This is a genomic window from Polaromonas sp. P1_F9, assembly GCF_056405615.1.
In genome coordinates, this window is the sequence record NZ_JBFUBT010000007.1 from 57,672 (window position 1) to 113,076 (window position 55,405).

The 55,405-nt window shown below is 63.4% G+C and carries 51 protein-coding genes and 1 riboswitch (1 of these 52 running past the window's edge); of the genes, 19 read left to right on the forward strand and 32 right to left on the reverse strand.

All coding sequences use genetic code 11. The features are described from left to right. Together AC1DYR_RS19205 and AC1DYR_RS19210 are read right to left on the reverse strand one after the other, a co-directional pair. Positions 1–280, reverse strand: the 5' end (the start) of a protein-coding gene (locus AC1DYR_RS19205; RefSeq protein ID WP_477706506.1) for an anhydro-N-acetylmuramic acid kinase. It extends 857 nt beyond the left edge of the window; only the first 280 of its 1,137 coding nucleotides appear in the window; it begins with the start codon at positions 278–280; its stop codon lies beyond the left edge, outside the window. A gap of 198 nt (positions 281–478) precedes the next feature. Continuing rightward, positions 479–1,843, reverse strand: coding sequence for a peptidoglycan DD-metalloendopeptidase family protein (locus AC1DYR_RS19210; RefSeq protein WP_477706507.1), 1,365 nt, complete (start codon positions 1,841–1,843; stop codon positions 479–481). 226 nt (positions 1,844–2,069) lie between these two features. Between AC1DYR_RS19210 and tyrS the strand changes: the two genes are divergently transcribed. Beyond that, entirely contained in the window at positions 2,070–3,302 is a 1,233-nt protein-coding gene (gene tyrS / locus AC1DYR_RS19215) for a tyrosine--tRNA ligase (RefSeq protein ID WP_477706508.1), read from the forward strand. A gap of 32 nt (positions 3,303–3,334) precedes the next feature. Here tyrS and AC1DYR_RS19220 read toward each other — a convergent pair whose 3' ends face one another. The 6 genes from AC1DYR_RS19220 to AC1DYR_RS19245 all read right to left on the reverse strand — a co-directional run bounded on the left by AC1DYR_RS19220 (position 3,335) and on the right by AC1DYR_RS19245 (position 8,278). Beyond that, complete coding sequence (locus tag AC1DYR_RS19220; protein WP_477706620.1) at positions 3,335–3,964, reverse strand: ankyrin repeat domain-containing protein; 630 nt, start codon at positions 3,962–3,964, stop codon at positions 3,335–3,337. A gap of 124 nt (positions 3,965–4,088) precedes the next feature. Further along, positions 4,089–4,580, reverse strand: coding sequence for a GlcG/HbpS family heme-binding protein (locus AC1DYR_RS19225; protein ID WP_477706509.1), 492 nt, complete (start codon positions 4,578–4,580; stop codon positions 4,089–4,091). A gap of 192 nt (positions 4,581–4,772) precedes the next feature. After that, complete coding sequence (locus AC1DYR_RS19230) at positions 4,773–5,414, reverse strand: response regulator transcription factor (RefSeq protein ID WP_477706510.1); 642 nt, start codon at positions 5,412–5,414, stop codon at positions 4,773–4,775. Further along, positions 5,411–6,898 carry a sensor histidine kinase gene (locus tag AC1DYR_RS19235; protein ID WP_477706511.1) on the reverse strand — a complete coding sequence of 496 codons (1,488 nt, stop codon included), beginning with the start codon at positions 6,896–6,898 and terminating at the stop codon, positions 5,411–5,413. Before AC1DYR_RS19235 ends, AC1DYR_RS19230 begins: the two co-directional genes overlap by 4 nt. 190 nt (positions 6,899–7,088) lie before the next feature. After that, the gene (locus tag AC1DYR_RS19240) at positions 7,089–7,715 is read right to left on the reverse strand and encodes an OmpA family protein (RefSeq protein ID WP_477706512.1); all 627 of its coding nucleotides are present in this window, start codon (positions 7,713–7,715) and stop codon (positions 7,089–7,091) included. Next, positions 7,712–8,278 (reverse strand): FecR family protein, encoded by a 567-nt coding sequence (locus AC1DYR_RS19245; protein WP_477706513.1) that lies wholly within the window; start codon positions 8,276–8,278, stop codon positions 7,712–7,714. The genes AC1DYR_RS19240 and AC1DYR_RS19245 overlap by 4 nt, the downstream gene beginning before the upstream one ends. A 131-nt stretch (positions 8,279–8,409) precedes the next feature. Here AC1DYR_RS19245 and AC1DYR_RS19250 point away from each other — a divergent pair, with 131 nt between their 5' ends. The 4 genes from AC1DYR_RS19250 to AC1DYR_RS19265 all read left to right on the forward strand — a co-directional run bounded on the left by AC1DYR_RS19250 (position 8,410) and on the right by AC1DYR_RS19265 (position 12,680). Beyond that, entirely contained in the window at positions 8,410–9,324 is a 915-nt protein-coding gene (locus AC1DYR_RS19250; protein ID WP_477706514.1) for a cation diffusion facilitator family transporter, read from the forward strand. Positions 9,325–9,416: 92 nt separating this feature from the next. Further along, entirely contained in the window at positions 9,417–10,175 is a 759-nt protein-coding gene (locus tag AC1DYR_RS19255) for a molybdate ABC transporter substrate-binding protein (protein WP_477706515.1), read from the forward strand. Then, positions 10,175–10,612, forward strand: a complete 438-nt coding sequence (gene dtd / locus AC1DYR_RS19260) for a D-aminoacyl-tRNA deacylase (RefSeq protein ID WP_477706516.1) — start codon at positions 10,175–10,177, stop codon at positions 10,610–10,612. Before AC1DYR_RS19255 ends, dtd begins: the two co-directional genes overlap by 1 nt. Before the next feature lie 16 nt (positions 10,613–10,628). Continuing rightward, positions 10,629–12,680 (forward strand): hypothetical protein, encoded by a 2,052-nt coding sequence (locus tag AC1DYR_RS19265; protein WP_477706517.1) that lies wholly within the window; start codon positions 10,629–10,631, stop codon positions 12,678–12,680. Positions 12,681–12,690: 10 nt separating this feature from the next. Here AC1DYR_RS19265 and ybeY read toward each other — a convergent pair whose 3' ends face one another. Together ybeY and AC1DYR_RS19275 are read right to left on the reverse strand one after the other, a co-directional pair. Then, positions 12,691–13,143, reverse strand: a complete 453-nt coding sequence (gene ybeY, locus AC1DYR_RS19270) for an rRNA maturation RNase YbeY (RefSeq protein ID WP_477706518.1) — start codon at positions 13,141–13,143, stop codon at positions 12,691–12,693. Beyond that, positions 13,133–14,143, reverse strand: coding sequence for a PhoH family protein (locus AC1DYR_RS19275; protein WP_477670040.1), 1,011 nt, complete (start codon positions 14,141–14,143; stop codon positions 13,133–13,135). The genes ybeY and AC1DYR_RS19275 overlap by 11 nt, the downstream gene beginning before the upstream one ends. Positions 14,144–14,237: 94 nt before the next feature. Between AC1DYR_RS19275 and ruvA the strand changes: the two genes are divergently transcribed. The 4 genes from ruvA to AC1DYR_RS19295 all read left to right on the forward strand — a co-directional run bounded on the left by ruvA (position 14,238) and on the right by AC1DYR_RS19295 (position 18,158). Then, a complete protein-coding gene (gene ruvA, locus AC1DYR_RS19280; protein WP_007867616.1) occupies positions 14,238–14,810 on the forward strand; it encodes a Holliday junction branch migration protein RuvA in 573 nt (190 codons plus the stop codon). A gap of 14 nt (positions 14,811–14,824) precedes the next feature. Continuing rightward, a complete protein-coding gene (gene ruvB, locus AC1DYR_RS19285) occupies positions 14,825–15,898 on the forward strand; it encodes a Holliday junction branch migration DNA helicase RuvB (protein WP_477706519.1) in 1,074 nt (357 codons plus the stop codon). Positions 15,899–15,940: 42 nt separating this feature from the next. After that, a complete protein-coding gene (locus AC1DYR_RS19290) occupies positions 15,941–17,662 on the forward strand; it encodes a rhomboid family intramembrane serine protease (RefSeq protein ID WP_477706520.1) in 1,722 nt (573 codons plus the stop codon). Between the two features lie 100 nt (positions 17,663–17,762). Next, a complete protein-coding gene (locus AC1DYR_RS19295) occupies positions 17,763–18,158 on the forward strand; it encodes an energy transducer TonB family protein (RefSeq protein WP_477706521.1) in 396 nt (131 codons plus the stop codon). Between the two features lie 25 nt (positions 18,159–18,183). On the opposite strand, the gene AC1DYR_RS19300 is transcribed toward AC1DYR_RS19295, so the two are convergent. The 6 genes from AC1DYR_RS19300 to AC1DYR_RS19325 are packed head-to-tail and all read right to left on the reverse strand — an operon-like array spanning position 18,184 to position 22,916. Continuing rightward, the gene (locus AC1DYR_RS19300) at positions 18,184–19,371 is read right to left on the reverse strand and encodes a DSD1 family PLP-dependent enzyme (RefSeq protein WP_477706522.1); all 1,188 of its coding nucleotides are present in this window, start codon (positions 19,369–19,371) and stop codon (positions 18,184–18,186) included. Between the two features lie 25 nt (positions 19,372–19,396). Next, positions 19,397–20,071 carry a histidine phosphatase family protein gene (locus AC1DYR_RS19305; RefSeq protein WP_477706523.1) on the reverse strand — a complete coding sequence of 225 codons (675 nt, stop codon included), beginning with the start codon at positions 20,069–20,071 and terminating at the stop codon, positions 19,397–19,399. Positions 20,072–20,073: 2 nt separating this feature from the next. After that, the gene (locus AC1DYR_RS19310) at positions 20,074–20,694 is read right to left on the reverse strand and encodes a DUF4136 domain-containing protein (RefSeq protein WP_477706524.1); all 621 of its coding nucleotides are present in this window, start codon (positions 20,692–20,694) and stop codon (positions 20,074–20,076) included. A 51-nt stretch (positions 20,695–20,745) separates the two neighbouring features. Beyond that, positions 20,746–21,696 (reverse strand): tRNA 2-thiocytidine(32) synthetase TtcA, encoded by a 951-nt coding sequence (gene ttcA / locus AC1DYR_RS19315; protein WP_477706525.1) that lies wholly within the window; start codon positions 21,694–21,696, stop codon positions 20,746–20,748. A 20-nt stretch (positions 21,697–21,716) separates the two neighbouring features. Then, positions 21,717–22,088, reverse strand: coding sequence for a dihydroneopterin aldolase (locus AC1DYR_RS19320; protein ID WP_348046741.1), 372 nt, complete (start codon positions 22,086–22,088; stop codon positions 21,717–21,719). A gap of 54 nt (positions 22,089–22,142) precedes the next feature. After that, positions 22,143–22,916 carry an SDR family oxidoreductase gene (locus AC1DYR_RS19325; protein ID WP_477706526.1) on the reverse strand — a complete coding sequence of 258 codons (774 nt, stop codon included), beginning with the start codon at positions 22,914–22,916 and terminating at the stop codon, positions 22,143–22,145. Positions 22,917–22,980: 64 nt separating this feature from the next. Here AC1DYR_RS19325 and AC1DYR_RS19330 point away from each other — a divergent pair, with 64 nt between their 5' ends. The 3 genes from AC1DYR_RS19330 to AC1DYR_RS19340 all read left to right on the forward strand — a co-directional run bounded on the left by AC1DYR_RS19330 (position 22,981) and on the right by AC1DYR_RS19340 (position 25,519). Further along, positions 22,981–24,087 (forward strand): class I SAM-dependent methyltransferase, encoded by a 1,107-nt coding sequence (locus tag AC1DYR_RS19330; RefSeq protein WP_477706527.1) that lies wholly within the window; start codon positions 22,981–22,983, stop codon positions 24,085–24,087. 258 nt (positions 24,088–24,345) lie between these two features. After that, entirely contained in the window at positions 24,346–24,540 is a 195-nt protein-coding gene (locus AC1DYR_RS19335) for a DUF2905 domain-containing protein (protein WP_477648192.1), read from the forward strand. Positions 24,541–24,556: 16 nt separating this feature from the next. Further along, positions 24,557–25,519: an ROK family protein gene (locus AC1DYR_RS19340; RefSeq protein WP_477706528.1), complete on the forward strand. Its 963-nt coding sequence runs from the start codon at positions 24,557–24,559 to the stop codon at positions 25,517–25,519. Positions 25,520–25,540: 21 nt separating this feature from the next. Here the strand turns inward: AC1DYR_RS19340 and mdtD are convergent, their stop codons facing one another. The 6 genes from mdtD to rplM all read right to left on the reverse strand — a co-directional run bounded on the left by mdtD (position 25,541) and on the right by rplM (position 29,846). Then, the gene (gene mdtD, locus AC1DYR_RS19345; protein WP_477706529.1) at positions 25,541–26,962 is read right to left on the reverse strand and encodes a multidrug transporter subunit MdtD; all 1,422 of its coding nucleotides are present in this window, start codon (positions 26,960–26,962) and stop codon (positions 25,541–25,543) included. Between the two features lie 124 nt (positions 26,963–27,086). Next, on the reverse strand, positions 27,087–27,452 hold the full coding sequence (gene erpA, locus AC1DYR_RS19350) for an iron-sulfur cluster insertion protein ErpA (RefSeq protein ID WP_122955163.1): 366 nt from the start codon (positions 27,450–27,452) through the stop codon (positions 27,087–27,089). 168 nt (positions 27,453–27,620) lie between these two features. Continuing rightward, positions 27,621–28,022, reverse strand: coding sequence for a bactofilin family protein (locus AC1DYR_RS19355; protein WP_457282898.1), 402 nt, complete (start codon positions 28,020–28,022; stop codon positions 27,621–27,623). Positions 28,023–28,077: 55 nt separating this feature from the next. Continuing rightward, on the reverse strand, positions 28,078–28,785 hold the full coding sequence (locus tag AC1DYR_RS19360) for a DUF6776 family protein (protein WP_477706530.1): 708 nt from the start codon (positions 28,783–28,785) through the stop codon (positions 28,078–28,080). A 229-nt stretch (positions 28,786–29,014) separates the two neighbouring features. Next, positions 29,015–29,407, reverse strand: a complete 393-nt coding sequence (gene rpsI / locus AC1DYR_RS19365; RefSeq protein ID WP_007867568.1) for a 30S ribosomal protein S9 — start codon at positions 29,405–29,407, stop codon at positions 29,015–29,017. 10 nt (positions 29,408–29,417) lie between these two features. Continuing rightward, positions 29,418–29,846: a 50S ribosomal protein L13 gene (rplM, locus tag AC1DYR_RS19370; protein WP_007867557.1), complete on the reverse strand. Its 429-nt coding sequence runs from the start codon at positions 29,844–29,846 to the stop codon at positions 29,418–29,420. A 205-nt stretch (positions 29,847–30,051) separates the two neighbouring features. On the opposite strand from rplM, the gene AC1DYR_RS19375 reads away from it, so the two are divergent. From AC1DYR_RS19375 to AC1DYR_RS19385, 3 genes are all read left to right on the forward strand, one after another. Further along, positions 30,052–31,050, forward strand: a complete 999-nt coding sequence (locus AC1DYR_RS19375; protein WP_477706531.1) for a 23S rRNA (adenine(2030)-N(6))-methyltransferase RlmJ — start codon at positions 30,052–30,054, stop codon at positions 31,048–31,050. 391 nt (positions 31,051–31,441) lie between these two features. After that, positions 31,442–33,376, forward strand: a complete 1,935-nt coding sequence (locus AC1DYR_RS19380; RefSeq protein ID WP_477706532.1) for a sensor histidine kinase — start codon at positions 31,442–31,444, stop codon at positions 33,374–33,376. Further along, positions 33,373–35,445 carry a protein kinase domain-containing protein gene (locus AC1DYR_RS19385; RefSeq protein WP_477706533.1) on the forward strand — a complete coding sequence of 691 codons (2,073 nt, stop codon included), beginning with the start codon at positions 33,373–33,375 and terminating at the stop codon, positions 35,443–35,445. Before AC1DYR_RS19380 ends, AC1DYR_RS19385 begins: the two co-directional genes overlap by 4 nt. Positions 35,446–35,663: 218 nt before the next feature. Here the strand turns inward: AC1DYR_RS19385 and AC1DYR_RS19390 are convergent, their stop codons facing one another. From AC1DYR_RS19390 to AC1DYR_RS19400, 3 genes are read right to left on the reverse strand one after another with little or no spacing between them, the layout of a single operon-like run. Continuing rightward, the gene (locus tag AC1DYR_RS19390; protein ID WP_477706534.1) at positions 35,664–36,695 is read right to left on the reverse strand and encodes a cytochrome d ubiquinol oxidase subunit II; all 1,032 of its coding nucleotides are present in this window, start codon (positions 36,693–36,695) and stop codon (positions 35,664–35,666) included. Further along, positions 36,688–38,103, reverse strand: coding sequence for a cytochrome ubiquinol oxidase subunit I (locus AC1DYR_RS19395; RefSeq protein ID WP_477706535.1), 1,416 nt, complete (start codon positions 38,101–38,103; stop codon positions 36,688–36,690). The genes AC1DYR_RS19390 and AC1DYR_RS19395 overlap by 8 nt, the downstream gene beginning before the upstream one ends. 2 nt (positions 38,104–38,105) lie before the next feature. Further along, the gene (locus AC1DYR_RS19400; RefSeq protein ID WP_477706536.1) at positions 38,106–38,762 is read right to left on the reverse strand and encodes a GbsR/MarR family transcriptional regulator; all 657 of its coding nucleotides are present in this window, start codon (positions 38,760–38,762) and stop codon (positions 38,106–38,108) included. A 166-nt stretch (positions 38,763–38,928) separates the two neighbouring features. On the opposite strand from AC1DYR_RS19400, the gene AC1DYR_RS19405 reads away from it, so the two are divergent. Then, entirely contained in the window at positions 38,929–39,378 is a 450-nt protein-coding gene (locus tag AC1DYR_RS19405; RefSeq protein ID WP_477706537.1) for a hypothetical protein, read from the forward strand. A 572-nt stretch (positions 39,379–39,950) separates the two neighbouring features. After that, positions 39,951–40,421, forward strand: coding sequence for a cupin domain-containing protein (locus tag AC1DYR_RS19410; RefSeq protein ID WP_477706538.1), 471 nt, complete (start codon positions 39,951–39,953; stop codon positions 40,419–40,421). Between the two features lie 28 nt (positions 40,422–40,449). Here AC1DYR_RS19410 and AC1DYR_RS19415 read toward each other — a convergent pair whose 3' ends face one another. From AC1DYR_RS19415 to ahcY, 4 genes are all read right to left on the reverse strand, one after another. Beyond that, positions 40,450–41,079, reverse strand: a complete 630-nt coding sequence (locus tag AC1DYR_RS19415) for a septal ring lytic transglycosylase RlpA family protein (RefSeq protein ID WP_477706539.1) — start codon at positions 41,077–41,079, stop codon at positions 40,450–40,452. An 11-nt stretch (positions 41,080–41,090) separates the two neighbouring features. Beyond that, entirely contained in the window at positions 41,091–41,927 is an 837-nt protein-coding gene (gene metF / locus AC1DYR_RS19420; protein ID WP_477706540.1) for a methylenetetrahydrofolate reductase [NAD(P)H], read from the reverse strand. A gap of 8 nt (positions 41,928–41,935) precedes the next feature. After that, positions 41,936–42,970 (reverse strand): TlyA family RNA methyltransferase, encoded by a 1,035-nt coding sequence (locus tag AC1DYR_RS19425; protein ID WP_477706541.1) that lies wholly within the window; start codon positions 42,968–42,970, stop codon positions 41,936–41,938. A 147-nt stretch (positions 42,971–43,117) separates the two neighbouring features. Further along, a complete protein-coding gene (gene ahcY, locus AC1DYR_RS19430) occupies positions 43,118–44,548 on the reverse strand; it encodes an adenosylhomocysteinase (protein ID WP_477706542.1) in 1,431 nt (476 codons plus the stop codon). Between the two features lie 99 nt (positions 44,549–44,647). Beyond that, positions 44,648–44,720: riboswitch (S-adenosyl-L-homocysteine riboswitch) on the reverse strand. Positions 44,721–45,126: 406 nt separating this feature from the next. On the opposite strand from ahcY, the gene AC1DYR_RS19435 reads away from it, so the two are divergent. Next, the gene (locus tag AC1DYR_RS19435) at positions 45,127–45,921 is read left to right on the forward strand and encodes an HAD family hydrolase (protein ID WP_477706543.1); all 795 of its coding nucleotides are present in this window, start codon (positions 45,127–45,129) and stop codon (positions 45,919–45,921) included. A gap of 123 nt (positions 45,922–46,044) precedes the next feature. Here AC1DYR_RS19435 and AC1DYR_RS19440 read toward each other — a convergent pair whose 3' ends face one another. Beyond that, positions 46,045–47,292, reverse strand: a complete 1,248-nt coding sequence (locus tag AC1DYR_RS19440) for an MFS transporter (RefSeq protein ID WP_477706544.1) — start codon at positions 47,290–47,292, stop codon at positions 46,045–46,047. A 107-nt stretch (positions 47,293–47,399) separates the two neighbouring features. Between AC1DYR_RS19440 and AC1DYR_RS19445 the strand changes: the two genes are divergently transcribed. Next, positions 47,400–47,975, forward strand: coding sequence for a TetR/AcrR family transcriptional regulator (locus AC1DYR_RS19445; RefSeq protein WP_477706545.1), 576 nt, complete (start codon positions 47,400–47,402; stop codon positions 47,973–47,975). Between the two features lie 176 nt (positions 47,976–48,151). On the opposite strand, the gene AC1DYR_RS19450 is transcribed toward AC1DYR_RS19445, so the two are convergent. Further along, complete coding sequence (locus tag AC1DYR_RS19450) at positions 48,152–49,123, reverse strand: Bug family tripartite tricarboxylate transporter substrate binding protein (protein ID WP_477706546.1); 972 nt, start codon at positions 49,121–49,123, stop codon at positions 48,152–48,154. Between the two features lie 295 nt (positions 49,124–49,418). Then, a complete protein-coding gene (gene uvrA, locus AC1DYR_RS19455; protein WP_477706547.1) occupies positions 49,419–55,316 on the reverse strand; it encodes an excinuclease ABC subunit UvrA in 5,898 nt (1,965 codons plus the stop codon). Positions 55,317–55,405: the final 89 nt, after the last annotated feature.

A 55,405-nucleotide genomic window follows, 5' to 3' on the forward strand; every position in this document is an offset into this window, starting at 1 on the left:
GAACCTGCGAGGCGACGACACCCTGCGCCGCAGCCTGGGCAAGCAGCGCATCGACGACTTTGCCGTAGGCTGCCGCAATATGGTTGGCGGCTATGGCAGCGCGGTGCAGTTCATTGTGCGTAGGCGAATTCAGCGCCAGCAGCTCCGCGCGAAACACCCCGTCAAAAGATTCAGTCGCCGCGGCAAGAACGCGCAGCTTTCCACCGGAAAGATCGACCAGCACGCCATCAGCGCCGTCGAGCGAAGTGCCTGACATCAGGCCAATGTAGTAATCGGACATTTGCCTATTCTGCCGCAAGGCTCCCATCTAGCGGAGCTGCAGACACGGCAACCTTCAAGAGGCAGGAGCTACACGCAGTGGGCAAAGTATTCCGGTTTTTGCCAGCCGGGGCCGCGGGACTGGCTTTGCCAGACCGCAGGCGCAGCGGCCCCCTCGGGGGGCAGGGAGCTACACGAAGTGAGCGACCGTGGGGGCCACTTACTCAGCGCGGGTTTGGGTGATGGTGGCGGCCGCTTGCAGCTGAGTCTTCACGCCCGCTGAGAGCTCCCTGAATGCCGGCATGGCAGCCGTAGACACGGGAATGGTCTCGCTCTGCTTGGCGATCGTCATCGGGTCCTGCTGGGTGCCGTTGACGCGGAACTCGAAATGCAGGTGTGGGCCGGTGGCCCAGCCGGTGGAGCCGACGAGACCGATGGTCTGGCCCTGGCTGACGTTCTGGCCGCGCTGCACCATGATTTTGCTCAGGTGGGCATAAACAGTTTCATGGCCGTTGCGGTGGCGAACGAACACCACATTGCCGTAACCGTTCTGGACACCCGAAAACTCCACCACGCCATCACCGACGGTACGTGCAGGTGTTCCCGTAGCGGCTGCGAAGTCGGTGCCCAGGTGGGCGCGCCATTTTTGCAGGATGGGGTGAAAGCGCATCGAAAAGCCGCTGCTGATGCGCGAGAACTCGACGGGCGAGCTCAGGTAGGCGCGGCGCAGGCTCTGGCCGTCGAGGGTGTAATAGCCGCCCCTGTTGGCAGCGCCCGTGGCGTCCACGCCCGGAGGCTGGAACCACATGGCCTGGTAGGCCCTGCCGGCGTTGACAAACTCGGCCGACAGCACGCGACCGGTGCGCAGCGGCTCGCCGTCGGCTTCCAGGCTTTCATAGACCACGTTGAAGCGGTCGCCCTTGCGCAGTGCGCGGCGGAAATCGATGTCACTGGAGAAAATTTCGGCGATCTGTACCGCCACGCCGTCGGGGATGCGGGCGTCGTCGGTGGCGGCGAACAGGGATGTCTGGATGCTGCCGCTGGACAGGCGCGCAGTAGCCACATACGGGGCGGTTTCAATGCGCGAGCTGAAACCGGCGGCGCCTCGCTCGACCACCAGGCGCTTGAACATCGTTTCGTCGTCAGTGGGCCAGCGCATGCTGAGCTTGAGCAGTTGCTGACTGTCGCTGGCTTCAGCGGTTACGTTCTTTCCGGCACGGCCCGACAGCAGCAGGCGCGCATTGGCGTCGCTGCGCAAAAAGGCGGCTGCGGCGCTGTCGTCGATGTTCAGGCGCTTGAGCAGGGTGTCGGCGGTATCGCTGCTGCGGGTGCTTTCGGTGCGGAACAGCTTGAAGCGGAAATCGGTGAGGGAATCGGTCTGGATTTGCGTGGGCAGGGGCTCGACCGCTTCCAGTATCTGGCGGACCGGCAGGTTGGCCGCATCAGGCGCCAGGGGGGCAACGCCGAATGCGGTGACGCCTGTGCCCAGCAGCAGCGCTGCAAGGCTGGCGGTGACCCGTTTGGGATGGCGACGGAGGCTGTCGGCGATGGGAAGCAGTATCTGGGAGGGAGATGGCAGTGACAAAGCAGTATTCCCAACAAAAGTGCATCGGGCGCTGCGCGAGCACCGGACTGCTGTATAAAAGGTGGAGAGCTTTGGCGGCCAGCCCTGGATGCAGGGGTGGGGCCGGAGCCATCCGGACAATGTGTTTCCTGATCAGCAAATTGCAGGCCAACTAAAATGGCTCCGCCGCTGCAGGAGAGCCGCCAGTATATCTGTCGGACAATTCCCCGACATGTGAAAAACCCTTATGAATCAAGAGCTTGTTACAAAATTCCCCGTCACCGACCGCGTCAGGGAGGCCCTGGCTGTGTCCTTGCGCGGCTGCGATGAGTTGATCCCGGAAAACGATTGGATACAAAAACTGGCCAAATCGGAGGCCACGGGCGTCCCGCTACGCATCAAACTGGGGCTGGATCCCACGGCGCCTGACATTCATGTCGGACATACCGTGGTGCTGAACAAAATGCGTCAGCTCCAGGATCTGGGCCATACAGTCATTTTTCTTATAGGCGACTTCACCAGCCTGATCGGCGACCCGTCCGGCCGGAACACCACACGGCCCCCGCTCACGCCCGAGCAGATCAAGGTCAATGCTGAAACTTACCGGGCCCAGGCCGACAAGATCCTGGATCCCACCAAAACCGAGCTGCGCTACAACAGCGAATGGAGCGAACCGCTAGGCGCCACCGGCATGATCAAGCTGGCTTCGCATTACACCGTGGCCCGCATGATGGAGCGCAACGACTTCAATGACCGCTTCAAGGCCGGCACGCCCATCAGCGTGCACGAGTTTTTGTACCCGCTGATGCAGGGCTACGACTCCGTGGCGCTCAGGAGCGACCTGGAGCTCGGCGGCACCGACCAGAAATTCAACCTGCTGATGGGCCGGCACCTGCAGCAGGAATACGGCCAGGAGCCCCAGTGCATCCTGACCATGCCGCTGCTCGAGGGCCTGGACGGCATCGAGAAGATGTCCAAGAGCAAGAACAACTACATCGGCATCAGCGAAGACGCCAACACCATGTTCGCCAAGGTGCTGTCGATCTCTGATGTATTGATGTGGAAGTGGTACACGCTGCTGTCGTTCAAGAGCGAAGCCGACATCGCGGCGCTGAAGGCCGAAGTGGATGGCGGACGCAACCCCAAGGACGCGAAGGTCGCACTGGCCAAGGAAATCACCGCGCGCTTTCACTCGGCCGCCGCGGCCGATGCCGCCGAGCAGGACTTCATCAACCGCAGCAAGGGCGGCGTGCCCGACGAGATTCCCGAGGTGTCGCTGTCAGGCGCACCGATGGGCATTGGTGCGCTGCTCAAGGCTGCGGGCCTGGCGCCCTCGGGCAGCGAAGCCACGCGCCTGATCGACGGCGGCGGCGTGCGGATTGATTCCAGCGTGGTGAGCGACAAGGCGCTCAAGCTGGCGGCCGGCACCTATGTACTGCAGGTCGGCAAGCGCAAGTTTGCGCGTGTGACGCTGGCCTGAGCCGCGCCCTGCGGGGCAGGCTCACGCCGCCTCTAGCGGGCCCCAGCCTTGACCAGCATGTGTTCCATCTCACGGTAGCCGCGCGCCTTCGCAAGCTGCAGCGGCGTATTGCCCTGCCGGTCGCCGAGCTGCAGATTCGCGCCTGCTGCTATCAGTGCACGCAAGGTTTCCTGGTGGCGCGGCCCGCCGTCGCCCAGCACGATGGACTCGATCACGGCGGTCCAGTGCAGGTTGTTCACATGGTCCAGCGGTGCGCCGGCGGCGATCAGCTGTTTCACCACGCCGTCGTGGCCCAGGTGCACAGCGGCAATCAACGCCGTGCCGTCATAGCGGCTGGTCACCAGCTTTGCGCTCGCGCCCGACGCAAGCAGAGTTCGCAGGGTTTCCTCATCGTCGGCAACCGACGCCATCGTGACGCCGTCGTACCTGTCCTTGTCCAGCAAGTTGACGTCGGCGCCGGCCCTCGCCAGCGCACGAATCGCCTCACGCTTTTTGGCAAACACGGCAACATGCAGCGGCGTACGGCCGTTGCCATCACGCGCGTTGACGTCCGCCCTGGCTGCGACAAGCCTTTCGACTTTGGCTGCATCACCTTTCTGAGCCGCGGCATGCAGGCCGGTGTAGGCCGCCGCCTCCGATGCGCTGGGCGCCGTTTGCGCCATGACGGGGCTGCCTGCTACCGCGGCAAAGCTCCATACGGCAATGGCTCCAAGGTTTTGCAATGGATACCAGGATGTCCTGCGCATGGTGTTCTCCTTGGGTGCGTTGATGTTTGCCGTTGAGCGCTTACTTGAGCTGGTCCTTGACCTTGTCGAGCGCAACCATGGCGCACTGTTCGTCAAGATGGCCGCCGGGTGCACCGCCGATGCCCACAGCGCCAATCACTTCATTGCCCACCTTGACCGGCACACCGCCGCCGAGCAACAGGTAGCCCGGGATGTTCACCAGGTTGGCGGCGGCCGGGTTCTTTTGCGCGCCCTCCATCATGGCCAGGGTGGTGTTCTTGGCAGAGGCGGAGGTAAATGCCTTTTGCTGGCTGGCACCCAGCGTGTGCGGGCCGGCGTTGTCCGCACGTTGCACGGCGCGAACAGTGCCTGCGCGGTCCACCACCGTGGCAGCCACAGCGTAGCCGTTGGCGGCACAGGCGGCCACGCTGGCGGTGGCGATCTGGTTGGCCAGCTCGAGCGACATGTTTTTCTCGATGCGGACAGACTGGGCGTTGGCGGCTGCGGCCACGAGGGACAGGGCGAGGGCGGAAATCCTGAGGGCGTTGCGCATGGTGTTCTCCATAATTGGTTTGTTGAAACGGTTCAGTTGCCGCCGGGCCGCCCCAAGGCAACTGCGCCCCCTTTGGGGGCAGCGCAGCACACGAAGTGGCAAGCCTGGGGGTTCACATAGAACCGTGGAAGAACTTTAGAAAATGACCACGCGTTTGCCCATCGGTAGGGCTACGCCAATCTCTCCGTATAACTACGGAGCGGCGTCCACCAGCGCAGCGTAATGCCTGATCAACTGTGCCAGCGACTCGGCTTCAAGCTTGGCAAACAGGTTGGCCCGATGGGTTTCCACCGTGCGTGGTGAGACATCCAGCGCGCGGCCGATTTCCTTGTTGGTCAGCCCCGCAACGATCAGGCCCAGCACCTCGCGCTCGCGCTCGGTCAACTGTGAAAATCGCAGCTGCGCATTCCGGTCCGCCTTGCTCCGTTCGCGCGACCTGACGTGCTGGCGCACGGCGTTTTGCAGGGCTTCCAGCAGTTGCTCGTCGTTGACGGGTTTTTCCAGGAACTCCGCCGCCCCGGACTTGAAGGCGCGGCGGCACATCTCCACCGTACCGTGGCCGGTCAGCATGATGATGGGCTGGTCCACACCCTGACCGATCAGCGTGTCGAGTACGGTCAGACCGCTGACGCCGGGCATGCGCACGTCCAGCACGATTGCACCTATCGTCTGCCGGTCGAAACCCTCTACAAAAGCAAGCGGGTCGGCCCAGGGCTGCACGCGCAGGCCGACGGTGCCGATCAGCAAGGCCAGACTGCTGCGCACCGCCTCGTCGTCGTCAATCAGGTGAATGAGCGGCGACAAGGTGGCGGCTGCGGTGTTTGTGTCGCTCATGGTGTGCTTCCTGCGGCGGCGGGCGCAAGCGGCAGGTTCAGCCGGAATTCTGCGCCGCGCGGCGCCGCATTGTGGGCCGTCAGGGTGCCGCCCATGTTGCCGGCCAGCGTCTCGCACAGGCTGAGACCCAGGCCGAGGCCGTTGCCCCGGGTCGTGAAGAAAGGCTCAAAAATACGCGGCAGCAGTTCAGGCGGAATGCCGGGGCCGCTGTCGCGCAGGCTCAACACGCCCTGCCCTTTGTCCTCGCGCAGCGCCAGTGTCAGCGCACGTTGAGGCGCTGCAACCTGCTCAAGCGCCTGCAGGGCGTTCATCAGCAGGTTATGGATGATCTGCTCCAGCGCCACCGGATCCGCCAGAACGGCGCCCGGCTGCCCCACCAGATCGAGGTCCGGTGGCGCGACGCCGCGCCGCTTGAACTCCGGCTCCAGCAGGTAAAGCGCGTTGTGCACCGCTTGCTGCAGCCGCACAGGCTGGATTTCCCCGGCCGGGCCGGGCCGCTCTATGGCGCGGCGCAGCCGGCCCACCACTTCAGAGGCGCGCCGTGCCTGCTCAACCGCTTGCTGCATCGCGCCACGCGCCGTGGCCAGTTCGGGAGGGTCTTCATTCAGCAGGCGGCTGGCGGCCTGGGTGTTGGCCAGCACGGCGGTCAGTGGCTGGTTCAGCTCATGGGCCATGCCCCCGGCGAGTTCGCCCAACGAGTTCAGGCGCGCCACCTGGCCCAGGCGCAGCAACTCCTCGGCCCGCCGGCGCGCCGCGCGCTGGCGCAGCACCGCCGCCCAGGTGGCCAGCAGGGCCGCCACCAACGCGGCCCAGCCCAGCATTTCACCCCACGGCAGCTCGGCCCAACCTACCTGGCGCGTGGCCACCACATCAAAAGGCTGGCTGTCCGATGCCAGGTGTTTTTGAAAGTCAAATCGCCAGCCCGCGCCAGCGGCCTGCCCCGGCTGGAGCAGAAAACTCTGGCCGGCGTGGTCCAGGCTGACGCGCACCGGGCTCTGCTCCGGCGCCATGGGCCATTCGCTCCAGGGCACGGTGCCGCGCAGGTCAATCAGCAACGCATGACTGGTCGGTTCAGCGCCCTGCACCAGCTGATAGCGGCCTTTGCCGAAATCGACATCGGCCAGTTCGGCATGACGGCTTTGGCGTGATTTTTCTTCGGCGACACGCAAGCTGTCGTGCGGCCAGGAGGCCCCGGGATCACGCCGTTGCACTTCCAGGATTTGCGGATAGACCGAAACCAGCCGCCGTTCGGGCTGGACAGGCTGCGAGGCGTTACGCGGGGGCTGCAGCAAGGCCAGCGTAGCCATTACAGCGTCATGCTGCACCACGCGTTGGCTGAGCAGCCGGTGGGCGATGCGCATGTCGGTTTCAAAGGCCTCACGCAACTGGGTGAGCGCCAGGCGCCCCATGACCACGCAGCCCAGGGCCGTGATGAGGCACCAGGCCAGGAGCCAAGGCCACCGGCGTTTTAGGGTGTTCAGCATGGCGCATTCTTGCATCATCACCGGTTCGGTCGGGCTGTTGTCGGATGCGATGAGGCTTTCGTCAACTTGGCCAGCGCTTTGTTCGGGCTTCTGCGGACCCGGGCACGGCGATCAACGCTATGGTTTTAATAGCTGCTTGCGCTTATCCCTATTGGTCTACAGCCATTTAACCTGAATACCAGCCGTCCTGTTACCGAACCTCGATGGCCACGCGCCGGTTGCGCGGTTCTTCCACTTCATCGGCGGTAGGCACGGCCAGGTCGCGCTCACCCCGGCCCGCCGCTTCGATGCGCTCCGCCGGAAACTGGCGGTCGATCAATATCTGGCGCACCTGCTGCGCCCGCTGGGCCGACAGCACGTCATTGCTGGCGCCGGCGCCCACGGTGTCGGTATGGCCGGTGATCACGATGTCGCCGCCACTTCGGGCCAGCGCATCGGCGAGCACGTCTTCCATGATTTTCTGTGACTCGGCTGTCAGCACCGTGCCACCCGCATCAAAGTACACCGTGTAGCGCTTGCCCCTGGGCGGCGCCATATCGAACAGCGCAGCATTGTCGGCGCGCACCTTGGCCGGATCGGCCTGGTCCACCTTGGGGACGCCGGTCGCACCCAGTGCTGCCGTGGCACGCTGGAAGGGCGCGGACAGCACGGCTTCGCCGCCACTGCCTTCGCGGGCGCGTACCACCACCGAGGAAGGCGCACCACCCTCCTGCGGCAGCAAGACGACACGGGTGCCGGTGGAACAGCCCGCAAGCAGCGTGGCCAGAAGAAAAGCGGGAAGAAGGACAGTAAGGGATAAGGAGCGCGGGATTCTCATGGCTGCGGATCCGCCTGCACGATGAAGTCGGTACCGCGAATGCCGATGAAAGCGGTCTTGGTCTCGATGCGCACGGTCTCGGGGTGGGCCTTGCCCACCAGGCCGCTCATCATGCGCAGCGAACCTTGCAGCAGGGAGAGCAGCAGGCCGCCCTCTTGTGTGGTGGCATCAAAGCTGAAACCCTTGATGTCCAGTTGCGAAGCCGGACCCACCACCACCGTGGTGCCGTCGCGCAGTACCAGGCTGGCGGCAGAGTCGGCGCCTGTGACGATGCGGCCGGCGGGCAATACGGCGTCTCCCGCTTTTGCCGGCCGCGCAGCACCGCCGGCCTCCAGCAGCCTGACATCACCGCGCAGGGTTTTCAGAAAACCGGCCTGCCCGGGGGCGGGTGGAGGCGGAGGCAAGGCTACAGAAGCGGGTGTGGCCGATGCCTCGGCGACAGGCGCCGGCGCCGCTGCCGGGGTGGCCGGAGCACCTGCGGCAGATTCCGGCTGGGTTTGAGCGGTGGCTTGCACGGCTGCAAGCATCAGTCCGGCCAAGGCTGTCAGATAGCGATGTTTCATGAAGACCTCTTTGGTCGATTATCCATTACCTTTGGTTACGATTCACCGGGCGAGTCTTACCACCCCGCCACCGCCCTCCTCCCAGTCTTTTACCCCACATGCCCCCATCCCGCATCCCCCACAATGCACAGATGAATTTTCCCGACTGGCAGTCCCTGACACCGCAACAGCTGCTACGAGCTTCCGTAGCCGTGGCCGCAGCCACTATTGCCCTCAAGACGGCGGCCTGGTACATCACGGATTCGGTCGGACTGCTGTCTGACGCCATGGAGTCTTTCGTCAACCTGGCCAGCGCGCTCTTTGGCCTGGCCATGGTCACGATTGCGCAGCGCCCTGCCGATGACGACCACCCCTACGGCCACCACAAGGCCGAGTATTTTTCGTCCGGCTTCGAGGGCGCGCTGATCATCGGTGCGGCGCTGGCCATCATCTGGGCTGCCGCGCACCGCGTGCTGGACCCGCGACCGCTGCAGCAGCTGGGCTGGGGCCTGGCCTTGTCCATCGGTAGCTCGGCGCTCAACGGCCTGCTGGCCTGGGCGATGTTCCGCGCGGCCCGGCAGCATCGGTCCATCGCGCTTGAGGCCGACGCCAGGCACCTGGTGACCGACGTCTGGACCTCCGTTGGTGTGGTGGTCGGCATAGGTGCTGTCATATTGACCGGCTGGCTTTGGCTGGACGCCGTGGTGGCGATCGGCGTGGCCCTGAATATCCTGTGGGAGGGAGGCCGGCTGGTCTGGCGCTCCTCACAGGGCCTGATGGACGAGGCGGTGGAGCCTGAAGTGCTGGCCGAGATCCAGAAAACACTCGCAGGCTTCAGCCACCCCACCATCCGCTTTGACCACCTGAGCACGCGCCGCGCCGGCCAGCGGCGCTTTGTCGATATGCACATGCACATGCCGGCCAGTTGGTCGCTGGGCCGCGCGGCGGCCGTGCGCACCAGCGTTGAGCAGGCGCTGATGAGCGCCGTGCCCGGCCTGCGCGCCAGCATCCAGCTGCTGCCCACCGATGTGGAAGCCCATTTCGACGACGCGGCCGACCTGATTTGACGGCCTGCCGCCCTCTTCCGGCCGCCGATAATTTCCCCGACCTTCCGACCTTCCGACCTTCCGACCTTCTACCCCTGAGTCCAGGAGCCTTGATGAAACAAACCACTCTTGCGCTTGCCGCCCGTATCGTTGCCTTCACACTGCTCAGCGCCGCCGCGCAGGCGGCAGAGCTCCAGGTGCTGAGCGCCGGCGCCATCGAGCCCGGCCTCAATGCGGCAGCGGCCGCTTTTGAAAAGCAGACCGGGCACACCGCGAAAATCACCTTCAACACCGCGCCCGAGCTGAAAAAACGCATGGACAACAATCCGGCGTTTGACGTGGTGATCGCACCGCCCGCGGTCATTGGCGAATTTGCCGCGGCTAGCAAGCTGGCGGAAACGCGCGCCAACGTCGGCCGTGTCGGCATGGGTGTGGCTGTGCGCGAAGGCGCGCCTGTGCCCGACATCACCAATGCCGAGGCACTCAAAGGCTCGGTGCTGGCCGCCGACTCGCTGGTGTTCAACCGCGCATCTACCGGCTTGTACCTGGAGGGCCTGCTCAAGAAGATGGACGTGTATGCGCAGGTGGAAAGCAAAACCACGCGTTACCCCGACGGCGCCTCGGTGATGGAGCACGTGCTCAAGGGCAAGGGGCGCGAGATCGGCTTCGGTGCGATGACCGAGATTCTTCTGTACAAGGACAAGGGCCTGCGGTTCGTCGGCCCGGTGCCGGCCGAGGTGCAGAACTACACGTCCTACACCGCCGCGCCGCTGGCTTCCGGCAAACAGCAGGACGTGGCCCAGCAGTTTGTCAGTTTCCTTGCCGGCCCGGTCGGCAAGCCGCTGTTTGTGGCTGCCGGTGTAACTGACTGATGAAGGCGGTGCTGCAACGCGTGGCCGAGGCCCGCGTGGTGATTGCCGGCGAAACCGTCGGCCAGATTGGCGGCGGGCTGCTGGTGCTGGTGTGCGCAGAGCGCGGCGACGCGGAGGCGCAGGCCGACAAGCTGCTCGCCAAAATACTCAAGCTGCGGATTTTTTCCGACGAAGCCGGAAAAATGAACCTCAGCGTGCAGGACGTCAAAGGCGGCCTGCTCATCGTGAGCCAATTCACCTTGGCCGCAGACGCCTCGGGCGGCAACCGGCCCAGCTTCACCGGTGCGGCCCCGCCTGACGAAGGACGGCGCCTGTACGACTACTTCGTGGTCCAGGCCCGCGCCGTCCATCCAGTGGTCCAGACCGGCGAATTCGCCGCTGACATGCAGGTGCACCTGGTCAACGACGGGCCGGTGACGATTCCCCTGAAGATCTGAACCACAGGAATCGACCATGCAACCCGACGACACCCCGCTCGAAGAGGCGCTTGCCCGCGAAGCGCCACGGACCTGGTCGCGCGCCGAGGTGCTGGGCAACCTGCGTGGGCAGAGCCCAACCTGGGTCCGCTACCTGCGCCCGCATTACGCCGGAGACTGGGATGAACTCGTCCAGTACCTTGGCACCCTGCCGGAAAAACAGGACAACGACCGGGTGCGGAGTCATCTGGGTTTGGTGGTGCTGCATCTTGGTCAGCAGCAAGGGCTGGCCATCTTCCTCGAGCTGCTGCGGCACGACGACCCCGCCCGCTTCACGCTCGCGCTGGACCAGGTGCGCCACCTGTCGCACGGGCCCTCAGCGCTGCCGGACGATTGGGCGCAGCCGCTGGCGGACGGGCTCGCGGCCGCGCTGGACCGTCCCATGCGCGAGCACGAAGCCGAAGCCGTGATGGACTATTTCACGCGGAAAGTGCCACAGGCGGCGCATCGCCATCTGGTGGCGCTACAGCGGCGCCCGGATGCCGTGCTGGGCGGCAGGGCCATCGGGTACTTCGCCGGACTGGACCGCGACGTGGGAACCTTCGACGCTATCGCAGGCTTCCTGCTCGAGCCCGGCATCCGCGCCGCGAAAGACCTGATGCATCGCGGCTCACTGGCGGCGGACCTCTGCCTGCGCCTGTCCGTCTGGACCAAGCCCCCCTGCGAGGAGCGCCACCGCGAGCGCGCGGCTGCCCTGGCGGCCCAGGTACTGCGCGAGTGCATGGCGGCACCTAACGCGGCCGAACGGCTGCGCTCCACCTGCCATGGCTGGATCTATCCGGAGTCCCTGCTCGCTGCCGTCAGCTTCCGCAAGAGCGCAGAAGCCGCCGCGCTTTTGCAGGACGTGGCGGCATTTCGCGCCATCGACGCGATCGTGCGCGCGGTGGCGATGGCCCACCTCCACGCGATGACCGGCCTCATGCTGCCCGAGCGGCCCACAGTCATCGCCGACCTGCTGGCGTCGGGCGGCGATTCGCTCGGTGAGTCTTTGCAGCAGGTAGCGGACGCGGGGCTGGTCACCTTGCCGGAGCTGCTGCTGGCTGCGGCGCAACCCACCTGGTGCTATCGGGCGACCACTCTCCTGAAGGCCTGGCCGCGGGAAGCGAACGCGGACGCGCAGATCGTCGCCGGGCTGCGAACCGCGCTGGCCGGGTATTGCGGTGCCGGACCCGTCGCGAGCCACCCCAGGGCCGCGGAGAGCATCCGCTACCTCGTCGAAGTGTTGGCCCCGCTGGCCCGCACGCCGGCGGACAACGCCGACCTCGGCGAATCGCTGGCGCGTGCGCTGGCTTCAGCGCGGGAGTGCGCGGAGAAGCCCTGGTTGGCCCAGGGCGTCATGGCGCACATGACGGCGCTGGGCCTGGGCGAGCGGCTTGACCTCAATGCGATGCGCCCCTGGGATGCGATGGATCAGCATTGGCTGCGAACAGGTACCACCTGGACCGAGGCCGCGCAGCTGCTTGCCGAAGCTGGCGCGATCGACCCCGCGCCGCTGGAACGCACCGCGGCCATTCCGCCCGGCGGCTTCGACAGCCTGTGCCACCTGATCGACGCGCAACAAAGCCGGCTGGTGTTCTTCAGCATTCGCGACAACGGTTATGAGCATGACCACGCCGGGTTGTTCGGGCAACTGGTGGGCGCCTTGCGTCCGCCGCTTGCGCTGGAGGCCGTGGTGCAGCGTGGCAACGTGGAATTCAAACCCGTGCCGCACGAGGAGCGCCCCGGTTTCCAGAAGCAGATCGACGGCGTGCCGGTCTATACGACGGAAGGCACCCTGCAGCAGGTACATGTCTACCACGCCGGACAGGGATTCAGCTTTCGCGCCGCGCCGCAGGGCACCTGGATGGACGTCTGGGCGGTGCTGCATGCGTTCGACCGCTTTATGGCGCTCGTGCAGCGGCCCGAGCGTGCACATTGGCTGGCGCCGGGAGACAGTGGCGAATGGGCCTTGTTCCTCTGCGCCGACCCGACGCGCCTGCGGCCGGTGCTGCAGCAGCTCCGGATGCCCCTGAACGAGCCGACCGTCTGACCACCACGCTTCAGTAGGGGTTGGCGTAGCCCAGCGACCCCATCAACAGGATCTCCAGCGCTTCCATCTCCAGCGCATCGCGCTCGTTCGTTTCGTGGTCCCAGCCCTGCGCGTGCAGCGTGCCGTGCACCAGCAAATGCGCATAGTGGGCCTGCAGCGTCTTTTTGTTCTCTTTCGCCTCTTTGGCCACCACCGGCGCGCACAGCACCAGGTCGGCCGTGACCACCGGCTCCTGGGTGTAGTCGAAGGTCAGCACGTTGGTGGCGTAGTCGCGCTGGCGGTAGTCGCGGTTCAGCGCCTGGCCTTCTTCGGCGTCGACGATGCGTACAGTGATCTCGCCGTCGTGCGCCAGCGCGTGGCGGATCCAGCGGGCCACGCTGTGGCGCGGCAGGGCGGCGCGGTGGAGGGCGGCGTCTTTCAGGTCGCCAAACTGCAGGGACAAACTCAGGTTTTTAAGAGCCATTCCGGCTCCTGGCGCTGGTGCGGCGTGCGGGAGCAGCTATCGAATCTGTAGCAATTTCTGCCGCGATGCCGGGCCGCGTCTTGTCGTACGCATCCACAATGCGGGCCACCAACGGGTGGCGCACCACGTCGGCGCTCGTCAGGCGCGTGATCGCAATGCCTTTGACGCGCTTGAGCACGCGCTCGGCGTCCACCAGGCCGCTCAGCTGCGTGCGCGGCAAATCAACCTGGCTGATGTCGCCCGTCACCACGGCCTTGCTGCCAAAGCCGATACGGGTCAAAAACATCTTCATCTGCTCGGGCGTGGTGTTTTGCGCTTCGTCGAGGATGACGAAGGCATGGTTCAGCGTGCGGCCGCGCATGAAGGCCAGCGGCGCGATCTCGATCTGCTGGCGCTCAAAGGCCTTTTGCACGCGCTCGAAGCCCATCAGCTCGTGCAGCGCGTCATACAGCGGACGCAGGTAAGGGTCCACCTTCTGGCTCAGGTCGCCCGGCAAAAAGCCCAGGCGCTCGCCGGCCTCGACCGCCGGGCGGGTCAGCACGATGCGCTGCACCGTGCTGCGCTCCAGCGCATCCACCGCACACGCCACGGCGAGGTAGGTCTTGCCGGTGCCGGCCGGGCCGATACCGAAAGTGATGTCGTGGGTGGCGATGTTTTCCAGGTAGGTGCCCTGGTTGGTGGTGCGGGCGCGCAGGTCGGCGCGGCGGGTCGACAACGCCATGGCGCCGTCGGGTGCGATGCTGAGCGCGGTGTCGCCGGCCAGCATCAGCTGCACGGTTTCGGGCTCTATGGGCCGCTGGGCGATTTCGTACAGGGCCTGCAGCACTTCCAGCGCCTGGTTGGCCTTGACCTTGGTGCCGTCGATCTTGAACTGCTCGAAACGGTGGGCAATCGTGACGTCCAGCGCCACTTCGATGGTACGGATGTGGCTGTCCATGGGTCCGCACAGGTGGCCCATGCGGGTGTTGTTCGGCGGCGTGAAGGTGTGGCGAAGAATCAAGGCGGTGGTTTTCCTGGAAAAACGGCGGTTAAAGGCGGAAAAACACAATTGTCCGCCCAAACAGGCGCCTGCGTCTGACTGATAAGATTTGCCCATGATTGGAAGACTCTCTGGCCAGCTGGCCGAAAAAAATCCCCCGGAAATCCTGGTGGACTGCAACGGTGTCGGCTATGAAGTGCTGGTGCCCATGAGCACCTTCTACAACCTGCCCGGCCTGGGCGAAAAAGTCAGCCTGCTGACGCATTTTGTGGTGCGTGAAGACGCGCAGATCCTCTACGGCTTCGGCAGCGCCACCGAGCGTGCCGCCTTCCGCCAGCTCATCAAGATTTCCGGCGTGGGCCCACGCACCGCGCTCAGCGTGCTCAGCGGCATGAGCGTTGAAGAACTGTCGCAGGCTGTGACACAACAGGAAGCCGGCCGAATCATCAAGGTGCCCGGCATCGGCAAGAAGACTGCCGAGCGCCTGCTGCTTGAACTCAAAGGCAAGCTGGGCGCCGACATCGGCGTGCAGGTCAGCGTCGCCAACGATGCCCAGTCCGACATCCTGCAGGCCCTGGTGGCGTTGGGCTATAGCGACCGCGACGCCGCACTGGCACTGAAGGCATTGCCCAAAGATATCGGCGTGAGTGACGGCATCAAGTTGGCGTTGAAGGCGCTGGCGAAATAGGCCGGTAACCCAGTATGAGCATACAAACCGACGATTTCGCTCCCGGCGACTTCCCGCCCGCCAAGCGCGTGATGTCGGCCGCGCCGGCCTCACCCGGCGAGGAGGCGATCGAGCGCGCGTTGCGCCCCAAACTGTTTGACGAGTACGTCGGCCAGACCAAGGTGCGCGACCAGCTGGAAATCTTCATTGGCGCGGCCAAAAAGCGCAGCGAGGCGCTGGACCACGTGCTGCTGTTCGGCCCGCCCGGTCTGGGCAAGACCACGCTGTCCCACATCATTGCGCATGAACTCGGTGTGAACCTGCGACAGACCTCGGGCCCGGTGCTGGAAAAACCCAAGGACCTGGCGGCGCTGCTGACCAACCTTGAAAAGAACGACGTTCTCTTCATCGACGAAATCCACCGCCTGAGCCCGGTGGTCGAAGAAATCCTCTACCCCGCGCTGGAGGACTACCAGATCGACATCATGATCGGCGAAGGCCCGGCGGCGCGCAGCATCAAGCTCGACCTGCAGCCCTTCACGCTGGTGGGCGCCACCACGCGCGCCGGCATGCTGACCAACCCGCTGCGCGACCGTTTCGGCATCGTGGCACGGCTGGAGTTTTATACGCCCGACGAACTCGCACGCATCGTGCGGCGCAGCGCCAAGTTGCTCAATGCGCCCATGGACGAAGAAGGCGGTTTTGAAATTGCCCGCCGTTCACGCGGCACGCCGCGCATCGCCAACCGCCTGCTGCGCCGCGTGCGCGACTACGCCGACGTCAAAGGCAGCGGCCACATCTCACTGGACATCGCCAACAAGGCACTCGCCATGCTCGACGTGGACCCGCAGGGCTTTGACGTGATGGACCGCAAGTTGCTGGAAGCCGTCATTCACCGCTTCGACGGCGGGCCTGTGGGCCTGGACAACATCGCCGCCAGTATCGGCGAAGAGCGCGACACAATTGAAGACGTGATCGAACCCTATTTGATCCAGCAGGGCTATCTGCAGCGCACACCGCGCGGGCGCATCGCTACGCTGGCCGCCTACCGCCATCTGGGTGTGGCGCCGCCGCAGCAAGGGCAAGACTTCTTTGGCGCCGGCAAATAAACAATAAACCGGCCCGCCAGGTGGCAAGGGCAGGAGGGGAGCATGGAATTTCCGGATACTGTTCCGTCGGCCTTGCTGGCAGGCGCACCTGATGCGCCTGAATATGTGCGTGAGTTTCCCTCATCGTGGCGCAGCACCACGGGAACCCTGACGATCCTCTTTTCATTCCTGGCCGTCATTCCGGCCTTGATTCTTGTGTTTGTCCCGTTTTCCGGTTTTCCCGGATGGCGACTGGCCAGCCTGGGCGGCCTGCTGTGGTTCGTCTGGCTTTTTGGGCGGCAGCTTGTCGGCGGACGTCCCGCCTTGCGGGTGGGCCCCGAAGGCATCAGCGCCGCCGTACTGAAAAACAGGACCATCGCGTGGGCTGAGGTGTCAGATATCGAGTCGCAGTCTGCGCAGGGCCACACGTCGATCAACGTGTCGCTCGCACCTCATGTGAAAGACAAATGGTGGTGGGGCAGCCGTAAAAAGCGGCTTTGCATTCTCTTGAACGGCGTACGGACCAAAGACCACCCCGACGCGATCATGGCCGCGACGCAGGCCTTTGCTACCTACGGCGGACGGGGCTTTATGCAGGCGATGGAGCAGCGGACCGCTGAACTCAAGGCCGTGGAAAATTTCGACGCCCGCCTGAAGGAGCTCACGCCTGTGACTTGGGCGCTTTACCTGGTGGTCGGCGTGAACGTCGCTGTCTGGCTGGCGAATCTCGGTGCCGGAATCAGCGCGTTCAAACCCTTGCCGTCGGAGCTTTTGGCCTGGGGCGCCAATTCGGCGGCGTCAGTGGTGGAAGACCGCCAGTATTGGCGTCTGTTGACAGCCACCTTTCTGCACGGCGGCTTTCTGCACCTCGCGTTGAACATGCTGGGCTTGTGGCAGGGCGGGGTCCAACTCAACCGGCTTCACGGCAACTTTCAGTTCCTGTTGATCTACCTGGCCAGTGCGCTCACCGGCAGTGCGCTCAGCCTGCATTTTTCTGCCCAGCAATCCGTTTCCGTCGGTGCTTCCGGTGCGGTGTTTGGTGTCCTGGGGGCGCTGCTGGTGGCGGTGCACCAGCATCGCGGGCAAATACCCGGCGTTACCAGCAAGAACGTGATGACCAGTCAGGGCGTGTTTCTGGCGTATGCGCTCGTTCAGGGTTTCAGCAAGCAGGGTATCGATAACGCCGCCCACGTGGGGGGCCTCATGGCAGGATGTGTGCTGGCCTGGGTGCTGACCGAAAAAATCGCCGCCGTTGCCACACCGGCGCGGCGGCTTTCAACGGCGGCTATCGGTTCGTTGCTGTCGGCCACCGCAGTGGCCGCTCTGGTGACCACAACGCCCACCCCTGCCGTGCACCACCGGCAGCTGTTTGAATTCCAGGCCGGGTTGACCCGCATTTTGCCCGCGATGCAAGCCGCGGAAAAAGCCTTTCAGGCCGACGTCAAAGCTTTTCGGGAAGGCAAGATGCCGGAGCCTGAATTTGTCCAGGCGATAGAAACACGGCACCTGCCGGGTTATCAGGCCGTCCAGCGCGCCCTGGCCCCGCTGGACATCCCTGCCAATGACAAAGTCGGCGCCGGCATGCGCGACGTCAAGCGCGCCAACAATCTGATGGTGGAACTGATGCAAATCCAGCTGGCCACTGCACGTGCCGTGCAGGGCGATATCACAGCCTCAGCCGGTCAGGCCCGCGTGCTGGTGATCAGCGCGGAGCTCAAGGCCATTGAGTCGCGGATTTCAGAACGTGTGAGCGCCGCCAAGCCCAAATCCAAATCCAACCCTTGAGAAAATAGCCATGTCTCGCCGCTCCCTGATTTCGCCGTGCCTGATGCTTTGCTGGGCAATGGCTGTCGGGGGCTGCGCGGTCCCGGCACCGGGACCGCGCATGCCCAATCCGGCCGTGCCTCTCGCTTCCACGTCCAGCCTGCCGGAATTCCCCGAGCTGTTCCGGCAGATGGGAAAACTCTACGCTGATCATCCGCAGGCGCCGCAGATGCAGGACGGCGACAATATGGGGCAAAAAATTTCCATCGCGCGCGTGCGCAAGCCCGGCGCGCTCGACGCCTTGCAGGCTTACCGTGCGCAGGGCATCCATGGCCGCGTCGTCGTGATCACATTGCTGGACGCCGAGGGCAAGCTGCTCGATGCGCGGGTGCTGTCGTCCACGCACGCCGAGCTCAATGGGGTCGTGCTGCAGTCGGCACGCGAAGCGGAGTACCGGGGCGGGCGCATCAATGGTGCGCCGTCACCGATGTACGCTGTTTACGGCGTGAATTTCTAGACGCGCTGCTTTACGCGCAGGGGAGTCAGGTCAGCGCGCCGCGGGCGTCGACCTGGTAAATGCGCTGCACCGTACCGTGGCGCAGGCCACCGGCCACGCCGATCATGGCATCGTGCAAATTCACGGTAGGGTCGCAGTGGCCGGGAATCAGCCACAGCATGCTGCCCAGGCCCGGCAGGCGCTTGCTGTCGCCCGCGGGCCGCAAGATACCGTGCTCGTCGCCGCCATTGAAATAGGCCAGCTCGCTTTCACTGTCAAAGGCATGCACCAGCGGCAGGCCGGAATCAATGGCGTGGCTTTTGTGGCCGGCGTCGCACACGGCATGGCTGCCGTGCGTGCTGATCACCTGGGTTTTGACGAACAGCGCATGTTCGAACTGCGGCTGCGACGGGTCCCGTTCGTTTTGGGCGTAGTCGGCGTCCATGAACATGAAGGAGCCGGCCTGCAGTTCGCCGTAGACGCCGCTGGCGGCTTCCAGCATCAGGCTGCCGGTGCCGGCGCCCGTGACCAGGTCTACCGTGATGCCCTGGGCTTCTATCAGTTTGCGCGTCAGGAGCACGGCTTCCACCGCTTTGGCAATGGCGTCGCGCCTTTCCTGGGCACTGCGCATGTGCTGGGCCTTGCCATGGTAGGCCTGCAAGCCGGCAAAACGCAGCGCGGGGTGTTTGCGGATTTCCAGCACCAGCGTGACGGCGGCGGCGCCGGGCTCGACACCGCAGCGCCCCTGGCCGACGTCGATTTCCACAAACACGTCGATCACGGTGGCACCCGCATTCTTGTTGTTGATGCGGGCCTCCGTCATGGCCTGCGCCAGACGGATCACACCCTCGGTGCTGTCCACCGCAATAGCAAGGTGGCCGCCTTGGGCAGCGACTTTTTGGGTGAGCGCCGCCACACGGGCCAGCTTGGCCGGGGCGATGACCTCATTGCTGATGTAGACGTTGTACACACCGCCGGCCACCATGATTTCGGCTTCGGACGTTTTTTGCACGCACACGCCAATGGCGCCGGCCCGCATCTGCGCCTTGGCCAGCGCGACGCTTTTGTGCAGCTTGGCATGGGGACGCCAGCGGACATTGTGCTTCTTGGCAAATTCAGCCATGCGCGCAAGGTTGCGCTTCATTGCGTCCAGGTCGATGACCAGGGCGGGCGTGTCGATGTCGTTGACCGGTTTCCCGATCAGTTCGGCCAGGCGGGGCGGCTGTGTGCTCATGAGTGCATTGATGTTTATTCTGCGCTTATTGTGCGCCGAGACGGGCGCCGGCATCGCTGCCGGAAAATCCGTTGTCGTCCAGTGCGTCGTTTTCCAGGTGCTGCGTATCGGCCCAGCCCACCAGGGAAAAGCCCTGGGGCGTCCAGAGCAGGCGGTTGATGGCCGTGTTGCCCAGCGCCCAGGTACGCGGGGCCTGGATGTCCAGTCGCGTGGCGGCGCGGTAAAGCACGTCCATCACCCCGCCATGGCCCACCATGGCGATCAGCTCGCCCGGGTGGGCGGCTGCCAGGCGCTCGGCGGTGGTGACCACCCGGCTACGCAAGTCGAGCAATGATTCACCGCCAGCGGGCGCAAATTCCGGGTCCCGCTTGCGCCAGCGCATCGACTGGTCAGGCAGCAGGGCTTCAATCTCCGCAAAGGTTTTCCCTTCGAAGTCGCCGAAGCCGCGTTCGCGCAGGCCTTCTTCGCGCGTCACCTCGATGCCCAGCACACGGCCCAGGTATTGCGCCGTCTCCCAGGCGCGGGTCAGGTCGCTGGCGTAGATCGCGGTGATCGGTTCGTCGGCCAGCGCGAGCGCCATGCGTTCGGCCTGCCGGCGGCCGGTGTCGTTGAGGGGGATGTCCAGGTGGCCCTGGATGCGGGTGTCCACATTCCAGGTGGTTTCACCGTGGCGTATGGCAATGACGCGCGTTGATTCCATTCTTACCGGGGAATCTCGACATTGATGCGGCGCGTCCCCGGCGGCGGCTGCGGGAAGCCGCGCAGAGCCGAGTCCAGCATGGCCGGCAGCACCGCCGGGGTGTCCGACCAGACGCCGTCGTGCAGCGCCCGTGTTTCATAGGCGACCTGGTTGGTGCGAAGGTCGCGCATCACGATGCTCAGCTCGCGCTTGAAATAGGTCGGCTCCGAGATTCCGCCGCCGATTGGGAACGACAGGCCGACCCCGACGCCGCGGCTGCCGCCGCCCATGAACACGCCGCTTCCAAACCCAAAACCGCCGTAGGGGCTGTAACCATAGGGGCCGCGGTCGATGATCTGGGTGGTGGCCACAATCTGCACGCTGTAGCGTGCGGCGGGCGGATTGAGCTCCATTCCCACCTTGGCCAGGGCGCTGCGTGCCATGCCTTCAACGGCATCCTGCGGCGAGCCGGCGGCCTGCTGGGAAGGCAGGCGCTCAAAGCGATACGGTGTGCCAGGCGCAGGCGGCGCGCCGTTCCAGTTGTAGAAGGCGGTGACGTCACTGTCGACCAGGCGCACGGTGGAACAGCCCGCCATGACAAAAGCCATGGCAGCCACGAAGAAAATCGCGAACGCACGTTTCATGAGGCCTCCAAAGCAATGAGTTGTTGAAAACGAAGAACGCTGAGAAATCACTTAGCCCGAATGCACACCGATCACGGACAGCCCCGGCGGCACCGGCTCCCGGAACTCTTCGGTATCAAAAGCCTTGTCGCCTTCCGGGTCGGCAATGCCGGTTGCCTTGATGCCCTTGAAATCATGGCGCTTGTTGTCCATCAGGTGCGAGGGCACGATGTTTTGCAGTGACGCGAACATGTTTTCCAGCCGGCCGGGGAATTTTTTCTCCCATTCGCGCAGCATGTTGCCGACCTGCTTGCGCTGCAGGTTTTCCTGGCTGCCGCACAGCGTGCACGGGATGATGGGAAATTCGCGCACCTGCGCCCAACGCGTCAGGTCTTTCTCGGTCACGTAGGCCATGGGGCGGATAACGACGTTCTTGCCGTCGTCGCTCACCAGCTTGGGCGGCATGCCCTTGAGCTTGGCCGCAAAAAACATGTTGAGGAAAAACGTCTGCAGCATGTCGTCGCGGTGATGGCCCAGCGCGACCTTGGTGCAGCCGAGCTCACCCGCCACGCGGTACAGGATGCCGCGGCGCAGGCGTGAGCACAGCGAGCACAGTGTTTTGCCTTCGGGGATCACGCGCTTGACGATGCTGTAAGTGTCCTGGTTTTCGATGTGGAAGGGCACGCCCAGCTTGCCGAGATAGTCCGGCAGGATGTGCTCCGGGAAACCGGGCTGTTTCTGGTCGAGGTTGACGGCCACCAGTTCGAAATTGATGGGCGCTCGCTTTTGCAGCTTCAGCAAAATGTCGAGCATGGCGTAGCTGTCTTTGCCGCCCGAGACGCACACCATGACCTTGTCGCCTTCTTCAATCATGTTGAAGTCGACAATGGCGCGGCCGACTTCGCGGCACAGGCGTTTTTCAAGCTTGTGGTCTTCGCGCTCGATCTTCATGCTGTTTTGCACGCGCGCGGAGCTTTCCTGCTGCTCGTGTTCCGCGACAGCATCTTCCCAAACAGCACTCATATCATTCACTCCCATATCGTTCACCACTGTCCCGTCTCGATGCGAATGGCTACTTCGCAGTCGTCAAAAATTTCAAGTTTGGCGATCTTCACCCGCACGCCCAGCACGCCGGGTAACTTCATCAGCCGGTGCGCCAGCTTGCCGATCAGGCTTTCCAGCAGGTTGACGTGTTCCGAGGTGCATTCGGTGATGATGATCTGCCGCACCTTGCGGTAATCCAGCACATGGTGGATGTCGTCGTCATGGGGCAGCAGCGGCTGAGCGCCCAGGTTCAGTTCGGCATCGACCTGGATCGGTTGCGGCGCGGTTTTTTCGTGATCCAGAATGCCCAGGTTGGCGTCAAAGCGCAAACCGGTGAGGTTCAGGATCTGGGTGCCCCGGGAATTGAACATGGTGCCAGTCTGTAGTGGGTCGGTTGTGGTGATGTGTAAGCCGTTGCCGATGGCTTACATCAGCGAAAAATCGCGCTCGAACTTCATCAGGTGCTGGCCACCATCCACCAGCAGCGTGGTGCCGGTGATGGAGCTGTTCTCCAGTGCAAACTTCACCGTGGCCGCCACGTCGGCGGGGGTGGACGATCGACCCAGCGGCGACAGTTTGTGACGGGCCTCGAATTGTTCGTCGGTCAGCAGGTGGCTGGTCAGCGTCAGCCCCGGCGCAACGCCGACCACACGAACCTGCGGCGCCAGCGCCAGTGCCAACATGGTGCCGGCTGCTTCCAGTGCAGCCTTGGAAAGCGTGTAGCTGAAAAAGTCGGGGTTCTGGTTCCAGAGTTTCTGGTCCAGCAGGTTGACGACAGCGCCTTGGGCGCCGCGCGAGGCCACATGCGCATGCAGGGCCTGGGCCAGCACGATGGCGGCGCCGGTGTTGCTGTGCAGATGCCGGTCCATGGCGGCGAAACCGAAGCTGGCGGCGCTGTCTTGCTCAAAGGTCGAGGCGTTGTTCACCACGGCATCGACCTGGCCCATGCGCTCCACCACGGCCGGCAACAGGCCACGCACCGCCGTTTCGTCGTTTAAATCTGCATGAAAAGCGGCTGCAGCGCCCGACAGTTGTGCGCAGGCAGCTACTGTTTTAATAGCATCTTCTTCGGAGCTGCGGTAATGCACCGCCACCTGCCAGCCGCCGGCCGCGAGCGCCAGCGCGATGTCGCGGCCCAGCCGCCTGGCGGCGCCGGTCACGAGGACAACGGGTCGGGATGATGGCGGGGTTGGGGTCATGGGTGGTGAGGGTTGGCAAAAAAGGTCAGGGACGTATCGCCGACAATTGCAGGCGGTGACAAACATGACCCAGACGACCAATCCCCCCATTTTACCGACCGGCCTTGCCGACCACATCGCCAGGGCCATTGACGCTGCCGGCGGCTGGATCGGGTTTGACCGTTTCATGGAGATGGCGCTTTACACGCCCGGCTGGGGTTATTACGCCAATGCCTCGCGCAAATTCGGCCTGATGCCGCAGTCGGGCAGCGATTTTGCGACGGCCCCGGAGATGTCCGCCCACTTTGGCCGGGCGCTGGCCCGGCAGGTGAAAGAAGCGCTGGCGGCAACCGGCACCACGGAAATCTGGGAATTCGGCGCCGGCTCGGGCGCCCTGGCGCACCAGTTGCTGGATGCGCTGGGCGACTCGGTCACGCAGTACCGCATCGTCGATTTGTCGGGCAGCCTGCGCGAGCGCCAGCAGGAACGGTTGCAGGCTTTTGCCGGCAAGGTGGACTGGGTAGCGGAGCTCCCGGCGCAGATGCGGGGCGTGGTGGTGGGCAACGAAGTGCTGGATGCCATGCCGGTGAAGCTGCTCGCGCGGCTCAACAACCTCTGGCATGAGCGCGGCGTGGCCCGCCTTGAGGGAGAATTTGTCCATGCCGACAGCCCGACCGATCTCCGGCCTCCCATTGAAGTGGAAGGCGAACACGATTACGTCACAGAAATCCATCCGCAGGCGGAAGGCTTCATGCGGACACTGGCCGACCGGCTGGACGCCGGCGCTGTGTTCCTGCTCGACTACGGCTTCCCCGAACACGAGTACTACCATCCGCAACGCAGCATGGGCACGCTGATGTGCCACCGCGGCCACCTGGCCGATGCCGATACGCTGGCGGACGTGGGCGACAAGGACATCACGGCGCATGTCAACTTCACCGGCGTTGCCCTGGCAGGGCAGGAAGCCGGCCTGCAGGTGCTGGGCTACACCAGCCAGGGGCGTTTTTTACTCAATTGCGGCTTGCTGGACGGCATGGAAAACGCCAGCCTGCCAGACCGGGTGATGTTGCAAAAGCTGGTGAACGAGCATGAAATGGGCGAGCTGTTCAAGGTGATCGGCTTTGGCGCGAGGGGAAGCCTTCCGTGGGAGCCCATGGGTTTCACCGCCGGCGATCGCATAAACACTTTGTAGCACCCCCGTCGGACGCTCACTTCGTGTAGCGCCTTCCCCCTCAAGGGGACGGCACCTGGGGCCGGCGAAGCCGGACCCTCGGCCCTACTGGTGACTTACCACCAGCCCTCATGGGTCACGCCCTGAACTCTTCAAGCCAGCATGAGCCGCAGGGCCGGCTTTGCCGGACTGCAGGCGGGCGGCCCCCTCGGGGGCAGCGCATTACACGAAGTGAAAAGCGTGGGGGCTTACTTCCATCGTGGGGGCTAAACTAACCCCATGATCCGCTGGTTCATCGTTATCTTCCTGGCCCTGATGCTCATTAGCTGGTTCAGCCCGCTGCTGCAGAAGTTAGGCTTCGGCAAGCTGCCCGGCGATTTGCGTTTTCGCCTGTTCGGGCGCGAATGGTTCATCCCGCTCACCACCACGGTCCTGCTGAGCTTTATCGCCAGCCTGATCGCCAAGCTCATTTGAGAATAAGGCCCTGCACATGAAAGCCTGCGTCGACCTGGGCGGCACCAAGATTGCCGTCAGCCTGATTCCCTCGGCGCCCGAGATAACCCTCGCCCATGCCTCATTGGCCCTGCAGTCCCGGCGCACGGAACCCACCGGAAAAGAAGGCCCGCGCGACACACTGGCATGCCAGGTGTTGCGCATGCTGGACGAGGCCTGCCATGCGGCCGGCATCCGCGTACAGGATCTCGATGCTGTGGGCGTTTCGTCCTGCGGCCCTTTCGTGATGAGGGACGGCATGCTGGAGATATCCAACCCCAATATCTGCGGCGGCATGGCAGGCCCGGCGCGCGGCCTGCCTAACGACTGGGTGAGCGTTCCGCTGGAAGCGCCTCTGCGCCGGCGCTTTGCCGAAAAACTCCGCATCGAGAACGACGGCGTGGGCGCCCTGCAGGCCGAACGCCGCTGGGGCGCACTGCAAGGCTCCAGCCACTGCGCTTACGTGACATGGAGCACCGGTATCGGCTTTGGTCTGTGTGTAGATGGCAGAATCCTGCGCGGCAAGCACGGCAACGCGGGCCATGCAGGCCATTCCTTTGTCAGCGACAGCAGCGATGCGCTGTGCGGCTGCGGCAATATGGGCGACCTGGAAGGCGTTGTGGCTGGCAACGCGATTGCGCGGCGCTTTGCCGGTGCGGGTTACCCCGGTGCTTCCGCATTGTTCGCCGCTGCACAGGCGGGCGACGTGACCGCCATCACGATCGTGGATGAACTGTGCCGGGTCCTGGGGCGCGGTCTCTACAACCTCGTCGTCACGCTGGACCTGGAGCGCATCAGCATGGGCGGCGGCGTGTTCTGGAATCATCGCGATTACCTTTTGCCGCGTCTGCGTTCACAGATTCACGGCAAGTTGCCCGCCCTGACGGATGATTTTGAGCTGGTGGCAGCAGGGCTGGGCGAACGGGTCGGGGATTTTGCAGCTTTGGCACTGGTGAGTTGACGCGGCTGCCGGCAGAAAAAACTAGCCCTGCCCCGAAGCCTCGGTCGCTTCAGCCTTCTTCACCACCCTCACCTGCGGCGACAGCTGCCAGAAAATGCCCGCTGACGCGAGGGTGATCAGACCCATCGCGGCAAACGTTGCCTGGAAGGAATGCAGCGTCTGCACGGCCTCGCCAGCGCCGAAAAAGCCCGTGAAAGCGCCCAGCACCGCGCCCGCGGCGGCCACGCCCATGCTCATCGCCAGCATTTGCACCATCGACAGCAAACTGTTGCCGCTGCTGGCCATGCTGCTGTCCAGGTCGCGCAGGGTCACGGTGTTCATCGCGGTGAATTGCATCGAGTTGACCGCGCCAAAACACGCCAGCTGAAGGATGTGCAGCCACAGCGGCTGCACCGGTGTCACGAATGCGAAGCTTGCCATGGTGAGCCCGACCAGTGCGGTGTTGGTCACCAGCACCCTGCGATAGCCGTAGCGCGTGATCAGCGGTGTGGTGACACGCTTGACCAGCATGCTGGCCACGGCAACCGGCACCATCATCATCCCGGCTTGCAGCGGCGAATAGTCCAGGCTGACCTGCAACAGGAGCGGCACGAGAAAAGGCATGCACGAACTGCCCAGGCGTGAAAACAAGTTGCCCAGCAAACCAATGCTGAGCGTGGGAATGGAAAACAGCTTCGGCGAAAACAGCGGGTCGGGCCGTTTGGCGGCATGCAGCCAGTAGGCGCTGAGGCTGGCCATGCCGAAGACCAGCAGCACCAGCACACTGGCCTGCTTCAGGCCCAGGCCCGACAGCCCATCGACGGCCAGCGATACGGCCACCATGCCGAAGGCCAGCAGCAGATAGCCCGGCAGGTCGAAGCGCGGCATTTGAAGCCGTGGGTTGTCCTCCATGTAAAAAAGCGTCGCCATGCAGCCCAGCACTCCCACCGGAATGTTGATGAGGAATACCCAGTGCCAGGAAGCCACCTGGACCAGCCAGCCGCCCAGCGTGGGGCCGATCAGTGGGCCAACCAGGCCCGGAATGGCGATGAAGCTCATGGCCTGCAAAAACCGCTCGCGCGGAAAGGCGCGCAGCACGGCCAGCCGGCCCACCGGCAACAGCAGCGCCCCACCCATGCCCTGCACCACACGCGCCGCCACCAGTTGCACCAGGTTGCCGGACAGCGCGCAGGCGATGGAGCCAATAACGAACAGTGAAATCGCCCCCACATACACCCGCCGCGTACCGAAGCGGTCGGCGATCCAGCCGGACGCGGGAATCAGCATGGCCATCGTGAGGGAATAGGCAACCACCACCGACTGCATGCGCAAAGGGCTTTCGCCGAAGCTGCGGGCCATGGCCGGCAAGGTGGTGTTGACGATGGTGGCGTCCAGCGTCTGCATGAAAAAGCCGATGGCTACGAGCCAGAGCAGCATGCGCAATGATTTTTCTTCTGCCTGCATGGATGAGAGATGCGAAAGGGCGAACTTGGTTCACCGCACGGGGATTGAAGAAAACAAGAAGATGGCCGGACAGCAAAAAGCCGCCTCGAAGGCGGCTTTTAAAGCGAAGGCGTTGAGTTCCGCCTCAGGCCGAGAAGCTGGATCCGCAGCCGCAGGTGCTGGTGGCGTTGGGGTTCTTGATGACGAATTGCGCGCCTTCAAGGTCGTCCTTGTAGTCGATTTCGGCGCCCACCAGGTACTGGTAGCTCATGGCGTCGATCAGCAGTGACACGCCATTTTTGGTCATGGTGGTGTCATCTTCGTTGGTGATTTCATCGAAGGTGAAACCGTACTGGAAACCAGAGCAGCCGCCGCCCTGCACAAAGACGCGCAGCTTCAGATCCGGGTTGCCTTCTTCGGCAATCAGCTCAGCCACTTTGGACGCGGCGCTGTCGGTGAAGACAAAGGGCGCGGGCATTTCGGTCTGGATATTTTCGGCAACGGCACTCATGGGGACTCCAATACATAAAGCGAATCAGGGTTCGCGATTCGAGGCGTTCAAGCCTCTGGCGGCACTTATTGGCAAATAGTACAGCAATTCAATCAACCATAACGCCCATGCGTGTTAGGCCGTATGGTTTACTTGTAAGCGCTCACTCGCTCAATTCACCTCAACTAATCAGATGTTGTTGGCGGCCAGTTTGAGCGTGGGCTTTTCTTCCAGTTCCGCGTGGCTTGTCGCGCGCAACTGTCCAAAGATGACGGCACCTTGGTGCATTTCAAGCGCCTTGTAAGACACGTCGCCCTCGATTTTGGCTTTGGGCTGCAATTCAAGCAGCTCGGATGCGTGGACAGGGCCCATCACCCGGCCATTGATGATCACATGGTCGGCGTGAATATGGCCGGTCACGGTGGCGGACTCGCTGATCACCAGAATGCTGGAGCTGCCTTCGGCGGCGCGGATGTCGCCGATCACTTCACCGTCGATCCGCAGGCCGTCGGTGAATTTCAGGTTGCCCTCAATGCAGCTGCCTTGGGCGATCAGGCTTTTGATGGGCGGCTGCTTCTTTTTTCCAAACATACAAAGATTCCTGTGCTGGGGGTGTGGCGGTGGGAGGGGAAATCGGGGGGAATTCTCAAAGCTTGAAGGTCTGGGCAGATCTGACCGCTGTCCCCTCAATGACTTTAGCTGTAACTGTTTGTACCATGGCTTGGGGGGGCAAGTCGAGGACACCTTCCACACGAAGGTACTGTTTGAACTGTAAAGTTTGCGGTCCGCCGGGCAAAGTCATCGTCCAGGGTTTTCCGTCCTGCGTGCCATGAACCGTCAGATCCAGTTTCCCGTTGAAATTAGGCGCACCCTTGACGGGCTGGATCACCAGGACCTGCCATTTGAGCTGGGTTCCCGACAACACCTCGGCCTGCAGGCTGCGGATGGCAACCACCTCGGCGCTGCTCGCCGGCAAAAGCTTCTGAAAAAATCCCAGGTCGTCACGCAGGCTGCGGTTGTCGCTCTCCAGCTGCCGGATCTGGCTCATCATCTTTTCCTGCACCGCTTTTTCGGCCGTGAGCAGGCTGCCTGAAGTATTGGCAATCGATTGCGCCCTGTCGCGGTCTGCACGCAAAGTGACCACTTCCTGACGCAATACGCTGATCTCTTCCCTGGCATCGGTATCCACGCCCGCAATCCCCTTGCCGAACTCGAAGGCCCAGAGGGCGACCGCTGCGGAAAACCCCAGCATCAGGGCACCGGCGATCCACCGCAAGGGCCAGGGGAGCGAGCTGCGCACCGACATGCGCGGGGAGCTGATCGTCAGGCGGCGGCGAAACAGGCGAAATTTCAAATCGGGGGCCCTGCAGTTTTCGGTTCGGGGAGCTGCATTGTGCACGCAGACACCCGCTGAACCGCCCGATTCAGCCGTAAAGCCGGGTAAGGCTTTGCATCAGGAAAACTAAACGCTTACAAAGCATTGACAGGGCGTTGCGGGCTTCACACAAATACCCGCCCATGAAAAAAGCCGCCAGGTGAACCAGGCGGCTTTTCGGGGACAGCGAAAGCGGCTAAATGTCGATTTAGCGCTTGCTGAACTGCTTGCGGCGGCGAGCTGAACGGAAACCGACTTTTTTACGTTCGACTTCACGTGCATCGCGGGTCACAAAGCCAGCCTGGCTCAGGGCCGGCTTGAGCGTTGCGTCGTAATCGATCAGCGCACGGGTGATACCGTGGCGCACTGCGCCGGCCTGGCCGGACTCGCCGCCGCCGTGGACGTTGACCATGATGTCAAACGTCTCGACGTGGTTCGTCAGAAACAGGGGTTGGCGGCAGATCATGATCGAGGTTTCACGACCGAAGAACACCTGGATGTCACGGTCATTGATCGTGATCTTGCCGGTGCCTTTTTTGATAAACACACGGGCGACGCTGGATTTGCGACGGCCGGTGCCATTGTTCCATTCACCAATCATCAATGGCTCCTTAGATGTCCAGCACTTTAGGCTGTTGGGCGGTATGCGGGTGCTCTGCACCACCGTACACCTTGAGTTTCTTGATCATGGCGTAGCCGAGCGGGCCCTTGGGCAGCATGCCCTTGACGGCTTTTTCCAAAGCGCGGCCGGGGTGCTTGGCTTGCATGTCGCGGAAATTGGTGGCAGTGATGCCGCCTGGATAACCGGAATGGCGATAGTAGATCTTGTCAGTCGACTTGGCGCCGGTGACGCGCAGCTGGGCTGCATTGATGATGACGATGAAGTCACCGGTATCGACGTGAGGCGTATAAATGGCCTTGTGTTTGCCGCGCAAACGGAGAGCAACTTCGCTGGCTACTCGTCCGAGGACCTTGTCGGTCGCGTCAATCACAAACCACTCGTGCGTCACGTCAGCGGGTTTTGCGCTGAACGTTTTCATGAGTTTTCTTTCGAAAAAATGGTTTGTCGGGTTCTTTTCTGCGGTCGGTGTTCTTCTGATGAGAACCTCTTAGGCAGTATTTCAAGCTCTGCCGCGGAACCACTAGGCGCTGCAGAGCCCACGATTATATGAAAAATCAAGGACTTGCGTCAATATTCAGCCGGCTTTAAGGCATTTCTCCCCGGCAAGAAGGTAGGATAGGCCCATGTTTTCCTATCGCCACGCCTTCCACGCAGGCAACCACGCCGACGTGCTCAAGCACACCACGCTGATCGCGTTGATGAAGTATTTGACCCAGAAAGACACGGCGCTGACCGTGATCGACACGCATGCGGGCGCGGGCCTGTACCGGCTTGACGGCGACTACACCGAAACCAGCGGTGAGGCCCAGGAAGGCATTTTCAGGCTGCTTACCCAACCCATTTCCGAATCAAAAACGGCTCCAGCCCAAGCACAGCGTGCGCAAGCAGCTCCTAAAACTGTAGCAAAACCCGCTGCCGGCAAACCAGCCGCAGGCGGCTGGGCGCCTGCCCTGCAGGACTACATCGACCTGTTGCGCGGCCTGAACCTGCAATTCGCCGAAAGCGGCGACATCGCGCACCTGAAGATCTATCCGGGCTCCCCTTTCATCGAGCAGCAATTCCTGAGCGGGCGCGACAAGCTCAAGTTGTTTGAATTGCATCCCACCGATTTCAAGTCGCTTTCCGGCAACATTGAACAGTTGGGTGTCGGCCGCCAGGTGGCGGTTTCACGCGAAGACGGCTTTGAAGCCCTGAAAACCTTTTTGCCCCCACCTGCCCGCCGGGCGATGGTCCTGTGTGACCCCAGCTATGAAATGAAGAGCGACTACGCGCGTGTGTCCGCCTGCATGGCAGACGCCGTCAAGCGCTTCGCCACCGGCACCTATGTCGTCTGGTACCCCATCATTCCGCGGCCGGAGGCCCATGACTTGCCCCGCAAACTCAAGACGCTGGCCGTCAAAGCCAGCCGAAGCTGGTTGAATGCCACTTTAACGGTGAAATCGAGTAAGTTAACAACAGATGCCGCCGGTGACGTCGTGCGGCCAGGCCTTCCTGCCAGCGGCATGTTTGTCATCAACCCGCCCCACACCCTCAAGGCAGAGCTGCAAGCGGCCTTGCCGCAAATGGTGGCCCTGCTGGGGCAAGACCGCAATGCCGGCTTCACGCTGGAGCATGGCGGCTAGGGCTTTCAGGACGACCCCCTGCAAGGGGAGCATGGCAGCCGGCACCGCCAACCGGTTATGCCATGTTGGCTGTGTTGTGCGCCCAGACTTTCCTGTCTTTACCGCCACGGTGAGTTGTGGCAAGGTTGCCCCGTAAGCTTTCCCAGAGTCTGCGCCTTCATTTTCCCGCCGTGTTTCCCCTGCTTCCTGTGTCCTGATTTCCGCTTTCTTTTCTCCTTTTTCTCCTGGCTTTCCACGCTCCCTCGGTGCTCCACCACTAAACATGCCCGTCCAGGCTCAAGCGCTCCCATCCGCCGCCCCGGATACGCCGGGCCTCGGACAGCGCGCGCGTGGGAAAACGGCCAGGCCAGCGGAAAAGGGACTCAACGCCGGCACAGCAAGCGACATGCCGATGGGTACGCCAGAGGACATGGAGCATGAAATCGAGCGCCGGGTGGCGCTTCGCACCCAGGAGCTTCGTGCATCGCTGGCGCGCTACCAGACCATGGTGGACCTCGCGACCGAAAACATCTGCGTCGGGCAGGAAGGCCTGCTGCGCTTTGCCAATCCGCCGTGCCTGGCCTTGCTGGGTACAGAGGCCGGCACCATGGCCGACCGGCCCATGATCGAATTCATCCATCCGGAAGACCGCAACTTTGTTTCCGGCAAGCACAAGCTGCGCGCCGCCGGCAACGTCGTGCCGGCCTTTGAGGCGAGATTCCAGCGCGACGACGGCACGATTTCCCTGGTGGAAATCAATGGCGTGCTGGTGGACTGGGAAGGTGCGCCGGCGGACCTTTTTTTCCTGAAGGATGTCACCGAGCGCAAAAGGCTCGAGGCCCTGACCCGATCAGCCGCCGAGCGCTACCGGGCGGTCGTGGAAAACGTCAACGACGTGATCCTGGTGGTGCAAAAAGGCATCGTGCGCTTTTCCAATACCAGCGCCCAGGCCATGTTCGGCCTGACGCTCACCGGACTGCCGTCCATGCACCTGATCCACCCTGACGACCGCGGCATGGTGCAGCGCCAGCGCGAGCTCATGCAGTCAGGCACCATGGTCAGCGCCTACGAGGCCCGCTTCATCACGCCACCGCGCGAGACGATGGCGCCGGACCTGCGCACCGGCTGGGCCAGCATCTACGGCACGCGCATTGAGTGGGACGGCGAACCCGCCCTGCTGGTGCTCATGTCCGACATCAGCGAGCGCCGCCGGCTGGACGAAGAACTCAAGACCGCGCTGATGCAGCGCGAAGCCATCCTCGAGACCACTGCCGTCGGCGTGACCTTCCTCAAAAGCCGGCGCCACCAGTGGCTCAACCGCACGCTGGCGGCCATGCTCGGCTACAGCCCAGCCGAATTGCTGGGCCAGGAAACGCGCGTTCACTATCCCAGTGACGAGGACTTCGAACGCACCGGCGAACTCGCCTACGCGCAGATCGCGCAAACCGGATCGTTCTCGCTGGAGACGCGCATGCGCCGCAAAAGCGGCGAGCTGATCTGGGTTCAGCTTGACGGCTCGGCCCTCGACCGCAATCGCCCGCAGGAAGGCTCGGTGTGGACTTACGTGGACATCACCCGCCGCAAGGAAGCCGACGAGGAAGCCCGGCGAGCCCTGGTGCGCGAACGCGAGCTGGGTGAACTCAAAACGCGCTTTGTGTCGATGGCCTCGCATGAATTCCGCACACCGCTTGCCACGATCCTGTCGTCCGCAGAGTTGATCGAACACTACGGTGAAAAAATCACGCACCGCGAGCGCCAGGACATCATGGCCGACCTGGTGATCGCGGTCAAACGCATGCAGGGCATGCTCGAAGACATGCTCACCGTCGGGCAGGCCGACGCCGGCAAACTCAAGCTCAACCTGAAACCGCTGGATATCGCGGCCCTGTGCCGCAAGCTCGTGACCGAAATGCACACCAGCGACGCCGGCCAGCATGCGATTGAATTTGAAGCCCCCATCGGCCACGACGCTTTTTCACAGCTGGTCCTGCTCGACGAACGGCTGGTCCGGCACATCGCCAGCAACCTGCTGGCCAACGCCTGCAAATATTCGCCCGCCGGCAGTGTGGTGGTGCTCACGCTGGACCGCCGGCAGGACGAGTCCGGGGACCACCTGATCCTGCGCGTCAGTGACGAAGGCATCGGCATTCCGCCCTCGGACCTGCCGCGCCTGTTCGAGAGCTTTCACCGCGGCTCCAATGTGGGCAACCGCCAGGGCTCCGGGTTGGGCCTGGCCATTGTCAAACACGCCGTTGACCTGCATCACGGCAAAATCGAGGTGGCAAGCATGCCGGGAGCAGGCACACGGTTCACGATCAGCCTGCCCATTTCTCAAGGAACCCCATGACCCTGATCCTGATCGTTGAGGACGACGACGCCATCCGCAGCAACATCGTGCGGCTGCTCAAACTTGAAGGTTTTGAAACGGCCGCGGCCGCAGACGGCCGGCAAGGCCTGGAGCAGGCCCGCACAAGCCGCCCCGACCTGATCGTCTCCGACGTCGGCATGCCCGGCATGAACGGCTTTGAACTGCTGGCGGCCGTGCGCGCCGACCCGCAGCTGGTCAACACCCCTTTCATGCTGCTGACCGCGCTGGACGACCGCGAAAGCATGCGCCGCGGCATGACGGCCGGCGCCGACGACTATTTGTCAAAACCCTTCAGCCGTGCGGAGCTGCTCGACGCCGTCAATGCGCAGCTGAAGAAAAAAGCACGGGTGCGTGAAGCCATCGACTCGGGTGTAGCAGCCGGCGAAGAACGCCTGCGTGCAGCTTTTGCCAGCCGCATCAGTGGCAGCCGCCCCGACAGCGTACCGGTTGATATTCCGGCCAGCGCGCAAACTGAAGAAATCGCCAATGCCACTGTGCTGGTGGCCAGCATCCGCAATTTCACCTCACTGGCTGAAAAGCTCAATGCCGCGGAGGTATCGCAACTGCTCACCGAATATTTTGAGCGCATCTCCGAACCTGTACTGAAAAACAGCGGCAGGCACATCAAGTTTGTCGGCGATGGATTGATGGCGGTGTTTGTCGACACCGCCTCGGGTTCGCCGCTGCCGGCCCCGCGCCGCGCCATTTCTGCGGCCCTTGCCATGGCGCTGGCCACGCATGAATTCCGCGACTGGCTGGAGCAGCGCTTCGGCGGCCGCGCGCTGCCGCCGTTTGCCATGGGTATCGGCATCCACAGCGGCGCCGTCACGCTGTGCCAGCTCGGCACGCAGCAGACCAAGGAACTCACGCCCGTGGGTGAAACCGTGACGCTGGCCTCGCGGCTGGAAGATGCCACCGAAGAAAAGGGCTGGACGGTGATGGCCAGCGAGCAGACCCTCGGCGAAGCCGGCACCGGTATCCAGACCGGCATCCACACTTCGCTTTCGCTGCCCGGCCGCAACCTCGCCATCGATGTGGCCGAGGTCACAGGCCTCATCACCACCATGGACGACAAGATCCATGGCATGGCCAGCCTGACCGAGCGCGCCAGCGAGATCAGCGACGCCGTGCGCGCCAATTCGGACATCACCGCACGCGCGGTCAAGGGCGCGCTGGACGCCAAGCTCTCGGCGCTGAAAGACCTGCGCTTTGACGCCAGCAGCGAGGCGGTACGCCTCAAGGGCTACCGCATCACGCGCAAGATCGGCGCCGGCGGCATGACCGAGGTCTACCTGAGCGAACGTGAATCCGACGGCCTGCCGATCGTGCTCAAGGTGCTGGACTCTCGCGGCAAGGAAGCCTCGGAACACCTGGTGCGTTTCATCCAGGAATACGCCCTGCTTTGCAAGATCGACCATCCGCACGTGATCAAGATCTACGACCAGGGGTTCACCGACGAGCACGCTTACATCGCGATGGAGTACTTCGAACGCGGTGACCTGCGCAGCCTGTTCGGGCCCGACCTGGCCCGCTCGCAGGCGCTGACGGTGGCGCGCGAGGTCGCCCAGGCGCTGTCGGCCATCCATGCGCACGGCATTGTCCACCGCGACATCAAGCCTGAAAACGTCATGCTGCGTGCCGACGGCAGCGTGGCGCTGGCCGACTTCGGCATCGCCAAATCCATGCTGCAGGCCCCCAGCATGGGCCTGACCCAAACCCACCACGGTGACGTCGTGGGAACGCCCTACTACATGAGCCCCGAGCAGGCCACCGGCCGCAAGGTAACGGCCCAGTCCGACCTCTACAGCCTGGGCGTGATGCTGTTCGAAATGCTGGCCAACCGCAGGCCCTATGTTGCCGAATCGCTCGAGCTGCTGCTGGCCAAACACCTGAATGCCGACACGCCCGCACTTCCCGAAGTGCATGCGGAATTGCAGGGCGTGGTCAACAAACTGATGGCCAAAAACCCCGAGCACCGCTACGAATCCGCCGAAGCCTTTTTGATCGAACTCGAATCCATCGCGCCCGCGCCTGAGATTAGTCTATAACCCCCGTCCAGGCTCACTTCGTGTAGCCCGTTCCCCCCTTCCAGGGGGCGGCGCCTGGGGCCGGCAAAGCCGGACCCTCGGCCCCCGCTGATGAATACCTCCGCTAGTAACGCCCTGAATTCTTCAACCAGCAGGGGCCGCGGGACTGGCTTTGCCAGACCGCAGGCGCAGCGCCCCCTCGGGGGGCAGCGCAGTACACGCAGTGACAAGCGTGGGGGCTAATATTTCAATGCAGTGCTCTTGCCCCAGAACACACGATAAGCGAACACGGTGTACCCAATGATCATCGGCAGCACCACCGCTGCACCGACCAGGATCACGCCCATGGCTTCGGGGGCGCTGGCCGACTGCCAGATCGTGAGCTTGTCGATCACCAGCCACGGAAAGAGGCTGTAAGCCAGGCCGTAGAAGGCCAGCAAAAACACGCCCACCGTCGCGCCGAATGGCACCCATGCACCGTATTCATTGCCTTGTGCCAGCCGCACCGGCAGGCGTTGCAGGCTGCGGAAGATCACACCGAACAGCACTGCCGTGGCCGCCGGGATCGGCAGCAGCAGCACGATGTTCGGAAACGAAAACCATTTGTCGAAAATGCTCTGGCTCACCAGTGGCGTAGCCACCGAAATGGCGCCGATGCCGATCACAGTGAACAGCAGGCTGCGCCTGGCCCAGCGCACGGCCTGCAGTTGCAATTCGCCTTCGGATTTGATGATGAGCCAGCCGGCGCCGAGCAGGCAATACGCCGCGACCAGCGCTGCGCCGATGACGGCATTGAACACAATCGTCCACCAGGTCGCCGCAAACCCGGTGATCAGCGAGCCCAGCATGTAGCCCTGCGACCAGCTTGCCAGCAGCGAGCCGGTGTAGAACATGCGGTTCCACAAGGGCTTGTGGCTGGCGCGTGCCTTCACGCGGAAGTCAAAGGCCACGCCGCGCAGCGTGAGGCCGATGAGCATGAAGGCCACGGGCAAATACAGCGCGCCCAGAATGACGCCGTGCGCCAGCGGAAACACGGTGAGCAAAATACCGACACCCAGCACCAGCCAGGTTTCGTTGGCATCCCAGAAGGGTCCGATGCTGGCGATCATGGTGTCCTTGTCGTCATCGCCGGCGGTGCGCATCAACACGCCAACGCCCAGGTCGTAGCCGTCCAGGATCACGTAGGCCAGCATGGCCAGGCCCATTACCACCAGGAAGACGATGGGCATCCAGCCGGCGGCTTGCGTCAGGTCGGGGGCAAGGTCAAGCATGGGAGGCTCCTTCTTTTTCGGGGTAGTTCACGACGTTGAGCTCCTTCTCGGGCTCACCGGCGGTGTCGTCATCGCCGAACGGCTTGTCCGCATGTTTCCTGTGCCGCGCGAGGTAGAACACCACCGACACATAAGACACCAGCAGCACCGCGTAAAGCGCGAGGTAGAGCGTCAGCGTCAGCGCAATGCGTGGCGCCGGCACTTTTGAGGCGGCATCGGCTGCCGTCAGCACGCCCGTCACCAGCCAGGGTTGCCGGCCGATTTCAGTCACATACCAGCCAGCGATCAGTGCGATCCAGCCCGCGAAGGTCATGGCCACCAGCACACGGGCATGCCACACGGTGAGCGTCCGCGCCGGGTCCTTCTTCCATGGGGCCAGTTGCAACACACTGGCCCAGCTCACGGCCAACATCAGCATACCCACGCCCACCATGATGCGAAAGGCCCAGAACACCGGCGCCACCGGCGGATGTTTTCCCTCGAACTCGTTCAAGCCCTTGACCTCGCCGTCCAGGCTGTGCGTGAGGTAGAGCGACGCCAGCTTGGGAATGCCGATTTCATAGCGGTTGGATTTGGTGGCCTGGTCGGGCAGCGCAAACAGTACCGCGGGCACGCCTTTTTGGGTTTCCCAGATGCCTTCCATGGCGGCCAGCTTGGCCGGCTGGTGCTCCATCGTGTTCAGGCCATGCTGGTCGCCCGCGACGATCTGCAGCGGAATCAGCATGGCAGCCATGTAGATGCCCGTCTTCAGGCCGGCCATGACTTCTGCGCCGCGATCGTTGCGCAGCCAGCGGTAGGCCGAAACGCCCGCCACCAGAAAAGCCACCGTCAGCCCCGACGCCAGCAGCATGTGCGTGAGGCGGTAAGGAAAGGACGGGTTGAAGATCACCGCCAGCCAGCTCGTGACATGCGCCTGGCCGTTGATCATTTCAAAGCCCGCGGGCGTCTGCATCCAGGAGTTGAGCGCCAGAATCCAGAAAGCCGACAGCGTGGTGCCGCCCGCCACCAGCAGCGTGGCAATGGTGTGCATGGTCTCGCTCACGCGTTCCCGCGCAAACAGCATCACGCCCAGCATGGTGGCCTCCAGAAAGAAGGCTGTCAGCACTTCGTAGGCCAGCAGCGGCCCGGCGATGTTGCCGACCTTCTGCATGTAGCCCGGCCAGTTGGTGCCGAACTGAAAGCTCATGGTGATGCCGCTGACCACACCGAGGGCAAAGGTCAGCGCGAAGATCTTCACCCAGAACTGGTAGGCGTCCATCCAGTGCTGGTCTTTGGTGCTGACGAAGCGCAGCTTGAAATACAGCAGCACCCAGCCCAGCGAGATGCTGATGGTGGGAAACAGGATGTGGAAGGTGATGTTGGCCGCAAACTGGATGCGGGCCAACAGGAATGCGTCTAAACCGTCCATCATCAACTCCTGTTTTCGTCGGGAAGGTTGGCAGCGGGTGCTGCGGGGCCGGGGAGCTCGCCGGAGGGCTTCGCCGCCACTTTGCTGGATGCGGTGCGGCCTGTCAAACCGGCCTTCATGCTGCTGGCGACCTTGTCCTTCACCTCCAGCAGTTTCTGCACCTTGGCGCCCATCTTCATCAGGCTCATCAGCGTGGCCGAGTCCATCTTCTGCACATCGGCCAGCCAGCCCGTCATCAGCTCGATCAAATCGTGCATCTGCTTCATGCGCGCCTGGGCGTGGATGTCGTCCTGGTTGGCCGGGTGTTCCATCAGCGCATCGCGCAGCATCGAGAGCGTCGGGTCGATTTCGCGCTTGCGGCGCTCTTCGGCCAGCGTGCGGAAGATCGCCCAGACGTCTTCGGGCGCACTGAAATACTCGCGCCTGTCGTTCGGCAGGTGCTGCAGCCGCACCAGGTTCCACGACTGCAATTCCTTCAGCCCCATGCTGACGTTGGAGCGCGAAAACGCCAGCGCCTCACCGATTTCATCGGCATTCAGGGCCTGCGGCGAGACGTACAGCAAGGCATAAATCTGCCCGACAGTCCGGTTAATGCCCCAACGGCTGCCCATTTCACCGAAATGGAGGACAAATCGCTGGGTCAGGGGGGCAAGGTTCATGGCGCTGGGCCTCTTTGGGTTATTGAATTTTCAGGAATTACTGTAATTCTAATAAATTAAAGCGATTTGTGCTGGCGGTTTGATTCACCACTCACTGGCTTGTAATTTCCTTTTAATTTACTCTAGAGTTGCTATATAGTAACTCCATAGTAAATAAGGAGTTGATATGGACATCATCCAGGTTCCACTGAAACGCGACGTTTTTGAGCGGCTGAAAGGACTCGCAGAGCCTTTGGTTGATGACGCGAGCTCCGTCATTGACAGGCTCATCAAACATTGGGAGTCGGTCCCCCATGGATCAAACACCCGGGTCATCGCTATACCAGAGCAGAGCCCAAAAATCTGGAAGTCTGCGCGAGGCGAGAGCTTTCCAGTGGGAACGAAGCTGCGGTCAAAGTATTTGAGTCACTCGTTCGAAGCCACCATCACGTCCAGTGGCATCGAATTTAATGGCCGTACGTATGACAACCCTTCGTCAGCAGGGATCGCTGCCAAAGAGTCCGTTGGTACACACAAAATTTCGGCAAATACAAATGGATGGACTTTTTGGGAAATGCAAGATCCAGAGACCTTTCGGTGGACATCGATCGATGTGTTGCGCTCCAGGAAAGAGTGACTCAATCATGCTGCGCGGCCCGCCAACACCCGCGTGCCGGGAGTGGGCGCTCCCCGTCTGCGATAGCAGCATCCCGTTTGCGCTGCGCCATCCGCAAGCGCGGGTGATGGATTCGACTTGCCGGCGGTACAAGTCGCACAGTGCCCGGAGTGCTAACGGCACTTGGCCCACCGACCTGCCAGCTACCAAATCACTATCAAATTCATAGCTGCTCGCGCAGATTCCCATTGGGCCGAGGGCATTTTTCATCCAAAAAAAGAGGCGAAACGGCCCCCAAAACATCGCTCACCGGCCGGAAAAGCCTGAAAAACGGCCCTGAAAGCATTTTTCGGCCTATTTTCAGCATCAAATCGACCTCTCGCCCAATTGGATCATGCGCGGATAGCTATCAAATAGATAGCAAACACGGTCAACAACTGAAGGCCTCCGGGCTGGAGGTGTTGCGGGGGTGTTAGCCGGACCTGCTTCCAAGCGAAAAGGCCGGTTGCCGGGTCGGGTCACCGCTATTGGCAAGCCCATCGCAACGTGGGCATACTGGCCCGCCCTTACACAACACCCACAAAAAGGATTCCATGCGCCATACCACCACCGTCCTCGGCTTTTCCGTCACCGTTGCCTTTGTGGCGGGGATTGCGTTGTCGCCGCTGGCCCAGCACGCCCTGCCCGATGCGCATGCGCAGGCCGTGCCCCTGGCGCCGGCGATGATTGACCTCGCAGCGCTCAAGCACGGCGACATTCCCGGCACACCGAACCCCGAAATGAATGCGAAGGGACTGGTCATCACCGACAACGCCACCATCGGCATTCAGTCCGGTAACGTGGCCAAACACATCCACCCGAAAACCGACGAGATCCAGTACATCATCGAAGGCAGCGGTGCCATGTGGCTGGGCGGCGAGCGCAAGGAGTTCAAACCGGGCACGCTGATCATCATTCCCAAAGGCACGGCACACGGCGGCACCTTGGTGACCAGCGGGCCTGTCAAGGCACTGGCCATCAAGATCCCGCCTCAGCCCAGGGACGATGTGACTTTTGTGAACTGAGCGAGCGCGCCTCGGTCAGCGACGCGATTCAGCGCGGCGCACGCGGCGCCGCTGGGCGCCGCCTTGCAGGCGGGCGCTTCCGGGCCGCGGGCGCGGGTGCCGCCGCGACCTCCGGTGTGGACTCGGGCACGAGCAGCACGACTTCCTTCAGCCCCATGCCCAGCATGCCGAGCTCTTCCGCCGCGGCACGGCTCAGGTCGATGATGCGGTTGCCGCTGTAGGGGCCGCGGTCGGTGATGCGTACATCGACATCGCGGCCGTTGACCAGGCTGTGCACACGCACCATGGTGCCAAATGGCAGCGTGCGGTGCGCAGCGGTGAACTCCTGCATGTCAAAACGCTCACCGCTGGCGGTGCGCCGGCCGTTAAAACGCGGGCCGTACCAGGAAGCCTGGCCGCGCTGGAATTCGCGGGGCACCTCGCCGGCCAGCAGCGACGGCCTGGGTGCAGCGGCGGAAGGCGGTACCTCGTCAGCCATCTCACCGGTCGCGGGTGATGCATCGGTGGCGGGACGTGAAGGACGCGGCGCCGGTGCAGCAGCACCAGAGCCCGGCGCGGTGGAGGGCTTGCTTGGTGGCGTCGTGGTACATGCCGCCAGCAAGGCCAGCAGCACCGCAGCGCTGAGGGTGGCGGCAGACCGGCGGGCACCCTGCAGCATGGATGGCGGCCTCAGGCTCGCTGCAGCCGCCCGATGATTTCGGTCGTCGCTGCGGCCTGGTTCATCGTGTAGAAATGGATTCCGGGCACACCGGCTGCATAGAGCTGCTCGCACAAACCGCTGATCACATCAAGGCCGAAGCTCTTGATGGACGCGGTGTCGTCACCAAAGCCCTGCAGGCGCAGGCGGATCCAGCGCGGAATCTCGGCGCCGCAGGCATCGGAAAAGCGCATGAGCTGCGTGGAGCTCGTGATGGGCATGATGCCGGGCACGATGGGCACGTCAACGCCCAGAGCCTGCGCGTCGTCGACAAAACGGTAGTAGGCGTCGGCGTTGAAGAAGTATTGCGTGATGGCCGAGTTGGCGCCGGCCTTGACCTTTTGCACAAAGGCCTGCAGGTCGGCATCGGCCGACCTGGCCTGGGGATGGATTTCCGGGTAGGCGGCCACTTCGATGTGGAAAGCGTCGCCGGTTTCGGCGCGGATGAAGGCCACCAGGTCGCTGGCGTAATGAAACTCGCCGCCCGCGCCGTAGCCGCTGGGCAGGTCGCCGCGCAGGGCGACCAGGCGTTTCACGCCCATGATCTGCAAGGTGGTGAGTTGCTGGCGCACCGTGGCCTTGGTGGCGCCCACGCATGAGAAATGGCAGGCCGCCGCCACGCCTTCAGCCAGGATTTCGCTCACCGTACCAAAGGTGCCGTCTTGCGTGGAACCGCCCGCGCCAAACGTCACCGAGCAGAACTCGGGCTTGTGCGCATACAGCGCCTGGCGCGCCACGCGCAGCTTCTCGGCGCCTTCAGGTGTCTTGGGCGGGAAAAATTCAAAACTGAGGGGAAGTTTCAGGCTCATCACGGATCTCACTCGTCGTTGTTTGTCGTATCGGTTTTGTTGTCACGCCGCTTGCCACGCGCAGGGCCAGGCTGGCCGGCATGCGCGAGTTCGGAGTCTTCGTGCGGCGCGCGGGAGGCGCGCATTTCGCTGCGCGGCACGCGCTTGGCCACCTTGCGCTGCGGCGCGGCCGGCAGCGGCTGGTCTTCGCCCGCCACGTCCCGGCCCTTGACGCCCTGGATAAAAAATTCGCGATTGCCGTCGCCGCCTTCAATGGGTGACTGCAGCCAGGCTTTCACTTCCAGCCCCAGCGCTGTGCAGGCATCGCGCAAGCGCTTTTCGACAAACTCGAAATGCACCGGGTCGCGCACGATGCCGCCCTTGCCGATCTGGCCGGGCTGCAATTCAAACTGCGGCTTGACCAGCATGAGCAGGTCGCCACCGGGTTTGAGCAGGCGAACCACTGCGGGCAACACCAGCGTGAGCGAGATGAAAGACAGGTCGCCGGTCAGGAAGTCGAAGTTGGCTTCTGCGGCTGGGCTCGCCTCATCCAGGTCAGCGTCATCCTCATCGCCATCGAAGTCATCCGGAAAACCCATGTCATCGCTGTCGCCTGCATGGCCGGCCACGAGGTCGGCGGCGGTCATGGAACGGGCATTCAAGCCCTCGACGCAAACCACACGCGGGTCTTCACGCAGACTGGCATGCAGCTGGCCGTGGCCCACATCAACGCCCACCACCTGCATGGCGCCGTGCTGCAACAGGCAGTCGGTAAAGCCGCCGGTGGACTGGCCCACGTCAAGGCAGCGCAAGCCATCCACCTTCAGGCCGGTAGCTTTCAGCGCGCCTTCGAGCTTGAGCCCGCCGCGCGAGATGTACTTGGCTTCAGTGGTGTCCAGCAACTGCAACTCAGCGCCGGGCGGAATCTCGTCGCCGTTCTTGGCGACCTTCTTCCAGGCAGCATCGGCTTCGGGACGCCACTGCACCCCCGAAGCGATCAGGCGCTGGGCCTGCGAGCGGGTGGCGGCATGGCCGTGTTCGACGAGGAATAGGTCAGCGCGCATGTAGTTCCAGAAAAAGAGGGCTCAGCGCGTCGCGAGCGGCCGTCAGGCTAGGCGCGGGAGGACCCATGAACCGGAGCGTACTGGAGGTACGTGAGGATTCATGGAGGGACCCGCAACGACGCATCACGGCCGCGCAGTAGCGCGGGATCAGTAGCGGTAGGTGTTGGCTTTGTACGGGCCTGCTTTGCTGACACCGATGTACGCAGCCTGCTCGTCGCTCAACTCGGTCAGCACAGCGCCAACCTTCTTCAGGTGCAAGCGGGCAACCTTTTCGTCAAGATGCTTTGGCAGCACATAAACCTTGCCTACTTCGTACGCGTCCTTCTTGGTGAAGAGCTCGATCTGCGCGATCGTCTGGTTCGCAAAGCTCGAAGACATCACGAAGCTCGGGTGGCCGGTGCCGCAGCCGAGGTTGACCAGGCGGCCCTTGGCCAGCAGGATGATGCGCTTGCCGTCCGGGAAGATCACGTGGTCGACTTGCGGTTTGATCTCTTCCCAGGTGCATTTTTCGAGTGCGGCAACGTCGATTTCGTTGTCGAAGTGGCCGATGTTGCAGACGATGGCCTGGTCTTTCATCTTGGCCATGTGGTCATACGTGATGACGTTCTTGTTGCCGGTGGCGGACACAAAAATATCGGCCTTGTCGGCAGCGTATTCCATGGTCACGACCTTGTAGCCTTCCATCGCGGCTTGCAGGGCGTTGATCGGGTCGATCTCGGTCACCCACACCTGGGCGCTCAGGGCGCGCAGTGCTTGTGCGGAACCCTTGCCCACGTCGCCGTAGCCGGCCACGAGTGCGACCTTGCCGGCGACCATCACGTCGGTGGCGCGCTTGATGGCGTCAACCAGGGATTCGCGGCAGCCGTACAGGTTGTCGAACTTGCTCTTGGTGACGGAATCGTTCACGTTGATGGCGCGCAGGGCCAGCGTGCCCTTGGCCGACATTTCGTTCAGGCGCAGCACGCCGGTCGTGGTTTCTTCCGTCACGCCGACGATGTTCTTCAGGCGGCGGCTGTACCAGGTCGGGTCTTGCGCGAGCTTGGCCTTGATCGAGTTGAAGAGGCAGATTTCTTCTTCGCTGCCGGGCTTGGAGATGAGGCTCGCGTCTTTTTCGGCCTTGGTGCCCAGGTGCATCAGCAGCGTCGCGTCGCCGCCGTCGTCCAGGATCATGTTGGGGCCTTCTTCAGGCGTGCCCTTGGCGCCGTTGAATTCGAAGATCTTGTGGGTGTAGTCCCAGTAGTCGGCCAGGGTTTCGCCCTTGATGGCAAACACCGGCGTGCCGGCGGCGGCGATCGCGGCGGCGGCGTGGTCTTGCGTCGAGAAGATGTTGCACGAAGCCCAGCGCACTTCAGCGCCCAGGGCCTGCAGGGTTTCGATCAGCACGCCGGTCTGGATCGTCATGTGCAGCGAACCGGTGATGCGCGCGCCCTTGAGCGGCTGCGCCTTCGCGAATTCTTCGCGGATGGCCATCAGCCCGGGCATTTCGGTTTGTGCGATGTTCAGTTCCTTGCGGCCCCAGGCGGCAAGCGAAATATCGGCAATGGTGTAGTCGGTGGAAGGTTTCAGGACGGCGCTCATACGGTTCTCCAAATATCAAACGTCAACTGGGCAAAATCGCCACGGGCACGGCTTTCAGGGGAAGGGAGAATTCAGTCATTCACCCGGCTTGAGAGCACATGCGGGTGAGCGTGGTTGCAATGAAGTCCTGAGCCTGGTCCACGTGATGTGGCTTGCAACGCTCCTCAGGAAAACTGATTATACCCACCCCCGTCCGGACTCACTTCGTGTAGTCCGTTCCCCCCCCTCAAGGGATAAATAGATTCACCCCCGTTCAGGCTCACTTCGTGTAGCCTGCTCCCCCCTCTAGGGGGCGGCGCCTGGGGCCGGCGAAGCCGGACCCTCGGCCCCCGCTGGTGAAATACGCCATCACCGATCGCGCCCACAGAACTCTTCAACCCGCATGGGCCGCGGAACCGGCTTTGCCGGGCCGCAGGCGCAGTCCCCTGCAAGGGGAAAAGGGCTACACGCAGTGAGCCCGATAGGGGTGTGCCAATTTTTCGGCTTTGCCGGGCCGGAGGGGGGCGGCCCCCTCGGGGGGCAGCGACCCACACAAAGTGGAGGAGCGTGGGGGCCACATTCAGTGCGAAAATTTCACCATGCAAGAACTCTCCCGCTGGCCCACCGCGCAACGAAAAGCCGTCACCGGCCTCTTCACAGACATTGACGACACACTGACCACCGAGGGGGAGATCACCCCCGATGCGCTGGAAGCTTTGGGTGAGTTAAAAGCCGCCGGCTTCAAGATCGTGGCGGTCACAGGGCGCCCGGTTGGTTGGAGCGAGCCTTTCGCGGCCCGCTGGCCTGTCGATGCCATCGTGGCGGAGAACGGCGCCGTGGCGCTGCTGCCGGATGCCCAAAGCGCCGCGCCGCGGCCGCTGGCCAAGATCTACCAGCAGGATGCGGCCACGCGCAGCGCCAACTTCGCGCGCATGCAGGCCGTGCTGGCGCGCATCGAACGCGAAATGCCGGGCGTGCACCGCGCCACCGACTCGCCGGGCCGGGAGACCGACATTGCCATCGACCACAGCGAGTTCACGCAGCTCAGCGACGCGCAAATCGCCGCAGTGGTGGCGCTGATGAAAAGCGAAGGCATGCACGCCACCGTGAGCAGCATTCATATCAACGGCTGGTATGGCAGCCACAACAAGCTCGAAGGCGCGCGCTGGATAGTCCGGCAGCTCTGGCAGCGCGACCTGGACGCCGAGATGGACCAATGGGTCTACGTGGGCGATTCGACCAACGACCAGCTGATGTTCAAGACCTTTGCCAACAGCGTGGGCGTGGCCAACATCGCGCGCTTTGTGCCGCAGCTGGCGCACCTGCCGCGCTACGTGACGCGCAGCGAGCGCGGCGCGGGTTTCACTGAGGTAACGCGTGCGCTACTGGGATAACCCAGCGCAGCGCGCGGCTGCCCCGCGTTACCTCAGCGGGTGCCGCGGATCGGGCTTTGCCCGGCCGCAGGCACCGTCCCCTGAAGGGGAGGGGACGCTACACGAAGTGAGCGTCAGCAGGGGCTAGCTATATTGGCGGCGCACTGAGCCCCAGCGCAGCCAGGCGCCGAGAGCGGCCACCGCCAGCACCAGCGCTGCATAGCCTTCCGCAGTAGCGGGCAAGCCCAGCGGCGCAATCAAGCGGCCCGCCAGCATGGCGGGCACGCTGAAAGCCAGATAGCTGGTGGCATACAGCGCGGCAAACAACTCAGCCCGCTGATGTGGCTGCGCCAGCGGTGCGAGCGTCTGCACTTGCGCAGAGAAAGCCGAGCCGCCGCCAAAACCGGCCAGCGCCGTGCCGGCAAAAAACAGCGCCACAGAGCGCGTGGCCAGCGACACAGCCACCAGCCCCGCGCCCACGGCCAGCAAGCTCATGCCGACGGCGCTCATACGCACCGGCGACAGTTTTTTCAGCAAGGTCGGTGACGCAGCGCCCAGACCGAAGAAGGTGGCAATGGCGAGGCCGTTGACGATGCCGTCATGGATGCCAAAGATTTGCTGCAGCATGGAAGGCACCAACGACAGGTACAGGCCTGCAAGCGACCACACCGCCAGCATCGTCGGCACGCCGCGCACAAATTCGCCGCGCGCCTGCACCGGTATTGAAATGCGCGGTACCAGCGAAGCCAGCGCGCCGGGGCGCGGCGTGGCGCTTTCGGGCAGGAACAGCGTGGCCACCGCACCCACGACGCAAATCGCGGCCAGCACGCCAAACACCAGCGGCACCGGGTGCAGCGCGAACTTGACGGCAATGCCGGTGAGCAGCGCGCCCACGGCCAGCCCCGCCAGCGGCGAGATGCTGCCGATCATCGCGCCCAGGCGTTTTTGCGCAGCCGGGGCGGCCTCCACCACCGCAGCCGTCAGCGCGCCGCTGACCATGCCGGTCGCAATACCCTGCACGATGCGCGCGGCAATGATGCCGTTGATGCTCCCGGCCAGCAAAAAAGTCAGCATCGCGCCCGCCTGCAGCAGCAAGGCGGTAAACACCACAGGCCGGCGGCCGATGTGGTCAGACAGCGAGCCCGCCACCAGCAGCGAGGCCAGCAGCGCAATCGCGTAAATGGCAAAAGCTACCGTCAGCAGCGCCGGTGAAAACCCCCACTGCTGCTGGAAGACGACGAACAGCGGCGACGGCGCGCTGCCCGCCACGAAGAACGCGAACAACAGGATCGCCAGCAGGGGGAAGGCGGCTGCGGGCGGCAGCTGCCAGCGGGGCGCCGTCGAGCGGGATGGTTGCAATGAGGGATTGGCGGGAGCAGCAGGGGTAGCCATGGGGAAACGCTCAACTTTCTTAAAGCTAATTTATTCGCGTTTGTGAATTCTATACCCGTTCAAAAATTAACGCAAACATCGTGGCTTTTAGGCTAGAATCCGCCCTGATGAGCACTCTCCAAACGCCCCAGAACAAACGCCCCGGCGGACGCAGCGCCCAGGTGCAAACCGTGGTGCGCAAGGCGCTGGAAGAACTGATTGCCCAGGAGGGCCGCGACAAGGTCACCGTGCCGGCCGTGGCCGAGCGCGCCGGCGTGAGTGCTTCCAGCATTTACCGGCGCTGGGGCGACGTGAACGGCCTGCTCGGCGAAACCGCCCAGCAGAGGCTGGACCCGAACCGTCCCTTGCCTGAGACGGGCGACCTGAAAGCCGAACTCACGGCCTGGGCCAAGGAACTGATCAACCACCTCAACAAGCCAGGCAATGCCTCCCTGCTGAAGGCCGCGGCGGCGCTGGCGGGATCAGAAGAAACCAACTGCCTGAAAAACCGCCGCAACGAAGCCACAGTTCTGGTCAAACGCGCCCAGGCCCGCGGCGACGCCACACCCACCGTGCAGCAGGTGCTGGACCACATGATGGCCCCGATCATTTACCGGTTGATTTTTGGGGCTGGCGTAGAACCAGCCTTAGCCGACCAATTGGCCAGCGAACTGTTCGTACTAGCCAACCCCGTCAGTAAATAAACCAAAAAGCAAGCAGAGGCCGCGGAACCGGCTTAGCCGGGCCGCTGGCCTCGTCCCCTGGAAGGGGAAAAGAGGCTACACGCAGTGAGCCTCGATAGGGGTGTGCCTATTTTTTCGTCCCCTGCAAGGGGAAAAGAGGCTACACGCAGTGAGCCTCGATAGGGGTGTACCAATCTTCAGTTGGGCTTAGCTAACCCAAGCTTGTCTATCAGCACTTTTTCGCGCCCAACTGTGTCTTGCGCAAACTTCGTGTAGTCCGCGGAGCTCAGGTAGTTGGGCAGCATGTCGTACCGGCCCAGCGCCGCAACATAGCTGGGTTCTTCCATCGCTTTCTTGAAGGCATCGTGCAGGCGCTTGACCACCTCGCGCGGCGTACCTTTGGGTGCGCCTATGCCAAAGGGCGAGTTCTGCACGATGTCATAGCCCAGCTCTTTCAGCGTGGGGGCGTTCGGGAATTTGTCGAGCCGCTTCTCGCCCCAGGTATTGAGCACACGCAGCTTGCCGGCCTCGACCTGCGGCGCAAAACCGGTGCTGTCGGCGCCCGCCATCAGCTGGCCGCTGACGAGCGCCAGCATCAGGTCGGCACTGCCTTTGTACGGCACATGCTGCAGCTCAATGCCGGCCTTTTGCGCGATGAGCTCGGTCGTCAGGTGCGGGCTGGTCAGCGTGCCCGTCGAGCCGTAGGTCAGCTTGCCCGGGTTGGCCTTGGCATAGGCGACAAAGTCAGCCCAGGTTTTGAACGGGCTGTCGGCAGGCACCACGATGCCGAAGGCGTAGCCGGTCACGTTGATCACGTAGCTGATGTCCTTGACCGGGTCCCAGTTGATCTTGGTGGTGTAACCAAGGCGGAACACACCCAGCGGAATCTGCGCCAGCGTGTAGCCGTCGGGCTGCGCGCTTTGCAGCTGCTGGGCCGGCAGGGTGCCGCCCGCGCCGGGCTTGTTCTCGACGATCACCGTCTGGCCCAGGATTTTCGAGGCGTTGTCGGCCAGCGAACGCATGGTGATGTCGGTCGGCCCGCCCGCCGGGAAGGCGACGATCAGCTTGATCGGTTTGACCGGGAATTTTTGCGCATGGGCCGCACCCCACGCGCCGGCGAGTGAAATGGCCAGGGCGGCGGTGATCTGCAGTAAAGGACGGCGTTGCATCGGGGGTTCTCCTGATCCTGAAGGTGTGGCGAGCGTGAAGCCCATATCATGCGTGCAGCAAGCCAATACTGCATCAGGGCAACACCTGAAAGGTTGTCACGTCGGCGTCAGCCTCATCTTAAAGCGCTTAAAGCGTTTTAAGTACTTTTAGCGTTTCAACCATACAGGACAAGCGCAAACAGCTATCAATTCAATAGCAAAATCCTGCCGCAGCGTTGACTCCATCTCTGCCAGCAGGGGCCGCGGAACTGGCTTCGCCAGGCCGGAGGCGCCGCCCCCTTGAGGGGGGAACAGGCTACACGCAGTGAGCCTGGACGGGGGTGGATCTGTTCAGCACGCTTCCCAAGGCTTTCCCTGTATGCGTGCCGAGCTTGACGACAGCCTCAGGCGGTGCCGAAGCCACCACACGCCCACCCGCGTTGCCGCCGTCCGGCCCCAGGTCAATCACCCAGTCGGCTTCGGCGATCACGTCCAGGTCGTGTTCGATCACCACCACGCTGTGCCCGCCGTTGACCAGGCGGTGCAGCACGTGGATCAGCTTTTCGACGTCGGCCATGTGCAGGCCCACCGTGGGCTCGTCCAGTACATACAGCGTGTGCGGCGCCTTCTGGCCGCGGCGCGTGATGTCGTCGCGCACCTTGCTCAGTTCGGTCACCAGCTTGATGCGCTGCGCCTCGCCGCCCGACAGCGTCGGCGACGGCTGGCCCAGCGTGAGGTAGCCCAGGCCCACGTCTTTCAGCAATTGCAGCGGGTGGCTGATGTTGGGCATGGAAGAGAAGAAATCCACCGCCTCGTCCACTTCCATTTTCAGCACGTCGCCAATGTTCTTGCCGCGCCAGGTCACGGCCTGCGTTTCGGGGTTAAAGCGCGCGCCGTGGCAGGTTTCGCACAGCACTTTCACGTCGGGCAAAAAGCTCATGCCGATGGTGCGCACGCCCGCACCTTCGCAGGTGGGGCAACGGCCTTCGCCGGTGTTGAACGAAAAGCGCCCGGCGCTGTAGCCGCGCGCGCGGGCTTCCAGCGTGTCGGCAAAGAGCTTGCGTATCGTGTCCCAGAAGCCGATGTAGGTGGCCGGGCACGAGCGCGGCGTCTTGCCGATGGGCGTCTGGTCGACTTCCAGCACGCGGTCTACCGCCGCATAGCCCTCGATGCGTTCGCAGCCGGTCCAGTCGGGTGTCTTGCCCTTGTCGTCGGCGTCGCGGCCCGACTTCGTGGAGCGCTGCATGACGCCCGCATGCACATTGGTGAGCAGCACGTCGCGCGCCAGCGTTGACTTGCCCGAACCCGACACACCCGTCACCGCCACCAGGCGGTACAACGGCACGGTCACCGACACGTCCTTGAGGTTGTGCAGGTCGGCATTGACCACGGTGAGCCAGGAGGTGAAAGGCCCGGCTGCCGCGGGCGCCGCGTTGTGCAGCGCGCTGGCACTGGCCGCAGCAGCCTTGAGCGCCGCAGCTTTCAGCGTTGCCGCCTTCTGCTTGCTCACGGGTTTGGCGTTGACGTCAACAGGTCCCTCTTTCACCACGGCAACCGGTGCCGCGCCCTTGCGCGTTTCACGCCGCAGCTGCAGCGGGTGAATCAAGGGGTTCGCCAGGTAGCGACCCGTCAGCGATTCAGGCACAGCCGACAGCTGCGCCGCCGTGCCCTGCGCCACCAGCGTGCCGCCGCGCTTGCCTGCGCCGGGGCCGATGTCGATGATGTTGTCGGCGCGGCGAATCGTGTCTTCGTCATGCTCGACCACCACCAGCGTGTTGCCGCGGTCGCTGAGCTTGCCCAGCGCGCTCAGCAAAATCTGGTTGTCGCGCGGATGCAGGCCAATCGTGGGCTCATCGAGCACGTAGCAGACACCCTGCAGGTTGGAGCCCAGTTGCGCCGCCAGTCGGATGCGCTGCGCCTCGCCGCCCGATAGCGTGGGCGCGCCGCGGTCCAGCGTGAGGTAGCCCAGGCCCACGTCTTCGAGGAATTCGAGCCGGCTCTTGATCTCCGGAATCAGGTCGCGCGCGATACCGGCCTCACGGCCCAGCAGCGCGAGTTTTTCGACCCAGCCCCGCACGTCCGTCACCGACAGCGCTGCGATGTCGGCAATGCCGACGCCCGCAAACTTCACCGCGCGGGCCTTGGCATTGAGCCGCGTGCCTTCGCAGGTCGGGCAGGCGGTACCGGCCACGTCTTCCACCTCGGGTTCGGCAAAACTTTGCTCGCGGCCCTTGTTGTCGTCGTCCATCACCGAGTCGTCAAACACCTTGCGCTGCTCTTTGGTGAGCTTGACGCCCGTGCCCACGCAGTCGGGGCACCAGCCGTGTTTGCTGTTGTAGCTGAAGAGGCGCGGGTCGAGCTCGGCATACGAGGTGGCGCAAATCGGGCAGGCCCGCTTGGTGGAAAAGGCGATCAGCTTGCCAATGTTTTTGGCGCTGGTGCCAGCCATCATCGCGCCGCGCAAACCATCAAGCGGGGCCAGCACATGGACAACGCCCTTGCCGTGTTCCAGCGCGGTCGCCAGTGCGGCGCGCAAGGCGGCTTCGTTGTCAGGCGAGACATGGATGTCGGCAATCGGCAATTCGACCGTGTGTTCCTTGAATCGGTCGATGCGCGGAAAGCCGGTGGTGGGTAAAAACTCGCCGTCGATGCGCAAATGCGTATAGCCGCGCGGGCGCGCCCAGTCGGCCAGCTCGGTGTAGACGCCCTTGCGGGCAATCACCAATGGGGCCAGCAGGCCGATGTGCTGGCCGCGGTAGGTTTTGATCAGCTGCGCGGCAATGCTTTCGGGGCTTTGCGGCATCACCGCCGCGCCGTCTTTGGTGCAATGCTGGATGCCCAGCTTCACGTAGAGCAGGCGCAGGAAATGCCAGACCTCGGTGGTCGTGCCCACGGTCGACTTGCGGCCGCCGCGCGAGAGGCGCTGCTCGATCGCCACGGTGGGCGGAATGCCATAGACCGCATCCACCTCGGGCCGGCCCGCCGGCTGCACGATGCTGCGCGCGTAAGCGTTGAGTGATTCGAGGTAGCGCCGCTGCCCTTCGTTGAACAAAATGTCAAAAGCCAGCGTGGATTTTCCCGAGCCCGACACGCCGGTCACCACATTGAACTTGCCGCGCGGAATGTCGACCGACAGGCTCTTGAGGTTGTTCTCTTTGGCGTTGACGATCTGGATCAGGTTGGAGAACGCGGGGCGCTTGGCCCACACTTTGGGTCGCGACTCTTCAACGCCGTGGACCTTGCCCATGGCGTGCTCGTAGTCACGCAGCGCCAGCGCGGTGTGTGAAGTCGGGTGCTGGCGCACCTCTTCGGGCGTGCCCTGGGCCACCAGCAGGCCGCCGGCCTCGCCGCCTTCGGGCCCCAGGTCGATGAGCCAGTCGGCCGAACGGATCACGTCGAGGTTGTGCTCGATGACGATCAGCGAGTGCCCGGCTTCGAGCAGCTTGCGCAGCGCGCGCATCAGCTTGGCGATGTCGTCAAAGTGCAGGCCGGTGGTCGGCTCGTCAAACAAAAAGAGCGTGCCGCGGCCCGGCTGCCTGAGCGCGAGCGCTTGCTTGCTGGCGCTGGTGGTCTTGCTGGCATTGGCAAGGAAACCCGCGAGCTTGAGGCGCTGCGCCTCGCCGCCCGACAGCGTGGGCACAGGCTGGCCCAGCTTCACGTATTCCAGGCCCACGTCCACGATGGGCTGCAGCGCGCGCACCACTTCACGGTCTTGCGCAAAGAGGGCCACCGCCTCGCTCACGGTGAGGTCCAGCACGTCGGACACATTGAGCAGGCGCGGCTTCACGTCACCGATGGCCTTGCGCTCAATCGTCACTTCGAGGATCTCGGCGCGGTAGCGCTTACCGTCGCAGTCGGGACAGCGCAGGTAGACGTCGCTCAGGAACTGCATCTCGACGTGCTCGAAGCCCGAGCCGCCGCAGGTCGGGCAGCGCCCGTCGCCGTTGTTGAAGCTGAACTTGGTGGCGGTGTAGCTGCGCTGTTTCGCCAGCGGCGCCAGCGCGAACAGGTCGCGCACCGCGTCCCAGGCGCCCACATAGCTGGCCGGGTTGGAGCGCGCCGTCTTGCCGATGGGCGACTGGTCAACAAACACCACGTCGGTCAGGTGGTCGGCGCCCATGAGGCGGTCGTGCAGACCCGGCGTCTCCGTCGCCTTGCCGAACTGGCGCAGCAATGCCGGCGCCAGGATGTCCTGCATCAGTGTGGACTTGCCCGAGCCGCTGACGCCCGTCACGCAGACCAGGCGTTGCAGCGGAAAGTCGACCGTCAGGTTCTTCAGGTTGTGGTCTCGCGCGCCTTCAAGGATGAGGCGTGGGGTGCTGTCAGTCACCGCGCGCTTGAAGCCCATGCCCACCTGCTTGCGTGAGCCGAGGTAGGCGCCGGTCAGCGTGTCGGCATGTTTGATGTCGTCAGGCGTGCCGTCAAACACGATCTGACCGCCCTTCTCACCCGGGCCCGGGCCCATATCGATCAGGCGGTCGGCCGCCAGCATGACGGCGGGGTCATGCTCGACCACCACCAGCGTGTTGCCGGCGTCGCGCAGGCGGTGCATGGCCTGGGTGATGCGGTTCATGTCGCGCGGGTGCAGGCCGATGGAGGGCTCATCGAGCACAAACAGCGTGTTGACCAGCGAGGTGCCGAGTGCGGTGGTGAGGTTGATACGCTGCACCTCGCCACCCGAGAGCGTGCGGCTTTGCCGGTCGAGCGTGAGGTAGCCGATGCCGACGTCGCAGAGGTATTTGACGCGGGTCTGGATTTCTTCGAACAGCGACTTCAGCGCCTGCAGTTCAGCGTCGTCGCCCATCACGTCGAGCGAGAGGCCGCTGAAGAACTGCCGCAGCCTGTCGATCGGCAGGCGCATCAGGTCGTGCAGCGCCAGGCCCGGCAGGGCTTCAAGCTGCTCGCGGCTCCACTGCACACCCACCGGCATGAAACGCTGGCTGGGCGGCAGCACCGCGTCGGCGGCTTCCTTCGAGCCCAGGCGCCAGAGCAAAGACTCTAGCTTGAGGCGTGCACCGCCGCAGGTCTCGCATTGCGTGTAGCTGCGGTACTTGGACAGCAGCACACGAATATGCATCTTGTAAGCCTTGCTTTCGAGGTATTCGAAGAAACGCTTGATGCCGTACCACTGCTTGTTCCAGTTGCCGTCCTTGTAGCCCGGCGTGCCGTTGATGACCCAGCCCTGCTGCTCTGGCGTGAGCTTGTACCACGGCGTGTCGCGCGGAACACCGGCCGCTTCGGCGTGGCGCAGCAGGTCGTCCTGCGCTTCTTTCCAGGCCGGTGTCTGGATGGTCTTGATGGCGCCGGCGCGAAGGGTGAGCTTGTCGTTGGGAATTACCAGGCCGTAGTCGACGCCGATGACGCGTCCAAAACCTCGGCAGGTTTCGCAGGCGCCCATGGCGGAATTAAAGGAGAACAGCGAGGGCGTGGGGTTGGTGTAGCGCAGGTCGCTGTCGGGGCAATGCAGGCCCGTCGAAAAGCGCCACATCACATCCGGTTGACCGTCTTCTGCGTGTTGTACGTAAATGTTCAGTCGCCCGCCACGCTTCAATGCCGTCTCAATCGCTTCCATCACACGGGCTTTTTCCACCGCGTGGGTGCGAAAACGGTCGGCCACCACGTCGAGCAGCTTGTGCGGGCCGGCCGGCGTGGCCACGTCGCGCTGGGCATGCACGCGCGTGAAGCCACTGACAGAGAGCCACTGCTCGACCTGCTCGGCGCTGGTGTTGCCGGGCAGCTCGACCGGGAAGGTCAACACCACGCGCGGGTCGCCCTCCTTCGTGCGCGCCATCAATTCGGCATAAATCGATTCAGGCGTGTCGTGGCGCACGTTCTGCGCCGTCTGTTTGTCAAAGAGCTGCGCGGCGCGTGCGTAAAGCAGCTTCAGGTGGTCGTTGAGCTCCGTCATGGTGCCCACGGTGGAGCGCGAGCTGCGCACCGGGTTGGTCTGGTCGATGGCGATGGCGGGCGGCACGCCTTCCACCTTGTCGACGGCCGGCTTGTCCATGCGGTCCAGGAACTGCCGCGCATAGGCCGAGAAGGTTTCCACATAGCGGCGCTGGCCTTCGGCAAACAAGGTGTCGAACACCAGGGACGATTTCCCCGAGCCGCTGGGGCCTGTAACTACCGTCATTTCACCGGTGCGGATATCCAGATCGAGGTTTTTGAGGTTGTGCTGGCGCGCGCCGCGAATGCGGATGATTCCCTGGGACATGAGTGCAGTCTTTCCTGAAGAGGTCAAACATTCTAGACAGGGCAACCGGCTGCGCATGATGTAGGGATTAATGTCCTTTTTGCACACTT

Excerpts from the sequence above, each read along its gene's own strand:
- tyrS (WP_477706508.1), top strand. The coding sequence starts at position 2,070 with ATGAATCAAGAGCTTGTTACAAAATTCCCCGTCACCGACCGCGTCAGG.
- AC1DYR_RS19220 (WP_477706620.1), bottom strand. The coding sequence starts at position 3,964 with ATGGCGCAAACGGCGCCCAGCGCATCGGAGGCGGCGGCCTACACCGGC.
- AC1DYR_RS19225 (WP_477706509.1), bottom strand. The coding sequence starts at position 4,580 with ATGCGCAACGCCCTCAGGATTTCCGCCCTCGCCCTGTCCCTCGTGGCC.
- AC1DYR_RS19230 (WP_477706510.1), bottom strand. The coding sequence starts at position 5,414 with ATGAGCGACACAAACACCGCAGCCGCCACCTTGTCGCCGCTCATTCAC.
- AC1DYR_RS19235 (WP_477706511.1), bottom strand. The coding sequence starts at position 6,898 with ATGCTGAACACCCTAAAACGCCGGTGGCCTTGGCTCCTGGCCTGGTGC.
- AC1DYR_RS19240 (WP_477706512.1), bottom strand. The coding sequence starts at position 7,715 with ATGAGAATCCCGCGCTCCTTATCCCTTACTGTCCTTCTTCCCGCTTTT.
- AC1DYR_RS19245 (WP_477706513.1), bottom strand. The coding sequence starts at position 8,278 with ATGAAACATCGCTATCTGACAGCCTTGGCCGGACTGATGCTTGCAGCC.
- AC1DYR_RS19250 (WP_477706514.1), top strand. The coding sequence starts at position 8,410 with ATGAATTTTCCCGACTGGCAGTCCCTGACACCGCAACAGCTGCTACGA.
- AC1DYR_RS19255 (WP_477706515.1), top strand. The coding sequence starts at position 9,417 with ATGAAACAAACCACTCTTGCGCTTGCCGCCCGTATCGTTGCCTTCACA.
- dtd (WP_477706516.1), top strand. The coding sequence starts at position 10,175 with ATGAAGGCGGTGCTGCAACGCGTGGCCGAGGCCCGCGTGGTGATTGCC.
- AC1DYR_RS19265 (WP_477706517.1), top strand. The coding sequence starts at position 10,629 with ATGCAACCCGACGACACCCCGCTCGAAGAGGCGCTTGCCCGCGAAGCG.
- ybeY (WP_477706518.1), bottom strand. The coding sequence starts at position 13,143 with ATGGCTCTTAAAAACCTGAGTTTGTCCCTGCAGTTTGGCGACCTGAAA.
- ruvA (WP_007867616.1), top strand. The coding sequence starts at position 14,238 with ATGATTGGAAGACTCTCTGGCCAGCTGGCCGAAAAAAATCCCCCGGAA.
- ruvB (WP_477706519.1), top strand. The coding sequence starts at position 14,825 with ATGAGCATACAAACCGACGATTTCGCTCCCGGCGACTTCCCGCCCGCC.
- AC1DYR_RS19290 (WP_477706520.1), top strand. The coding sequence starts at position 15,941 with ATGGAATTTCCGGATACTGTTCCGTCGGCCTTGCTGGCAGGCGCACCT.
- AC1DYR_RS19295 (WP_477706521.1), top strand. The coding sequence starts at position 17,763 with ATGCCCAATCCGGCCGTGCCTCTCGCTTCCACGTCCAGCCTGCCGGAA.
- AC1DYR_RS19300 (WP_477706522.1), bottom strand. The coding sequence starts at position 19,371 with ATGAGCACACAGCCGCCCCGCCTGGCCGAACTGATCGGGAAACCGGTC.
- AC1DYR_RS19305 (WP_477706523.1), bottom strand. The coding sequence starts at position 20,071 with ATGGAATCAACGCGCGTCATTGCCATACGCCACGGTGAAACCACCTGG.
- AC1DYR_RS19310 (WP_477706524.1), bottom strand. The coding sequence starts at position 20,694 with ATGAAACGTGCGTTCGCGATTTTCTTCGTGGCTGCCATGGCTTTTGTC.
- ttcA (WP_477706525.1), bottom strand. The coding sequence starts at position 21,696 with ATGAGTGCTGTTTGGGAAGATGCTGTCGCGGAACACGAGCAGCAGGAA.
- AC1DYR_RS19320 (WP_348046741.1), bottom strand. The coding sequence starts at position 22,088 with ATGTTCAATTCCCGGGGCACCCAGATCCTGAACCTCACCGGTTTGCGC.
- AC1DYR_RS19325 (WP_477706526.1), bottom strand. The coding sequence starts at position 22,916 with ATGACCCCAACCCCGCCATCATCCCGACCCGTTGTCCTCGTGACCGGC.
- AC1DYR_RS19330 (WP_477706527.1), top strand. The coding sequence starts at position 22,981 with ATGACCCAGACGACCAATCCCCCCATTTTACCGACCGGCCTTGCCGAC.
- AC1DYR_RS19335 (WP_477648192.1), top strand. The coding sequence starts at position 24,346 with ATGATCCGCTGGTTCATCGTTATCTTCCTGGCCCTGATGCTCATTAGC.
- AC1DYR_RS19340 (WP_477706528.1), top strand. The coding sequence starts at position 24,557 with ATGAAAGCCTGCGTCGACCTGGGCGGCACCAAGATTGCCGTCAGCCTG.
- mdtD (WP_477706529.1), bottom strand. The coding sequence starts at position 26,962 with ATGCAGGCAGAAGAAAAATCATTGCGCATGCTGCTCTGGCTCGTAGCC.
- erpA (WP_122955163.1), bottom strand. The coding sequence starts at position 27,452 with ATGAGTGCCGTTGCCGAAAATATCCAGACCGAAATGCCCGCGCCCTTT.
- AC1DYR_RS19355 (WP_457282898.1), bottom strand. The coding sequence starts at position 28,022 with ATGTTTGGAAAAAAGAAGCAGCCGCCCATCAAAAGCCTGATCGCCCAA.
- rpsI (WP_007867568.1), bottom strand. The coding sequence starts at position 29,407 with ATGATTGGTGAATGGAACAATGGCACCGGCCGTCGCAAATCCAGCGTC.
- rplM (WP_007867557.1), bottom strand. The coding sequence starts at position 29,846 with ATGAAAACGTTCAGCGCAAAACCCGCTGACGTGACGCACGAGTGGTTT.
- AC1DYR_RS19375 (WP_477706531.1), top strand. The coding sequence starts at position 30,052 with ATGTTTTCCTATCGCCACGCCTTCCACGCAGGCAACCACGCCGACGTG.
- AC1DYR_RS19380 (WP_477706532.1), top strand. The coding sequence starts at position 31,442 with ATGGGTACGCCAGAGGACATGGAGCATGAAATCGAGCGCCGGGTGGCG.
- AC1DYR_RS19385 (WP_477706533.1), top strand. The coding sequence starts at position 33,373 with ATGACCCTGATCCTGATCGTTGAGGACGACGACGCCATCCGCAGCAAC.
- AC1DYR_RS19390 (WP_477706534.1), bottom strand. The coding sequence starts at position 36,695 with ATGCTTGACCTTGCCCCCGACCTGACGCAAGCCGCCGGCTGGATGCCC.
- AC1DYR_RS19395 (WP_477706535.1), bottom strand. The coding sequence starts at position 38,103 with ATGGACGGTTTAGACGCATTCCTGTTGGCCCGCATCCAGTTTGCGGCC.
- AC1DYR_RS19400 (WP_477706536.1), bottom strand. The coding sequence starts at position 38,762 with ATGAACCTTGCCCCCCTGACCCAGCGATTTGTCCTCCATTTCGGTGAA.
- AC1DYR_RS19405 (WP_477706537.1), top strand. The coding sequence starts at position 38,929 with ATGGACATCATCCAGGTTCCACTGAAACGCGACGTTTTTGAGCGGCTG.
- AC1DYR_RS19410 (WP_477706538.1), top strand. The coding sequence starts at position 39,951 with ATGCGCCATACCACCACCGTCCTCGGCTTTTCCGTCACCGTTGCCTTT.
- AC1DYR_RS19415 (WP_477706539.1), bottom strand. The coding sequence starts at position 41,079 with ATGCTGCAGGGTGCCCGCCGGTCTGCCGCCACCCTCAGCGCTGCGGTG.
- metF (WP_477706540.1), bottom strand. The coding sequence starts at position 41,927 with ATGAGCCTGAAACTTCCCCTCAGTTTTGAATTTTTCCCGCCCAAGACA.
- AC1DYR_RS19425 (WP_477706541.1), bottom strand. The coding sequence starts at position 42,970 with ATGCGCGCTGACCTATTCCTCGTCGAACACGGCCATGCCGCCACCCGC.
- ahcY (WP_477706542.1), bottom strand. The coding sequence starts at position 44,548 with ATGAGCGCCGTCCTGAAACCTTCCACCGACTACACCATTGCCGATATT.
- AC1DYR_RS19435 (WP_477706543.1), top strand. The coding sequence starts at position 45,127 with ATGCAAGAACTCTCCCGCTGGCCCACCGCGCAACGAAAAGCCGTCACC.
- AC1DYR_RS19440 (WP_477706544.1), bottom strand. The coding sequence starts at position 47,292 with ATGGCTACCCCTGCTGCTCCCGCCAATCCCTCATTGCAACCATCCCGC.
- AC1DYR_RS19445 (WP_477706545.1), top strand. The coding sequence starts at position 47,400 with ATGAGCACTCTCCAAACGCCCCAGAACAAACGCCCCGGCGGACGCAGC.
- AC1DYR_RS19450 (WP_477706546.1), bottom strand. The coding sequence starts at position 49,123 with ATGCAACGCCGTCCTTTACTGCAGATCACCGCCGCCCTGGCCATTTCA.
- uvrA (WP_477706547.1), bottom strand. The coding sequence starts at position 55,316 with ATGTCCCAGGGAATCATCCGCATTCGCGGCGCGCGCCAGCACAACCTC.